Source organism: Desulfamplus magnetovallimortis (assembly GCF_900170035.1).
Taxonomy (GTDB): Bacteria; Desulfobacterota; Desulfobacteria; order Desulfobacterales; family Desulfobacteraceae; genus Desulfamplus; species Desulfamplus magnetovallimortis.
Genome location: NZ_LT828541.1, coordinates 282,555 through 340,225 on the forward strand (window position 1 = coordinate 282,555; position 57,671 = coordinate 340,225).

Here is a 57,671-nt window from a genome sequence, read left to right on the forward strand (position 1 = left end):
CATTTGATTTTGAGGAATCGCTTTGAAAAGGAGATCCTTGATTTTGAGCATGATCTTAAAAAGGAGTTTCACGAAAAGATAGAAGAACTTAAAAAAGACAAGCAAAAACTACAGGGAATGCTCAACCGCATTACAGGCGAATTTTCTTGAAAAGGTGACGGTTTATCAAAAACAAAATCGTGAAACAATTGTAATTCCAGCATTTTTATCCCTTGGTGGATTTACAAAAGATGCCATTTCTTTGTGCTCTGAAAAGGGGGTAGGCGTATCTGAAAAAATCAGACATTTTTAAGTTTTGCTAACATTTAAAACAAAGGCCATGGCAGATTGTCTGCCATGGCCTTTACTTAAAAGCTGTTTTTAACAAAATCGGTGCAAAGATCCAAAATCACGGAACAGTAACCGTAACTGTCTCGGTTGCAGACATTCCTTGACTATCCATTACAGTAAGTCTTACAACATAGGTTCCTGGAGCAAAGGTGTGCTCGATGGAGAACATGTTGCTGTAGGTACCATCACCGAGATCCCAGAGCCAGGTGCGAATTTCGCCATCTGAATCCCAGGCATTGCTTGTGAAGGTAAAGGTTGCCGGATCGTTCTGGGAAACCTTATAATTAATGGCTGATGTTGGTGCAAAACTTGTTGCAGTTACAATGACGCTTGATGTGGTAACAGCATGAAGATTGTCAGTAACTTTCAGTTCCACCTGATATGTTCCTGGTTTTTTGAAAGTATGAGTCACATTTTTGCCTGTTGCTGTGTTTCCGTCCCCAAAGTGCCACTCATAGGAGATAATGGAGCCATCGCTGTCAGTTGCCGATGCTGTAAATGTCACTGTATGCGGATATCCACCCTGAAGTGTTGTGGTCTGTATGGATACTTCCGGAGAAGCATTTAGAGCATCAATTGCTGTTGATGCCGAAGATGTTGCACCCTTGTCGTCTGTTACAGTAAGTGTAACATTGTATAGACCGGAAGCTGAATAGCTGTGGGTTACCTCTTCTCCACTGCCACTTGTGCCGTCTCCAAAATCCCAAACATAAGAGACTATTGTCCCATCAGGATCTGATGCCACTGCCTGAAATGCAACTTCAAACTGAGGTGTACCCTGTATGGTTGATACCTTTATTGAAACTGTTGGAGCATGGTTGACATCAGATTCCAGAACTGTGGTTCTGGTATTGACATCATAGCTTATGGGTTGCACTTTCATGGGTCTTATACGAGGTGATGCATCGCCATTGCTGTTACTTTCCCCTGACAGATTACCATCTGCTGGAGTTCCAAGTTCAATGCCGATAACTGCCGAATAATTGTCATCCTCTTCAAGATAGCCGTTATTGTAATCTGCCTGGCAGAAAAGCCTGAGGTCTCCTCTTTTATTAAGGGGAAATGTCATGCGAAGGGAGCCGAACATATCTGACTCATCAGCATCCTGGGAACCAACATCACCGTATAGCGAAAGACCGTTTTCAAACATATATTCTACACTTACACCGATCTTATCCCGTACTGAAATATATGTTTCTGTTGTGTAAAGATCAGCAAACTCAAAATGGCTGTGGCTGTCAACAACATCTTCATCCTTAATGGCCTGTGTAAAGAAGATGCCTACACTTCCCCGCTTAAACAGCCTTGATGCAGCCACATTGATCTGGGAAAGCATTCCTGTATCTTCATAGAGGTCAAGATTGACAAATTTCATGGAAGCAAAACAGCCAAGCTGGAAATATCCGCTTTTCCCAACAAGTCCTGCATCCATCTGGTACTCCTGAAAATCTTCGGTGATATCTCCTCGAAATCCACCCTGAAGTGCAAAGCTTTGGTTATTCATGGGGATAAAAAGGCTTGCCTGGACATTGCCAAGAAGTTCTCCGTTATTTGCCCCTACTCCCCCTGAAAGAGTAAAAGCATTATTGGCAAAAAGGTTAAAACCGGTGCTGCCGCCTGAAGAAATTTCTGGAGAGGCAGACTCTGTACCCTTATCTTTCAGAAGCTCCTCAAGGTCATTAATACGCTCAAGAAGATCATTTAATGAAGGCCCTGTTTCAGCAGCAGGCGTAACTGCCTGGGCGGCTCCTTCATCAACGGCCGCCATAGTTTCCAGAGGTTTAATAAATCGGTTATCCCTGTAGTAGTAATCCCGCTCTCCATTAACAAATTTAAAAATACTGAAATCTGTTCTTCTGTTAAGCAACTGGCCTTCAAGATTTTTATTTGATGCAAAGGGAACATGAAAGGCATTTCCCTTGATCAATATGCGTTCCGAAAGAAGTCCCCTGTCCAGAAAAATCTGTTTGACAGCAAGTGCCCTTTTTCTTGAAAGCTCTGAATTGTAGGCTTCAGTACCGTGTGTATCAGTATGGGCACTTATCTCAAGGATAAGGTCATTGTCCCTGCCCATGAAATCCATGATTCTGTTTATCTGTTTCAAATCTTCAATTGGTTTGTCTGAATCAAAAGCAAAATTGATTGATTCCAGATCAAGATCTCCGGCACCTGATTCACCGGCACCTGATTCCGGAATACCTGTAAAAGCCACAATAAAGAATTGCAATATCAGGAGTGTAAAAAAGAGTTTGTGTCTTGATAACATGATAACACCTCCAGAAAAGGTTTTAGTTTTAATAAAAATCTACTGAGACTTTCAAGGCATATCTTTTTAGATAACTTTTGTCAAGATACCCATTCAGCAAATGAGTCCCTGCAATATAAGATTTAGCCTGAGAATACTTTATTAGAAAGTCTCTATAACATGCTGATATATAAAAACTTTTATCCACAATTGTGATAGCATCGCAATCATGAGGGTTTATTAAACTTGAAAATATCCGGTTTTATTTTCTGGCAGGGGGAGACTCCTGGGTTCAATCATGAAATTTTTTTTCTTCAAATATGTCAATATCGGTTAACTCCACATGGTAAATATAGTTGACATATTTCATAGTACATTAAAGATCTTAACCTGAATTGTTTATTGAAATATTTTTTTATTCTAAAATCATTATTCCTCTAACCATCTGATTAATAAAGAAAACAGCTCTGACATTCTTAATATCAAGACATAAAGATAGCTTAATTTTTTTGAACGGCATTGAGTTTGCATTCTAATATATTAAAGGCAGCATCACAACAGATGCAAAAGCTGCCATAATATTTGATCTTAGAAAAGAAAAAGGAGGTCGTTATGAGAATAATAAAAGCTATCATAACCATGATTTCCTTATGGGTGCTGGCAACTAACTTTAACGCCCATGGGATGGAAACTCTTCAGTCTGACAATGTTAATAAAGGGACTTTAATTAATAGTTCAAATTTTGAAATGGTCGTTGAAACATTTGAGTATTAAAGTCTGCGTAATGACCTATTTTTTTTATAGGCTTTGATTTTTGAACTTAGCGCCCTTCGGGCGGGCTTTTCCATAACCAAACTGCTTTTGCAGGATAAAAATGGAAATTCCTATACTATGAACTTAACGCCCTTCAGGCGAACTTTTCCATAAACTTTTGCTTTTGCACGAGATAAAATGGAAATTCCTATACTATTAAATTATGACGGGGTTCCACTGTGACCGTCATAAATAAAGGAATTTAAAACGAGCAATTGAAAACACTTCACTCTTATGGTAATTCACAATACTCTGTATTTTGAAAATCATTAATTATTGGTAATTTTGTGATGGCCTGCAATTATGCCATTTGCGTGCCACTCCAAAATTGATCAGTAAACGTAAAATCTCTTTTTGGAGAAGAATTGACCATGAGTGAAGAAAATTTAATCCGTTTTGCCGGCAGAATGGATCAATTGCCACCATACCTTTTTGGTATGATCAACAATCTTAAAATGGAAAAACGACGCAGGGGTGATGATGTCATTGACCTTGGCATGGGAAACCCCGTTGATCCAACCCCTGAAAATGTAATAGAAAAGCTCATCGAGGTTGCAAGGGATCCCAAAACCCACCGTTACCCTGTTTCATCAGGCATGAAGAACCTTAAAAGAGAAATTTCACTCTACTACAAAAGACTTTACGACATTGACCTTGATGCCGAAAATGAGACCCTCCTTACCATTGGCTCCAAAGAGGGCATATCACATCTTTGCCTTGCACTTCTCGGGCCCGGAGACTCTGTACTTGTCCCTGCTCCGGCCTTTCCCATCCATATATATGCGGCAGTAATAGCCGGTGCCACTGTGGTAAAAGTTCCAATATCTCCGCCGGAATCATTTCTTAACAGAATTGTCAATATATGTGAATCCTTCTATCCAGGCCCCAAGGTACTGATGATCAACTATCCCCACAACCCCACAGGAACCCTTTGCGACGTTGATCTTTTCAAGGAGATTGTTGCCCTTGCCAAGCGTTTCAAATTCATGGTGATACATGATTTTGCATATTCACGTATCACCTTTGACGGTTACAAGGCGCCAAGTTTTCTTGAAATTCCAGGAGCAAAGGATGTTGGGGTTGAGTTTGGTTCATTTTCAAAATCCTACAATATGGCAGGTTGGCGTCTGGGCTATTGCGTAGGCAACCCCATAATTATTGCAGGCTTAAGCAAGATAAAAGGATATTTTGATTATGGAATTTTTTCAGCTATCCAGATAGCAGGAATCATTGCCCTCAGAGATTGTGACGATACCATTCCCGATCAGGTGGAGCTTTACCAGGCAAGAAGAGACACTCTTTGCAGCGGCCTCTCCCGAATTGGATGGGATGTTGAACCTCCAGGAGCCGGAATGTTTGCATGGGTCAAAATCCCTGAACCATACTGCCAGATGGGTTCAATGCAGTTTGCCATCGAGATGATGAACAGGGCAAATGTGGCTGTGGCACCTGGTGTGGGATTCAGTGAAGAGGGTGAGGGATATCTCAGGCTTGCACTTGTTGAAAATGAAGAGAGACTTCGCCAGGCGGTCCGCCAGATGAGAAAAGCCATGCAGGAAATTGACAGGGAGAAAGATTTAAAATGAGTGCCAATGATTCCACGGGGATAACTCCGGCTGAAGGAGCATTAATACCTGATACAGAGATAACGCCGGAAACAGAATCAAATGCGTCAAAAAAAATTGATTCTATTTCTTCAATCAGGACAGGCCGGTCAACTGCCCCGAAATCCTTTAGAGCAAAATTTGTCCTTTTTATATGGCGGTCTATTCCCAGGCTTTTTCTTGTGGGCATGATCGCATTGATTGTTATGCTGCTCGGAACAATCAACGAAAAAAAACAGAAACTTGAGATTGAAAAAGCTGAAGCCAAAACTCCGGAAAAGCCCCTTGTGAATACTGTTGTTATGCCCCTTGAACCCGGAATAATACGTGACAGAATAAACTTGCCTGGAAGCATGGAGCCATGGACAACCCTTGATCTTAAGGCTGAGGTTGGGGGTATTGTTGAGCAGATACTTGTGCGGGAAGGCCAGGAGCTTAGAAAAGGAGAAATCATCCTCCACATTGAAAAAGATGATTACCGCATTGCCATTGATCGTGCAGAAGCTGCATATAAACTTGCAGTTGCGGAGTTCAAACGTGACAAGGCTGTACATTTAAAAGGGATTATATCCGAGGCTCAACTGGATATAACAGAGACAAACATGCAGCTTGCAAAGGCCAACCTTGATGATGCCAGGCTGATGCTTGAGCGCACCACCATAAAGTCCCCCATGTCAGGTGTTGTAAACCGCATTGATGCTGAGGTGGGACTTCTGCTCTCCACAGGTGACCCTGTCGGCCAGATTCTGAGAATTGACAAACTCAAGGCTGTGGTTGGTATTCCTGAATCAGATATGCCTGCGGTTGCTCCACTTTCCCATGTTGATATATCGGTACAGGCCCTTGATGACCGTAAGATAACAGGAGAAAAATTTTTTCTCTCATCCTCACCTGATACAGCCGCTCTGCTCTACAGGCTTGAGCTGACCGTTGACAACCCTGACAGGGATATTATGCCGGGTATGTTTGTACGTGCAGATGTGGTTAAAAAGGAGAGGAAAAATGTCATTATCATTCCTTTCTACAGTGTTATCTCAAGAAACAATGAGCAGTTTGTCTTTGTGGAAAAAGATGGAGTTGCCGTTAAACGCCTGGTATCGCTGGGCATTATGGAAAAGTGGATGGTTGAGGCAAAAACAGGGCTCAATGCCGGTGAGCAGTTGATTGTTGAAGGTCACAGGGATATTGAAGATGGCCAGAAGATAAAGGTTGTTCATACCCTGACAGAATCAGGTGAATATTCCCTGTGAACTCAAACCATTACTTGTGGCATCCCACCATTTTGGCCTTTAAAAACAGCTTAACCTAAACTTTTCATATGTGCCTCAATAAATGGAGCATCTGTTGTGATTATTTCTGATACAGCGGTTCAAAAAAGTACCAGTGTTGTTGTACTGACGATTTTGATTATCATATTTGGAGTCTATTGCTACAACGTACTACCCCGCGAAAGCGATCCTGACATAACCATACCCAATGTCTTTGTATCAACAAGCTACCGTGGGGTATCCCCTTCAGATATGGAGACATCTGTCACCATAAAGATTGAAAGCAAACTAAAAGGTCTTGATGGCTTAAAAAAGCTTCAGTCTGTAAGCTCCGAGGGGCTGTCATCCATCAATATCGAATTTGTCACAGGCACTGATATTGACAAAGCCATTCAGGATGTCAAGGACAAAGTGGATGAGGCAATGGGTGATCTGCCCTCTGATCTTGATAATGACCCGTATGTTTTTGAGGTAAACTTTTCCGAAATGCCCATTGTGGTATTTTCCCTTTCCGGAACTTGTGGACTGCCTGCACTTAAGAAAATCGCAGATGACCTGGAGGATGATATAGAAGCTGTAACCGGAGTACTTGCTGTGGATGTTACAGGAGGTCTTGAGCGCGAAATCAGGGTTGAAGTATCTCCGGAAAAACTTGCATATTACGGCTTGACCATATTCAGCCTGCAAAGCGCTGTTGAAAGTGAAAACAGGAACAACTCAGGAGGAGCAATCCGCCTTGGAAAGGGAAGATTTCAGCTTCGGGTTCCCGGCGAATTTGAGACTCCAGAAGAGATTTACGGCCTTGTCCTTGGAACACATCAGGGTCAGCCTGTATATCTAAAGGATGTTGCACATGTTGTTGATGGTTTCAAGGAGGAGAGCAGCCGATCACGCCTTGACGGACGTGAAGCCATAAACCTTGCTGTAAAAAAACGGTCAGGGGAAAATATCATTGCCATAAGTGAAAAAGTGGATGAGATAATTACAAAAAGAATGGTTACTTGGCCTCCTGGAACTGAAATCACCAAGGTCATGGATAAAACCAACGATATAAAGAACATGGTAGCAGATCTTGAAAACAACATATTTTCCGGCCTTATTCTTGTGCTTGTAGTCATTTTTCTTGCAATGGGAATCCGCAATGCCCTGCTTGTAAGCCTTGCCATACCCATGTCCATGCTACTCTCCTTTACTGTACTCTATTTCATGGGAATCACCCTTAACATGGTGGTACTTTTCAGCCTGACACTTGCCCTTGGAATGCTTGTTGATAATGCCATTGTAATTGTGGAGAACATCTACCGCTTCATGGAACAGGGAGCAGGCCCTGCCCAGGCAGCCATGCAGGCAACTTCCGAGGTTGCATGGCCTGTAATAGGCTCAACTCTTACAACGCTTGCAGCTTTCTCCCCAATGCTGTTCTGGCCAGGTATCATGGGAGAGTTCATGGGTTACATGCCCCTCACGCTGATTATTACCCTTACTTCCAGCCTCTTTGTTGCACTGATTATTAACCCTGCCATGGCATCCCTTATTATGAAGCCCAAAACAAGGTCTGCACTCTCATCCGGTCAGAACGGTTCAGTAACACCTCTGTCCATGGAAGAGATCTCAAGGGCAGTTGAAAAGCCCGTGGAAGTCAAGGGAGTCTTTATGAAAATATATACACGTATGCTCTCCTTTGCCCTTGATATCCCTTTGACTATGATTGCCATCTCCTTTTGTCTCCTGGTGCTCATGATACAGATGTGGCTTATTGTTGTGGGTCTTGAAAAACCTGTTGAATTTTTTCCTGAAATTGAACCAAAGGGGATGTATGTAAATGTTGATGTGCCTGAAGGAGCGGATCTGGATTACATTGACACCATCCTTCAACGTGTGGAGCTTGCTCTCTCCGGCGTTTATGAAAAATCAAAAAATGACAACACTGGATTTACTAACCCGGCCTCTCCAATGGATGCCCTTGCCCCCAAAGCCCATGACATGCCCAACGGCAAGAGATTTTACGGCCCGAGCGACATGAAAAATATAAAGAACATCTACACAAGGGGCACCATTGTTGCAGACGGAGGCTCTGCATTTTCTTCCAATACCCCGAACCATGTCGGAGTCAGGTTTCTGGAACTGAGTGACAGATGGCGCTCAACCCATGACACCGTGGATGACATAAGAAAGAGAATAAAGGAAATACCGGGAGGCAAGGTAACCCTTGCCATGGAAGAGGAAGGGCCTCCCACAGGTGCTCCCATAAATATTGAAATTGCAGGGGAGAACTTTGAGGTTCTCGGGGAAATTGCCCGAAAAATTAAAAACATAATTTCCGACATGCCCCATGTACATGATGTCAGGGATGATTTTGTGGAGGGGATTCCTTCGGTGCAGGTCAATGTGGACAGGCAGAAAGCTGCACTTTTCGGTCTTACCACAGATGGCATAGGCTATGCCTTAAAAAGCGCCTATAACGGCCTTGAGGTTTCGTCATTCAGGGAGGGAGATGATGATTATGACATAACAGTCCAGCTAAAAGAGGCAGACAGAAAGGTTGTTGATATCCTGCATGAACTAATGCTTCCCACACCTACAGGTTATATGGTACCTCTTTCCACACTTGCCAATGTAACATTTACAGGCTCAATTGGTGATATAGTACGCATTAACAACGAGCGTGTTGTAACGGTAAGGGCCAATGTTGATGAAAACAAGGTTCCCGGTGCTGTTGTACGTGAACAGGCAGAGATTCTTCTGAAAAAATTTGCACTCCCTCCAGGATACAAAGTCAAATTTACAGGAGAGTTTGAGTTCCAGCAGGAGTCTGAAGATTTTCTGTCAAAGGCGTTTCTTGTGGCGCTGCTTCTTATCTTTCTGATCCTTGTCTCAATGTTCAATTCGGTTATTCAGCCATTTGTAATCATGACATCGGTAATTCTGTCACTTGGTGGAGCATTTCTTGGACTTGCTCTTTTTAACTCTTCATTTGGCATCATCATGACAGGTGTGGGTGTTATTTCACTTGCAGGGGTTGTTGTAAACAATGCAATTGTTCTTATTGATTATATCAACAAGCTCAGGGAAAGAGGACTTGAACTAAAAGATGCTGTGGTATCGGCTGGAGCCACCCGACTAAGACCTGTACTTTTAACTGCCGTGACAACAATTCTGGGACTTATTCCAATGGTTACAGGTATCTCATATGATTTTCATACATGGAGCATATCCTGGGTCAGTGAGTCAAGCCAGTGGTGGCGCTCCATGGCAGTTGTTGTGATTTTCGGGCTTGTGGTGGCTACATTTCTGACTCTTGTTGTTGTACCAACTCTCTATTATCTGCTGGAGCGCATGGGAGAATTCAGAAAGCGTTTATTCATGAAAATCAGAAAAATATACTGGAAACCATATCCATTCCTTGCAGGAGAGCCTGCTCCTGAAAAGAATTAAAGCACACCTCGTGGCATGGGAGGTACTTTTTCTCCTCCCAGAACATATCCTCCGTCAAGCCGTAACACACTTCCAGTCATGTATGGAGCATCCCTTACAATAAAAAGAACAGCTTTTACAACATCATCAAGGGAGCCTGTTCTTCCCATCAGGATATGGTCAAGTATGGCTTTTTTCTCATCACTTGTCAAAACCTCTTCCCAGCCACGAGTTCCCTGGGCATGACGGGTCTCAAACACCCCGAGCATTATCTCGTTGACCCTCAATGAAGGCGCTCCCATGCGCGCCCAAGTCTCGGTCAGAACCCCAACACCTCTTGCAGCAGCAGCATAGCCATCATTGAAAATAGCAGCGGCTGCACCAGATCGTCCCACAAGTGCTGCAATTGATGAAAAATTTATCACAACAGCGGCATCAGATTTTTTTAGCAAAGGAAATGCGCTGTCAAAAACCCATTTTTTTGTACGCAATGTGGTTGCTATCTCAAGATCCCACTGCTCCTGGATATAAGGTCCGTGAACAGCAGGCCACCCTCCCCTTTCAATATTGTTGATAAGAATATCAAGTACTCCAAATCGCTTCTCAATATTCTCCATGAGAAGAGCAATCTTTTCTGTATCAAGCAAATTAATGTCATGAATTTCATATTCAATACCAATATCACTGTCAAGACGCCTGAAATCCTCTTCCATGGAGTCAAAGCTTTCCTTCCAGTCATATCGCGTCATAACGAGCTTTACGCCCTCTTTTGCAAGGGCAAGTGCTATTGCCTTGCCTATCCCTTTTACTGCACCAAGGACAAGTGCGACTTTTCCCTTTAATTCCATCATTTATTCCCTATGTCATCCTCGCTTTACTGCTTGCTCAAAATCGAGACCTTATTGCTTTTTCAGCAGTTGTTGCACTTATCTGAATCAATATTTACCTGGCATCAACTCCAAAAAAACGATATTTAATCCATGTCATACCAAAATTGAGAAGTTCAACATCATCTGTTTTAATTTTGTCAAAAAAAGATTCTGGAAGCTCAATACCCATGATCATCTCTTTAGCATCAGAGGCAAAAAGCTTTGCTCTGAAGGTATCAAGATCATATAAGGCAAGATAAAAAAGATCTGAATCAGCACCATCAAGCCTTCCCGGCATAATCTGATTTTTAAGGCTTATGATCTCCATCATGCGATCATTCATCTCATTGTGCAGGGCAACGTCCTGCCCTTTAAGCCACTGACGGACACTCTGGCCGCTGCTACGGCCAAACCCCTTACAGTGGGGCTCTTCAATAAGAGCAAAATGCTCTGTAATAACACCGGTTTCACGGGAACGTGTAATGGCACGCGCAAGGGGATATAGTCGGCATGAAGCAGGTCGATCTTTATAGACTGAACAACCAGCATCTGTTACAAATGGACAGGCAAGGCCAGAATCAGGATCTGCCTTAAATGTGATTACAGGTAAACCAGATTCCGGACCGGTGTGACGGGAAGTATATTTTCGCAAAAAAACATCCGACGATACAGTGAGGTTATTTTTCAGACGCAAAACATCATAGGGAGTCAAGAACTGATTCAAATCCCTGCAGCACTCATTAAAGCAGGATACATCTGAAGAGCAGTTAAAGGATAGGGGATCATCAATCCCTATTGGAATCATCTCTTCGCTCATAGCTTGTTCCTTAAAAAATAAAAATTAATAAACAAAAAAATGTTTTCTACTATATATTGTATTTGAATGCAACTATTTGACACACATATTGATATTTTTTCATCTGAATTCACAATTTATTTTTTTAAGAGCAATGATGTTCCAAAATTCCTTGACAAGGCAATTTGCCGGTGCTACTTTTCCAGCGTTTATATTTCTTAGAATAGACTGAAAAATATTTTAAGACTGGACAGAAATAGAAAATTTAATCTTTTATACATGTCAAATTGCTAAACTGAAAAAAACACACTAATATTTAGGCATGCTTCATTTCCCATTTTACACTTTCCGGAGAGAAAACTCTGAGTAGCAGGAGTCTCTCACAAAAAATTGTAAAGTAACTTTGGAGTCATATTAAGGATGCCAATATTTAAATTTTATTTTGCATCTTCAGATTTCAGCGCAAATATCCTTTCGGATAACTTATGGATGAACAGGTCGCAGGTACTGTGGCCTTCTATGTGTATATTAAAAGCGGCCTGTTATGTTCATGCCGCAGATCATTAACAGTAGTGTCGGTTATTTCCCCCGTGGAAAAACAGTTAAGACACTAATTAAGTAAGGGAGGTATTTTAATGCCATCTTTTGTAATCGCAGAAAAGTGCGACGGCTGCAAGGGTGGGGACAAAACAGCATGTATGTACATCTGCCCCAATGACCTGATGGTTCTTGATCCTAATGCAATGAAAGCTTACAACCAGGAACCAGATCAGTGCTGGGAATGCTATTCTTGTGTAAAAATCTGCCCCTCTCAGGCTATTGAGGTACGCGGTTATTCTGATTTTGTACCAATGGGCGCTTCTGTTGTTCCCATGATGGGTACAGAGGATATCATGTGGACATGCAAGTTCAGAAACGGCGTTGTAAAACGCTTTAAGTTCCCCATCAGAACTACTCCGGAAGGCGAAGCCAATGCTTACAAAGACCTTAAGGGTAAAGACCTTTACTCAGGTCTTCTCTCCACACAGGAAGCAGATGGTTTTGTTCTTAAGACACCACAGGAACTGGCATAATTATCAATCATTTACTTGATTATTAATTTATTTTACGAATAATTCGGAGGTATATATAAATGGCATTACCTAATAAGCCTGTTGGTGAGCTCAAGGCAGTAAGGGATCCCGAAGTTGAGAAAAGAGATGTTGACGTTCTGATTGTTGGCGGTGGTATGGCTGCCTGCGGAACAGCTTTTGAGATCAAAAAGTGGGCCAGCGACGACACAAAGATTCTGCTTTGTGACAAAGCTGCTCTTGAGAGAAGTGGTGCAGTTGCACAGGGTCTTTCAGCTATCAATACATATATTGGAGAGAACAAGGTTGAAGATTATGTCCGTATGGTAAGAAACGACCTTATGGGTATTGTTCGTGAAGACCTTATTTATGACCTTGGCCGTCATGTTGATGACTCTGTTCATCTTTTTGAAGAGTGGGGACTTCCCATCTGGAAAAAAACAGATGACGGAAAAAACCTTGACGGAAAAAAAGGCCTGAAAGCTGGTAGCCTTAAAGCTGGTGCAACTCCTGTACGTACAGGTAAATGGCAGATCATGATCAATGGTGAGTCCTACAAGAGAATCGTTGCAGAAGCAGGAAAACTTGCTCTTGGCGAAGACAACATCATTGAGAGATGCTTCATCGTTGAGCTTCTCAACGACAAGGATGATCCTAACAGAGTTGCAGGTGCTGTAGGTTTCTCCCTTCGTGAAAACAAAGTTTACATCATCAATGCAAAGGTTATCATGGTTGCCTGCGGTGGTGCTGTAAATATCTATCAGCCACGTTCAGTTGCTGAAGGTAAAGGTCGTGCATGGTACCCAATCTGGAATGCAGGTTCAACATACACCATGGCTCTTCGTGCAGGTGCTGAGCTTTCCATGATGGAAAACCGTTTCACCCCAGCTCGTTTTAAAGATGGTTACGGCCCTGTTGGTGCATGGTTCCTTCTTTTCAAAGCTAAAACTGTTAACGGCCTTGGTGAAAACTATGCCGGCAGTGATGATGCAAAAGCTGAGCTTGAAAAATATGCTCCTTACGGAACTGCTGCTGTTACTCCTACATGCCTGAGAAACCATCTCATGATGAAAGAGTACAAAGAAGGCCGTGGTCCAATCATCATGAAAACTTCCGATGCTCTCAAAGCCCTTGGTGAGACAATGAGCAAAAAAGAGCTCAAACACCTTGAGTCAGAAGCCTGGGAAGATTTCCTTGACATGTCTGTTGGACAGGCAGGTCTCTGGTGCGCAACCAACACCGAGCCTGAGAAAAAAGATTCTGAAGTTATGCCCACAGAACCGTACCTTCTTGGTTCTCACTCAGGCTGCTGCGGTATCTGGTGTTCAGGTCCCGAAGAAGACTGGGTTCCTGAGGATTACAAATGGGGCTATAACAGAATGACCACAGTAAGCGGCCTCTTCACCGCTGGTGACGGAGTTGGCTGCTCAGGTCACAAATTCTCTTCTGGTTCCCATGCAGAGGGACGTATTGTTGCCAAATCTATGCTTCAGTATCTGGCAAAAGAGGGTGACAAGGTTACCGGTTTCAAAGAGACTGATCAGGAACTGGTTGACATGGTTTACAAACCTGTCAGAAACTACCTTGAGCATTGCGAATACACAACTGCTGTAGATGTTAACCCCAACTACTGCAAACCTGCTGGTATGGCCATGCGTCTAATGAAGATGACCAACGAGTATGGAGCAGGTACAGGTACCTTCTACATGACTTCCGGCAAAAACCTTGAGATCCTCATGGAGCTTTTTGAAATGTTCCGTGAAGACCTTGACAAACTTGCAGCCGGTGACCTTCATGAGCTTCTGAGAGCATGGGAAATTTTCCATCGTCTATTTACAGTACAGGCTCATACACGTCACATTCAGTTCCGTGAAGAGACACGCTACCCAGGTTTCTACTACAGAGGCGACTTCATGGGTCAGAATGACGACGAGTGGTTCTGCTTTGTTAACTCTAGCTACAACAAAGAGAGTAACGAGTGGACACTCAAGAAAGTTCCGTACCACAAGATTATCTCCGACTAATTCCGGACACAATCCATTAAGGTACGTTAGTTAAATATAACCTCCAGGTACTGTGCTGTTTGTGCCTGGGGGTTTTTTAAAATTTTGATGTACGGGAAATTTATTTCCTGTGTCCTTGAGAAATTGTTCAGATTCAGTCGAAATCAGGCTGGCAAACTGTAACTGGAGACTACTGCTTCGTCAAAACTCAAATTTTGGGTTCTCTGTTAATGAAGATAAACTCAAAAGCAAATCCTGACAAAGCACTACTTACAATTTTTTCCGTGCCCTGCCCTTCATCCCCATTTTGAACTTAGCGCCCTTCGGGCGGGCTTTTCCATACCCTTCCTGCTTTTGCGGGAAATAAATTGGAATTCCTATACTTTCAAGTTACAGCTTGCGAGCCTCATTTTTAAATGGCCTGTTTTTGATGTCAGCCACCGGTTTCAACTTTATCCACCGGTATATTTGATGGTCTGTAAAATAATCCAGAATGCCAAAGCAACTATTGCTTCTTCAATTTTAAACTGTAGGGTAATTTGGTTAAAGGTTTTTTCAACCCGAAAATCAAACCTTGAAAGAACACTATTAATAATTCCCGTAGTTTAAGGGCTGAAGAATTCATAATACCGGATTTTTATAGGCTCATCATTTTTAACCGGAAAAGTGAGACTGACTGAAGCTGGAATCAAACCAATTATTCACAAAAGGACACAGGGTACAGGAGAACACCTTCTCCAACTTTCCCGATTATATCTACTTTATCTGCTTTTAATATCTTACGTATGCACGGAGGGATAGCATGACAACAGACAAATCAGCCCCGGCCGGCGGAAGCATTATGGTTGTTGGTGGTGGAATCAGCGGTTTGACCACTGCCCTTGAAGCTGCCGAGGTTGGGTATGAGGTACTCCTGATAGAAAAGGAACCTTCCCTGGGAGGAAGAGTATCTCAGCTCAAGCAGTATTTTCCAAAACTTTGTCCGCCCACTTGTGGCCTTGAAATCAACTACAAAAGAGTAAAAGACAATCCAAGAATCAAGGTCATTACAATGGCCGAGGTTGAAAAGGTTGAAGGCAATGCCGGCAACTATACGGTTGAGGTAAAAATCAGCCCAAGATATGTCAATGAAAACTGCACAGCTTGTGGCGAATGCGCTAAAGTTTGTGAGTCCGAAATATCCAACGAGTTTAATTTCGGCATGGATAGAAGAAAAGCTGCCTACCTTCCACACAACATGGCATTTCCAATGCGTTATGTCATGGCTCCTTCCATGGGTGCCGACGACCGTGAAAAATGCAAAGAAGCATGTAAATACGACGCCATTGACTTTGACATGCAGGAAAAAACATTGGATTTCAAAGTTGGTGCCATTGTCTGGGCTACCGGCTGGAAACCCTATGATGCTGCAAGAATTGACAACCTTGGATTTGGAAGATACCAGAACATTATAACAAACATGATGCTTGAGCGTATGGCATCCCTGAATGGCCCCACCCAGGGAAAAATCTTGAGACCATCTGATGACAAAGCTCCTGAAACAATCGCCTTTGCGCAATGTGCAGGCTCAAGAGATGAAAATCACCTTCCATACTGCTCATATATATGCTGCATGGCATCCCTTAAACATGCCACATACCTAAGAGAGCAGTATCCTGATGCAAAAATATATATCTACTATATTGACCTTAGAACCCCCGGCAGAAAATACGAAAATTTTTACAGCAATCTTAAAAAAGATGAAAACGTATTTTTTATTAAAGGAAAGGTTGCTGAGGTTGGAGAGGAGAGTGGAACAGGAAATGTAACCCTTGTCGCTGAAGATACCCTCTCAGGAGAAAAAATCAGGCAGACTGTTGACATGCTGGTTCTTGCAACCGGTATGCAGCCCAACGCATCTGTGGATAAACCAAATGCCGATCTGAAATACAATGCGGATGGATTTATTGTCAACGACTTTAAAAAAGGCGGCATGTTTGCAGCCGGTTGCGCCAACAAGCCGGCTGATGTTGTGACATCCAACCAGAACGCAACCGGCATGGCACTGAAAGCCATTCAGACGCTGGTGAGGAGGTAAAGGATAACATGAGTAAAAAATACGGCGTATATATCTGCACAGGATGTGGCATAGGTGATGTCCTCGACATGGAAGCACTTGTTGATGTTCCCGATGAGGAAGGCATCAACTGCACAACTCATCCTTTTCTCTGCAGTAAGGAGGGGGTTGCCCAGATTCAGAAGGATGTGAATGACGGCAAAGTTAATGCCATGGTAATCGGGGCCTGCTCCAGAAGGGTAAATTTTGATCTCTTTAAATTTGACGGCTGCATCGTTGAGAGGGTTAACCTGAGAGAAGGTGTTGTATGGCCGCACTCCAGGGAAAAATATCCTGCATTGACAGAAGAGCAAAAAGATGATGAAGAGCATTTTGACCGTATCCAGATGAAAGCTGAAGATTACATCAAAATGGGTATGATCAGGGTGGAAAAGGTAAAACTTCCCGAGCCATATAAGACTGAGACATTTTCCAGGAAAATTCTGGTTCTTGGCGGAGGTATTACAGGTATCTCAGCAGCACTGGATGCTGCCAAAGCAGGATTTGAAGTAACAATAGTTGAAAAACAGAGTAAACTTGGCGGTTATGCTGCCCAGATGAGAAGCCAGATGCCTGTGGCAGAACCATTTGAGCAGCTTATTACACCAGTTATTGAAGAGAAAATTGCTGAACTCCAGGAATACCCAAATATTACAGTAAAGACATCAACAGAAGTTGCCCGTATTGCTGGCCAGCCAGGAGAGTTCACTGTTACTTTCAAAAAACCTGGTGAAAAAATTCCATTTGATGTTCCATTTCCACTCCCACCTGAGATGCTTCTGGATGAAAAAGGCAACGAACTTGATGCCGAAGCCCAGCACGCAAAATATCTTGAATACAACAAAGGGCGCCTTGACATCCTTAAACTGGATCCAGATGGCGAGCTTTACGGTGCTGTTATACTTGCAGCAGGCTGGCGTCCTGACAAACTCAAAGGTGATACCTATGCCCACCTTGGTATTGATCTTCCTGATGTTATAACAAACGATGAGTTTGAAAAAATTGCAGCAAAAGGCAAAATCGTAAGACCATCTGATGGCAAAGAGGCAAAAGAGGTTGTCTTTATCCAGTCTCCAGGAAAAGATGAGGATGATGCAGACTTTCCATATTGCGGTTCTGTTACCAGCCAGGTGGCATTGAAACAGGCAAAATATGTCAGAAATGACTATGAAGATGGTAAAGCCTACATTATCTACCAGCACATGAGAACCCCGGGGCTCCAGGAAAACTTTTATAAAAGTATACAGCAGGATAACGGTATTTTCATGACCAAAGGCGCTGTGACCGAAGTTTCCAATAATGGTGATAGCCTTATGGTTGGTGCTAAAAATACACTTCTTGGTCAAGATCTCAATATAAAGGCTGATCTTGTTGTTCTTGCCAATGGAATGGTTCCTGTCACTGTTGATGATCCAGTTGTAAATCTTGCATACAGACAGGGTCCTGGTTTCAGGGATAACGATATATTTGGCGGTTATGCTGACTCTAACTACATCTGTTTCCCATATGAAACCCAAAGAACTGGTGTATATGCTGCCGGTGCAATCCGCAGAAGCATGACCATTGAAGAGTCAATTGAAGATGCAACCGGTGCTGCCCTTAAAGCCATTCAGTGTATTGAATCTGCAAACAGAGGCGTGGCTGTTCATCCAAGATCTGGTGACATGACCTTTCCTGAATTTTTCTTCCAGAGATGTACCCAGTGTAAACGCTGTACAGTTGAATGCCCCTTTGGTGCCCTGGATGATGACGAGAAAGGCACACCAAAAGCCAATCCAACACGCTGCCGCCGTTGCGGAACCTGCATGGGTGCATGCCCTGAGCGTATTATAAGCTTTGCTGACTATACAATTGACAGCATAGGCTCACAGATCAAGGCCATAAGCGTTCCTTCAGAAGACGATTATGATGAACCACCTTTCAGAATTCTTGCCCTTGTATGCGAAAATGACGCCTATCCTGCACTTGATATGGTAGGTATGAACCGAATTGACTACTCTCCTGATGTACGTGTAATTCCGGTTCGCTGCCTTGGCTCGGTTAACTCCATCTGGATCAAGGATGCCCTTGCCCAGGGAATGGACGGTGTTATCCTTATCGGCTGCAAACATGGCGACAACTATCAGTGCCATTTTGTCAAAGGCAGTGAGCTTGCAGAAGTTCGCGTTAACAAGATGGGAGATGCCTTGAAGAGCTTGGCACTTGAAGAAGAGCGCGTAAGATTTGCAGAGATTGCAATCGACGAGTATGACAAACTCCCGAGCCTGCTCAGCGACTTTGTAGAAGAGATTGAAGCCCTTGGTCCCAATCCGTTCAAGGGATTCTAAGCGTGTAATATATCAGATAACTCCTTCTTACCAAAAAATGGTCGGAAGGAGTTTTTATATTTTATTCTGGCATTACAAACTCAAGTGTACCCTTTCTCCCGTGAAAATACCCATATCTTTTTCATGATCGGGTATGGACGAAACTCGGCCATGAAGATTTAGAATTTTTCTCCACTCCAGGATATATGATGGCTGGTGATTTTCACAGAAAGAGCATAAAAGGGTACTACTTGTTAAATCAAATACTGACCTTAGGAGGTATCACAATATGAGTGAGAAATACCTTGTTCAACCGGATCTCAAATTTATAGACGAGATAACAGGTTTTGGTGCAGAAACCCTTAAAAAGTGTTTTCAGTGCGCTACATGCTCTGTTGCCTGCCCTATTGCTCCGGAAAACAGCCCATTCCCCAGAAAAGAGATGATCGCCGCATCATGGGGTCTCAAGGATAAACTCATCGGTAACGGTGATATATGGCTTTGCCATGAATGCGGAGACTGTTCTGATCTCTGCCCCAGAGGAGCAAGACCAGGTGATGTTCTGTCAGCAGTCAGATATGCTGCAATAAACGAATATGCCCAGCCAAAGATTCTTGCCAATGCTGTCAAGGATCCCCAGAAACTCCCATTCCTCATTGCAATTCCTGCAATCTGGTTTGCCATTCTGGCTTATATAACAATGGCAGGTGGTGAGACAATGACAAAGCTTTTCCATAACTTCGGACTTGAGTGGTCCCATGGCGGTCATGATGTCATTGCCCATGCAAACTTTGTCTCTACCTGGCTTGTTGATATTACCTTTGTACCCCTTGCGGCATTTGTCGTTATCATATTTGCACTAAGCCTTAAAAATTTTATAAGCGACATCCATGCAAATGCAGTTGCAGAGGGCAAAACTGATAAAACCACCATCGATCCAAAAGGATTTTTGCTGGCCATAAAAGACGTACTGCCGGTTATCTTCAAACATGACAAGTTCAATGAGTGTGAGGCAAACCAGGACAGAGCAACTGCCCACATGATGGTCTTGTATGCATTCATAGGCCTTTTTGTTGTTACCAATATATTCTTTGTGGTTCTCTATATTTTTCACATTCCAGGGCCATACTCCCAGCTTAATCCTGTCAAGTGGCTTGCCAACATAAGCGGTGCAGCCCTTGTAATAGGAAGCGCACTTATGATCAAAAATCGTCTGAGTAAAAAAGATCAGGTATCTTCCTACAAAGACTGGTATATTCTTGGTCTTGTATTTGCCCTTGGTGCAACAGGTCTTCTGACAGAAATGACACGACTTGCAGGATCAGAGTACCTTACCTATTTCATGTATTATCTGCATCTGATTGCCATATTCAACCTCTTTGCCTTCCTGCCTTTCTCAAAAATGGCTCATCTTGTTTACAGGGTGACGGCAATGGCATATGCATCATATGGAAACAGAAAATAAACATTCATTGTCTTACAGATAGAAATTCAATGATTTTACAAAGAGGGAAAGCTTCTTGAATGAGTGCTTTCCCTTTTTTTTATCAATTTTTTTATCAAGTCACTTCTTTTACTTGATTTTTTTTTCTACTCTATATAGTATTAATGAGTGACGATATTTGAACGGTGGCCACTGTTCTAATGAGTGACCATATTTGAACTGTGGCCACCGTTCAATTTCAAATTTGCTTTAGCCTACCGGTTGCAGTCGTTTTGTCTGCAAATGTGCAAGGTGTGGAATGGTGTAAAAAACGATGTTTGATATTTTTTAAGGAGGTAGAAGTTTGGCACAAGGAACAGTAAAATGGTTTAGCGACAAAAAAGGATTCGGGTTTATTGAGCAGGATAATGGAAGTGATGTTTTTGTGCATCATTCAGCTATTAATATGCCTGGATTCAAGACCCTTTCAGAGGGTGAAAGAGTAACATTTGATATTGAAGAGAATGAGAGAGGTCCGGCTGCCAAAAATGTAGTCAAGCAGTAAAATCCTCCTGAAAAACATCAATAAAACAATCAAGGGTATGGAAAATAATTAAAATTTTCCATACCCTTTTTTTTGTAATAACTGTCATAAAGCGTTTTATATTAGAAAACTTTTAGTAACATACTGATATATAAAGACTTTAGTGCATCTTTGAGGCAGAGAGGTCTGCTATAGTTATTATTTGCTCAAAATCGACATCTTATTGCTTTTTCAGAAGTTATTGCATTTGTCTGAATCAGGATAGCCAGGATGGATAGGATGCTCAAGATAGATAATCCTGCATTATCCTGTTAATCCTGGAAATCCTGGGAATCCTGATTCAGACAGTGTTGACAAGGCTTAAAAGATCATAAGTATCGACTTTGAGTATATAACTATCCAGAGAGACATCTCCCATCACTGACGATTTCTCTTAGCAAGAGCTAACATGGCATTAGAGTTTTAAAAGGGATATCATGCAACCTGATAAACTTTCCGGCATAAATCTTTACAACAAACTTCCTCAAGATCACCAGAAATGGCTTATGTCACTTTCCAAGGCACACCCATTCTCCTTCCAACATTTAAAGATGCTCACTGAATACACCGTTGACATGATATGCTGGGGTACAGCCTCTCTGGAACAGTTTTATGATCCTGAAGCAGTGGAGAACATAAAGGGAAAGCAGTCAGGCGCTGTTATTTTTGAGCAACTACGCAAAGGCTATGAGTCACTCAAAAACCAGAAGAAACATTATCCTGCAAAAGAATATTTTGCCCAAAACGAATATCAATTACCTGATAAAACTTCCTATGAATTTGCTGATAATATTGAACATCAACTACGTGATAAAAGAGAATATCAATTTAATGAAAAAGATGAACGTCAATTTCCTGAAGAGAGAATAATTGAGATAGCTCTTAAGGGAACAATTATGGGGCAGTGCCCGGTTGCCTCTGAAAAAACCCGCTGTTGCAACCTTAAAACCCTGGATGCTGTCCAGCAGTGCGGGTTTGATTGCAGTTACTGCTCCATTCAATCATTTTACCATGGAGACCAGGTTCGTTTTATCCGAAACCTTCCGGCACACCTTGGTACCCTGAAGATAGACAGAAAAAAAAAATATCACATCGGCACCGGCCAATCTTCAGACTCACTTATGTGGGGTAACCGTTTTGGCCTTCTTGACTCCCTTTGCAGGTTTGCAAGGAGATATCCCAACGTAATTCTTGAGATGAAATCCAAAAGCAGCAGAATTGACTACTTTTTGAAGCATAACCCTCCCTGGAATATCATTTTTACATGGTCTCTAAACACACCTATTGTTATTGAAAGAGAGGAGAAAGGAACTGCAAACCTGAAGAAACGCCTTGAAAGTGCCAGAAAAATGGCGGACATGGGAAGCCCCGTTGGATTTCATTTTCACCCCATTGTCTGGTATGAAGGATGGGAAGAGGACTATTACAATATTGTTACCTGCCTTATCAACGATTTTTCACCAGAAGAGATTGTCATGATCTCTCTTGGTACACTTACATTTATCAAGCCGGTTTTTGGCAAAATCAGGGAAAGAATGCTTAAAAGCTCCATTTTGCAGATGCCCATGGAGGTGTGTGCAAACAAGATGAGTTACCCATTTGAGATCAAAAAAGAGCTTTTTTCCCATCTCTATAACTCTTTTCCGGACTCCTGGAAACGATCTGTTTTCTTTTATATGTGTATGGAAGATATAAACCTGTGGCAGCCGGTTTTTGGTAGATCATATGAATCCAATGCTCTTTTTGAAGCAGATATGCTTAAAAATTATGGGGAAAAAATCGAACAGCTCCGCAAATAATCAAACAAGGAACAAGTGCCCCTTCAAGTTGAAACTGTCGGGTGATTTGCGAGTGAAATCAAAGGTTAAAGGGTTGTTCTACCCGACAATCAAACATTTAAAGAACACAAGCTCCTTTATCACTTTTTTTAGTACAATTTCCTTTTATTCAGCAATCCCTGTATATCCTCAAGCTCTGAGATAACATCATTTATCCTAACAACAATCATGGAACTTCTGGTTTTGGGATACAAAATTTTGTACAGATTGGAAAAGCGCAATGTATGCGGCTTATAGAGGGATTCTTCAAGCTGGAGAGGCAAAAAGGCATCTTCATAATTTATGCCTGTCTCAAATAATTCTTCATTCATTATCCGCCATTTTGTGGCTTCATCTGCCTGATAAAAATAGCAGTGTTTTCCATCCGGAGATCTTTTAAATATTGATTGATGGCGATTCAAAAACAATATTCTTCTCTCTTCAAGAAACTCCTGAACCTCATGTTTCAACTCTTTGAGAAAAGAGATTTCAACACTGTTTTTTCCAAAATTCTTTTTAATAAAATAGGCAAGCTCCTGAGAGTCTCTGCGGGTAAGTTCCCACCTGCTTATCCGGTTTCCTGTAACCTCCTTCTCATGGGAAAACTCCTGGGACATCTTACCTATTTTCTCGAGAAGAACCGGATGAAGTACCATCTGAATTTTCAGGCCAATAAGAAATCTTTCTGACAGTATGGTGCTGTACTCAAGGCGTTTGTTATCATTCTCTTCAAGGTATGCATCAATTCTTTTGCAGAAATAGGGAAGTTTTTTATAAGTAAAAAAATGTTGCTTTGATTTGCGGCGTCCACGTTCAATGCTCCATAGGATTTTACCAATCTCATTCCATAGGGACTCTTTATGACAGGAGATGGAAAATGATTTTATCATATTTATCATGTCACCAAATTCAATCTGGCTGCCACTATGATACTGTTGTTTTTCCATAAACGTACATGGCGGATTCACGCCACAATCGAAAAGACGAAAGTCGTTTTAAAAACAGGCTGTTACCGAGACTTTCATATAAAAAAAGCTATAAAGGCCAGAGTGTGCTGCTTAATCACTTTCTGTCTTTTCCGGTTAAAATTTCATACATTTTTAAACGGATCAAAGTCATATTATCCATCTCTTCAACATCTGGCAACGATTTAAGAGCCATCTTTTTTAACTGGGTATATTCAGAGGGATAGAGAGTATCTAAGGCAATAGAAATATGATTCTGCAAGTCAAATACACTTTTATTATTACCTTCCATTTTAAATATAAAAGGCAATTCAGGCTGTATCCATAACTGAAACGCCCTGCACCTGCGTCTGAAGAAGCAGGTTCTGCACTCCATCTCTCTTGTAATTTGCTTTCTCTTTCTGAAACAGTGGATATTCACGTCCTTCCATCCTCATTTGCTAAGCCGATCTGGACAAGCCAGCACAAAAAAGGGCCTTGTGGATTCATTTGACAAAATAGCACAAAAATCAGGCATCATCCAGATCATGCCAGAAATACCTTACATTTTTTTTCATGAATGATTTCTCCTAATCACCTGATAATCCATTAAAATAAGAACAAAAAAGATCATACCATCCATTTTCAATGAAGTCACAGTAAAATTTAGCCGATAATATTCTTATGAGCAGGAAAATCTGCCCATGCCTTTAAATAGCAACGTCAAAATGACGACACATGGCGGCAAAATATTCCTATCATCCATAGTGCTTTGGGCTATCATTTTTAATAACATACTGAATTATTTATCCATACCGCTCACATAAAAAAGATGGCATCCTTATTGCATGATTATATTTGCAACTGACAACTGAATATGGAGAGGTAAAAACGATGAAAGTTGAACTTAAAAAAATATTCCAGGTAATGCCACTTTTTTTTAATGCTCTGGCAAGGGAAGCTGAACATAAAAAACTCACCAGACATATAATCAACTTGAATCAGCAGAACAGCACCCAGGCAATCATAAATGAAATGTCGGTGTGCCTTAAGGATATCCTTAACTACCGCCTTTTTGCATTTGTCATACAGAGAGAAAACGGAATTGATGTATGGCTTGATCCCAGAATGTACAGAAAATCCCTTGAAGCAGTACTGATGGAAGATTTCCAACTGCACACGCCATCTGCTATTCATTATATGAACCACACCTTTCATGTTGATGAACAAGAGCAGGAATTCAATATGGAGAACCTTTTATCATATTACGTAAATGAAGGGGTTTGTCAGGCAAAAATTTATATGCTCCCCAATAAGGACACATCATCATACAGCGAAGACATTATTCACATGCTTCTTCAGAGCACAGCCATTGCACTTGCAAAACAGATGAATATAGAACAGCTTACAAATGCGGCAACTATAGATCCCCTGACAGGATGCTATAACAGAAGAGAATTTGAAAGCCAGATAAAAAAAGCAGTTGCTACTGCTAAACGCCAGAACACATCCCTGTCTCTGTTCATGTTTGATATTGATCATTTTAAAAAAGTGAATGATACTTACGGCCACCAGGCAGGGGATACTGTTCTGAAGGAAGTCGCAGCACTTGTACAGAAAAATATAAGAAGCAACGATGTGATTGCCCGATATGGCGGAGAGGAGTTTATAGGAATACTGCCTGCAACTGAAAAAAGAAAAGCAATGGAGCTTGCAGACCGGCTGCGACAGGCAATCGAAGCCAAAACCATAAATACGGATGTATCCCCTATAAATGTTACCGCAAGTTTTGGCGTTGCAACCATAACTCCCTACTATGACACAACGGATTTTTCCGACATACTTGATTTGATTGAAGAGGCTGACTCCATGATGTACAAGGCAAAACTCAACGGTCGTAACACTGTTATGCCAGGGCTTCTCCAGGTTTGCGGAAGTTCAAGGGAAAAAACAGCAACAGCAACAGGAACCATATGAACTTAGCGCCCTTTGGGCGGACTTTTCCATAAACCCAAAGGACATCCTTCATATGACCATGAAAGTAGTTTACACTTTTTTGAGACTAATCCTGAAAAATGGGGATTTCATTTGAGAAAGTGTAAAGCGGGAAATGAAACATCCCCCAAAAAGATTTTTCTGATTCTCTTGCCCCAAAAATCTATTCATCCTTATTAAATTAACAAGCCGATACCCTGCAAAAGGGTATCGGCTTTTTTTGCAAGATTCCCATTACCTGCTTGACATCCATGTTTGCCATGAACTATATATAATATTTCATGATACGTATTGAATTTATTGACACAAAAACATTATCAACAAAAAGAACATGAATGATTTTTGGATAAAATATTAGACTTCACATTCAACATCCATAACTATTCTATTTAACTTCAAAATCATTCTTCCATTAATTACTGGGCATCTTTGATTTACTGTTTTACAGTTTCCTGAACATCTTTCCATTTTTCACGAATCTTGTTCAAAAAAATGTAAACTACTTTGGCATGTTTCATTTACCGCTTTACACTTTCAGGGACACCATTCCCATTTGTCGGGATTCTTCCTAAAAAAAGTGTAAACGGGCATGATTGATTGCGTATCAATCACCCCCAAATATAAAAATGATAGTCATTTTCACGGTAAACTACGTTGGGGATGAGATGAAAGATGCCACTACTTTGGGTAAATATTAAACCATCATGGCAGTATAGACAAAGCATGCCTTGTCTATACTTCACCCCCCCATTATGAAAATGATGAGGGGTATTTTCACGGTAAAGATACCAAGTACTGTTCACTTTTTTTCAACCACCCAAATGGCGTCACAACAGAAGGATTATGAAACGGTTAAAACGCTCAATTGATGATCTCTCTTCACAGGTTGCAAGTCTATGCCTTGGAGAGGCTCCAGATCTTGACATAATGCTGAACACACTGCAAGAGATTGACAATATCTCATCTGAATTAAATGCAGATACAATTACAACGGTTACCAGGGCATATACCTCATACGTCAAGACTATGGCATCACAAAAAATCACCAATGTCACTCCACTGGAACAAGGCTTAACTCTTTTAAACGCACTTGTCAGACATCTTGAAAAAAATATTGATTTTATTTTTGATATTTCAGATGTATTGAAAATTCTTGATTCATCACTTTTTGATCCCCGTGAAAAACAGGTCACAGAGAAGAGAGCAAATCCACCATCAGGAGAAGAAACAGTTAACAAAAGCATCAATCAGGAAGAAAAAACACTAACAGGTGATAATTCCCCTGACTTGCCCAAAAAAACTGAACATATACCTGTTTCCGAAGAAGACCTTATTATCCTTGGGGACTTTGTAGCTGAAGCTGAAGATAACCTTGAAACCATTGAAGTTGAACTTATTGAGCTTGAGCAGGATCCCGGAAACAAGGAGATTATCAACAATATATTCAGACCGTTTCACACCATAAAGGGAGTCTCCGGCTTTCTTGACCTCAAAAAAATCAACAGACTTTCCCACAGCACAGAGAACCTTCTGGATGGGGCAAGAAACGGTGACTTTTTAATAAACGATACTGCCGCAGATGCAATTCTTGAGTCTGTGGATCTGTTAAAAAAACTTCTTGAAAAGGTACATCAGGGCATTGCAGGCAAATACAAGCCTGTTGATGATGATATTAACATTGAACCATTGCGGCAAAAACTTCAAAGACTTGTATCCCTGCTCGGAGAAGAGAGCAAGGAACCGGTTGGCCAGATCCTTGTCAGAAAAGGGGTCATTGATGATAATATTCTTGATGATGCACTTGCACAGCAATCAAAAACTCCTGGCAAAAAGATCGGAGAAATTCTCCTTGAAACAGAAAAAGCAGGCTCAAGTGATATTGCAGCCGCACTCATGGAGCAAAAACCAGGACGCAAATATACATCCACACAGGTTAAAGTAAACACTTCCAAACTTGATGATCTTGTGGATTATGCAGGAGAGCTTGTCATTGCCCAGTCAATGCTGAAACAGCAGGCTTACAGAGAACCGTCGCTCAGCCAGAGCATAAACCAGCTTGAGCAGATTGTATCCAATATACAGAAAATTGCAATGTCCATGCGAATGATTCCAATACATGCCACATTTATGAAAATGATACGGTTAGTAAGGGATCTTTCAAGAAAATCAAAAAAGAATGTTGTTTTAACAATGTCCGGTGAAGATACAGAAATTGATAGAAACGTAGTTGATGCACTGTATGAGCCAATGGTTCACATGATCAGAAATTCAATTGATCACGGCATTGAATCTGCTGAGGAGAGAAAAATTGCCCAGAAACCTGTCCAGGGCAACATTTTTCTGAGGGCATATCACAAGGGCGGAAGCATTATCATAGAAATAGAGGATGACGGCAAGGGGCTGGACAAAGATAAAATTCTTGCAAAAGCAATTTCCAGAAACATGATTCGCCAAGATACACAGATGACAGATGGCCAGATCTATGACCTTATCCTTGCACCTGGATTTTCAACTGCGGCAGCCATCACAGACATCTCAGGAAGGGGTGTTGGAATGGATGTCGTCAAAGATGCCATTGAACGTTTCAGAGGAGAGCTTGGAATAACATCAAAACCAGGTCAGGGAACGCGTTTTACCATAAGCCTTCCTCTAACACTTGCCATAATTGACGGAATGCTTGTTAGAATAGGTAAAGAAAAGTATGTTATTCCAACAGTCACCATCCAAAGATCATTCCGGCCTGAAGAGAAGGATTGCTTTACCGTAAAGGGCAAAGGCGAGATGATCAGAGAACGCAACGAACTTATTCCTCTCATAAGAATGAAAAACCTGTGTGATGTGGACAATGATGTTACAACACCCTGGGAAGGTCTTGTTGTGGTAGTAGAGGCTAAAGAGGAAAAAAGATGCCTTCTGGTGGACGAACTCCTTGGAAAAGATGAATATGTCATCAAAAGCCTTGGAGGTCACCTTGAAAACATAACAGGTTTTTCCGGTGGTGCAATACTTGGGGATGGCAAGGTTGGTCTTATCCTTGATATACACGGCATATTTGAATTGGCATCCACTATGTAAATCAGAAAAAACGCTTTTGAGACGAGGTTCATCCATTGAAAATTATCGTAGGTGTTTCAGACATGAAAGTGAGCCAGGATCCTAAATGTGATATTGTCACCTACTCATTAGGCTCCTGTATCGGCCTCGTTCTATATGATCCTGTTGTTAAAGTTGGCGGCATACTTCACTATATGCTGCCGGAATCAAGAATTGACCGCGAAAAGGCATCAAAAAACCCCTGGATGTTTGCAGACAGCGGCATTCCTCTCTTCTTCAAGGAGACCTATAAATATAATGCCTTAAAAAACAGGATGAAAGTTTCTGTTTTTGGCGGTTCTCAGATTCTGGATCAAAAAGGTTTTTTCAACATAGGCAAACGCAATTACATGGCTCTGAAAAAAATTTTTTTCAGAAATAATGTTCTGATCAACTATGAAGATGTAGGAGGCAATGTTAACCGCACTGTACGCCTTGAGATTGCCACAGGAGATATATTTGTAAAAACTTCAGGCTCAAAGGAAGTTCTCATTCCCTTTCGGTCAAAAAAAGAGAAACTTTTTCAGGGGCAAAGAGAGAGGGATACATGACACCAATCCAGTTGTTGATAAAAGAGATCCGAAATCTTACACCTGTTCCTGCCATTACCACCCGAATTATTAATATGGCAGATAACCCTTCTTGCGACATGGCGGATATTGCAAAACTTATCCAATACGATCCGGCAATGACTGCTCATATGCTGAGAACATGCAACTCGGCATTCTTTGGCCTCTCAAACCCTGTGGAATCAGTAAAAGACGCTGTTGCAATACTTGGTATTGATAAAATCGTCGAGCTTGTGCTTCTAAATGCAGGGACAAAACCCCTTGCACGCCCCCAGAAAGGCTATGGAATGCGCAAAGGAGCCTTGTGGAAACACTCTGTGGCATCTGCCCTGATTGCAAAAAATCTTGCAACCAAACAGTGCCCGGATCTTCGCCACACAATCTTCACTGCTGCCCTGCTCAAAGATATCGGAAAAGTTGTTCTGGACAAATTTATACTGGAATCAATGCAAAAAATTGAATCATTAATCAAACAGAATGGCTTAAGTTTTATTGAAGCGGAAAAAAAATTATCGGTACAGACCATGCTGAAATTGGAGGAATGATTGCTAAGATGTGGAAGTTCAGCCCCAAAATGGTCAATATAATCCGCCATCACCACCTTGGGGAAGTGTCCATGGAAAAAGAGAAAGATATATCAATAGTATATCTTTCAGACTGCATATGCATGATGATGGGTATAGCCCTTGGTAATGATGCCCTATCCTACAGATTTCATGACAATATCGTCACGGAACTTGGCATCACCCCCCAGGATATATCCAAGATCATGGCAGATTTTACCTTTAATATGCAGAAGGTTGAAGCGTTACTCAATATAATAGAATAATTCTCCTGAGGTTCATTAAATGACATTTTCCATCTTACTTGTGGATGACTCCATGCCCATGCGCTCTGTAATCAAAAAAGCATTTAAAGCTGCTGGATATGGAACCTCTGATTTCCATGAAGCTGCCAACGGCAAAGAGGCCCTTGATCAACTTCAAGGAAACTGGATAGATATTGTAGTTACTGATTTTACAATGCCAGTGATGAACGGTCTTGAACTAATCGAAAAAATGAAAGAGAATGACCTTTACAGGGATATTCCCGTTGTGGTGGTTACAACAGAAGGCAGCAGGGAAAGAGTTGACCAGTTCATGAAAAGCGGTGCAAGGGGCTACATAAAAAAACCATTTACACCTGAGCAGATAAGAGATCTTATCACTGAAATACTTGGAGAATCCGATGGATATGAATCATTTGATTGTGGAGATGACGACTTCGATTTCTGAAGTTATGGAGACCATGTTCTATATACCTGTGGAACCCCAGGAGATTTCTGCAATTAAAGAATGCGGTTTCCTTGATGCTGACGAGATAGAGGCATGCAGAATAACATTTTCAGGTACATTTTCAGGAAAAATGTATCTTCTTGTTCCGGAACAACTTCTATCCATAATGACTGAAAACTTTACAGGGGAGCAACTTCATCAACTGACTGAAGAGCACCGCATAGGAACAATAAAAGAGGCACTGAACATGATTGCAGGAAATACCTTCAGCAAAATAGCCCCAAACACCTCATTTGGTCTGGATGTGCCTGAAATAGATAAGCGGTTTATTGATGAACTGTGTAACAACGGAAAGATCATCCTCGTCAATACAATGGACGGCGAGATGGCAGTTGGCGTGCATATTACATAAAGAACTTAACGTCCTTCAGTGGAACTTTTCCATAAACTTTTGCTTTTGCACGAGATAAAATGGAAATTCCTATACTATGAACATATTCCATGCAGCGGAGCAATGTTGTGCAAAACCCAATCCTTAACATTAATAAACCCATAAGAGTGCTTGTGGTTGATGATTCAGCCATTGTTAGAAAGGTCTTTTCCCAGGAACTTTCCAAGGAGAAAGATATTGAAGTTGTGGGAACAGCACCTGATCCATATGTTGCAAGGGAAAAAATAATTGAATTAAAGCCGGATGTCATTACCCTTGACATTGAAATGCCGCGCATGGACGGAATAACCTTTCTTAAAAAACTAATGCAGCACTATCCACTTCCTGTGATCATTGTAAGCTCCCTTACCAGCAAAGGCAGTTCCCTTGCCCTTGAAGCTCTATCCACAGGTGCTCTTGAAGTTATATCAAAACCCAATGCTGCTTATTCGGTCGGAGACATGAGCATTCAGCTTGCTGATAAAATCAGGGCTGTTTACGGTGTCCATGTGGATGCAAGAAAACCTGTGAAGGTAAACGAGGCAACAAATCAGATTGCTGTCAATTCAAGGGCACTTGCTCAAACAACCAACAAGATCATTGCCATAGGAGCATCAACAGGTGGCACTGAAGCCATCCGCAAAGTAGTCACACGTTTTCCAGTTACATCCCCCGGAGTTGTCATTGTCCAGCATATGCCGGCACAGTTTACCACATCTTTTGCAGAGCGCCTCAACGGTCTGTGCCAGATGGAGGTAAAGGAGGCCCAAGACGGTGACAGCGTAACCAACGGCAGAATTCTTATAGCGCCGGGCAATTACCACATGGTACTCAGAAGAAGTGGCGCAAGATACTATGTTCAGGTGAAAAATGGCCCCATGGTACATCACCAGAGGCCGGCTGTTGATGTTCTTTTTAAATCAGTGGCAAGATATGCCGGCAGAAACGCACTGGGAATCATTCTCACCGGCATGGGAAGTGATGGAGCTGCCGGCATGCTCTCCATGAAAAATGAAGGTGCCATAAACATTGCCCAGAATGAAAAATCCTGTGTGGTTTATGGCATGCCAAAGGAAGCCGTAAAAATGGGAGGCGTTGATCACATTGAGCATATTGACAATATTGCGGAAGTTGCTATTAGATGTATTATGAGATAAAAAATATGCCGCCACTATCCCATACTTTTAAAATGGAAACTGTTGGAGATATCTCAAGAGTCCTAACTTCTCAAATCCACCACATATTGTACTTTCAATTCTCTTAAAAATTCTATCTGTGGTCTCCATTTAGAGAACTTATGACTGACGGGGAGATATGAAAGATGCCAGGAAATCATCAAAGAAATGTCTTCTTGGCGCTCTGATAAAGCTTATCAATGAGATTTGCATCCCACTTTTCATGGGGGTGCGGAGTCTGAAAACCTTCTGCCCTGAAGAGCCTTGCAACATCATTTGCAGTGAACTCCTTTTCCTCCCTGAGCCATACCACATTTTTCAGAAGCAGTTTTGTATAGTTTGCATCAACTACTCCACTTGTTCCGGGGGCAGTCATTTTTCTGTTTTCAAGTTCTGTAATCTTTTTCTGCTGGCTGCTCAAAAATGAGTGATATACCCTGAGCTGTTCCTTTACCTTGAATAACTCCTGCTTCAGTTTGTTGATCTCACTGTTATGATTCTCTGTTATCTCAATCAAGCGGATAACCTGATGATCCTTTTCCGGAAAAGATTCAGTTGATAGATCAACATCTTCGGGCTGCTCATCCATTGCAAGAGATTCAAAAACAGCAGCGTCTGACTCCTCTTCAATTTTCAGCAACTCTTTCTGGTTTTCCGTGGTTCTTTCCTGTGCAAAAAGCTCTATATCAAGCAATGAAGGCTTCTTTTTCATTTGAATGTCCTCTGTTTTTATTAATTACATTATTAAAAATTTAAATCATTCAGCAATTCTGCATTTTTACCGTGGAAATGGAGGCATCTTTCATTTGCCAGTTTACACTTTCCTGAACACAATGCCCGTTTTTATGGTAGCCTGTTCCGGAAAGTGTAAAGTACTATCTGCATGATATGAAGGATGCCGAAATGGATACAATTTTCCATATTCAGGGGTGGCTTGATGACAGCCATGACCGTTTACTATTTAAAGGGGTTCCTATTTGAGAATCGCAAGAACTTCATTGGCCAAATCTGCAATCTCTGTGGCCGCAGGATCATTTTCAAACATCTCACTTACACATTTTCCGTAAATAAGGGAGTACTTATATGCAACCCTATTTGAAATCTGTGTATCAAGAATGGAGGCATTGTACCGTTGCTTCAATATTTCGGCAAGCTCCCTTGCAAGGGTTGTCTGGGGCTGGATACGGCTCAGTATGAAAAAAGCTTTTATATCCTGATTCAATGCCTTTACCTTGCCTATAAGATCAATGGTTGCCCTGCTGCTTTTGATGTCAAGGGGAGAGTCCTGCACGGGTATCAGAACAATATCCGAACATGCTATGGATATTGTAACATTTTCCGTATCATGAGGCGGAGTATCAATAAGGGCAAAATCGTAATGAGGTTCATATTTTTCAAGCATCTGGTATATATTTGAATATACAGCAACCACCTTTACCAAATTATCCTTACGAAGCTTCAAAGTATCATAACTACTCTTCTGGGGATCTGTATCAAAAAGAATAACCCGCTTTTTTTTCAATGCCAGATGTAATGCCAGGTTTATAGCTATGGTGCTTTTGCCGCAGCCGCCTTTCTGGTTTGTCAGACTTATTACATTCATTTGATTTCCATTATTTCACAGGTTACAGGTTTTTTACTTCAGAGGTTACAAGTTTTATATCACATACAAATAAAGCATGCCTAAATTTTGATCTCCTATTTTCGTGGATGCTCCTTGCGCCATTTTTTTGGACTGATATAGTTCCTGCCAGTTGACCAAATTCCAAGTTTTCCTAATTTTGCTCGTGATTCTGCCTCTTTATATGCAGCAAGATCAAGTTCGCCAGGAGGAGATCCTCTGTAAACCTCTGCCATTCCGTTTCTTAACATCTCAAGGTTTACGTTGGTTCCATCCTCTGTAAAAACTTCACTCAAAAGACGGTTATAGCTGCCAGTTCCATAGCTTTTAAGGTAAAAGGGTTTTTCTCCAATCATTCCTGTCAGCATCTCTTTTGCTTCCCTGCTGAATGGCTGTCCCTTTACACCTTTTCTGCCTGATTCAGGTGCATCTATGCCCACAAGCCTTACCATCAGCACCAGGTCAGAGCCTTCCACTTTCATGGAGTCACCATCATATATCTTTACAGCCCTGAACTTAAGGCTCTTTTTTTCAAAATTTGAAATTGCGTTATATTTACGGTTGTTTTCCTCAAATACTTCAACAAATTCCACTGATGAAGAGTGGGTTACATTACTATAATGTCTTGTTCCATTGGCATCTGTCCAGAAAAACATCTCTGCACGACTTGAGTGGGGAGCAGCAAAAATAAAACACACTATACACAAAATGTGTTTGATAACTTCAGGAGAGATAATCTTTGATATCATAAAGCAAAAAATATAACACCATTTAACTTTCAAGCAAAATTGCTTCACCGGTTGTTTCAGTGCCATATCCCCCAAGTTCTCCTACCCTTTTTTTAAAATCATTTGTTTTTATGGTCTCAAGAAGCACCTGAATCTTTTCAGTATGAAAAAATCTGTCAGGAATAACAAGGTCATATGATTCTGTAAACACAGGAATAAAATCTAAAGAAAGTGCCTTTGCAGCAGCATAAATGCCCATTCCTGCATCTGCCCTTCCGGAAAGCACTGCAACAGCAACTGACATGTGGGTGTACTCCTCATTTTCATAGCCCCTTATATCAGCAGGTGTCATGCCAAGCTCTTTGAGTTTGTAATCCAGAAGAACCCTTGTTCCGGCTCCTCCCTGGCGATTGATAAAAACAAGCTCTTTTTTCTTTAAATCATCAAGGCCCTTTATCTTTTCAGGATTGCCTCCGGCCACAATCAATCCTTGCTCCCTCATAACAAGATTAACAAGCCAGACTCTCTCCCCGGGCAGATATTTTTTTATGTATGAGATATTGTAGGAGCCATCTTCAGGATCCAGAAGGTGGGAACCTGCAACATGACACGTTTTTTTTCTTATTGCCATAAGGCCCCCCATACTGCCAACATGGCTTGACGAGATAGTGACTCCAGGACGGGTTCGGCATATCTGATCAGCGAGAAGATCAAGGGTATTGTCATGAGAACCTGTAATAACAACAGTATCCTCAATGGCAGCAAGGGGGCGGATCAACTCTGCTTTCACAATTTCTTTTTCAGCAATCCCCTCTACATGTGGCGGAATCCTTATTATTCCGTCTGCCTCAGTCAATGTTGTGATGCTGCCAGCTCCCCTTGGCAACTGTGAAGCCATGAACCTGCCGTCAACAGAACCTATTTTAACCCGCAAAAACTCCTCAACACCAAGTTTTGAGGCAATCTTTCTGGCAGGCACAACATCAATTGTCTCCCTCTGTTTTGCAGCAGGATTAAGGCCATGCATCTTTAAAAGAAGAGGGCCTGCAAACTGTTCAAATGCCACAACCGCAGAGACCGGATATCCTGGAATCCCAAACACTGGTTTTTCATTAACCTTACCAAATAAAAGGGGTTTGCCGGGCATCATGGTAACCCCGTGGACAAAGACCTCTCCAAGGCTATCAATGACAGGTTTTGCATAATCCTTTGAACCTGCAGAAGATCCTCCTATAATAAAGACCATATCATAAGAGGATAAAGTGGCTTCCCTTACAGCATCCATGATTATTTCTATCTCATCATGAATAATTGCGTGGCTCTCAAAAGATGCACCATATTCCACGCATAAAGCCCCCAGAACCCATGAGTTTGAGTCAATGACATCTCCTGGTTTAAGTCCATTATCATTGGCATACTGCCATGATTTCAATTCTGAACCAGTTGGAATGATGAGTACTTTAGGCTTTTTTTTAACACTTACACGAAACACTCCACCTGCAATCAATGCCCCCAAACTGTAAGATGTAATCTTGTGTCCCCTGGGAAAGATAAGTTCTGTGGCCACAATATCCTCACCCATTTTGCGGACATTCTGCCATGGAAATGCAGGAGAATTGATTTCAATAGATGAACCATTAGATGAACCATTTTTCACTGAATCAATGACATTAAGATGCTCAATCATAATAACGGCATTGGTGCCTTCGGGCATGACATGGCCTGTATTGATCCAGAAGGCATCTTTTCCAGACACAAGAATTTTTGGTTCATCATCAGATGCCCCAAAGGAAAGCTTTGCATCAAGGGCAATACCGTCCATTGCAGCAGCATGGTAGTTAGGAGCTGAAAGTGCAGCCACAGCAGGCTCCGCAAGAATCCGGCCAAGAGCATCCACTGAGTCAATATCTTCTGCACCTGACTCATCAGCGCCTGGAAACTGATCAAACATTATCTGCCTTGCAGCTTCAATGCTTTTCATATTCAGATATACATTTCGTTTCATGTTATTTCCATAAATTGCAACTTAACAAAGTAGAATTACTCAAAATCAAAAAAAATCAAACAGGAGTAACCATCACAATATCACCCTTTTCAATGCCCTCAACATTTTCAGGAACCTCCAGGAGGCCATCTGCCATTACCATGGTTCTTATCAATCCTGACTTTCCAAGTATGGGGACAGCAAGTATTCCGGGGTTATTTCCATCTTCCCTGACAAGCTTTACGCGTATATAGTCGGTTCTGCCCTGGGCAGATGCAACATTTCTTGTCAATTTTGCAGGAATTTTTATGCCTGAAAATACACAATTGGTAATCCCCCTGAGATTTCTTAAAAAAGGAAGCACCACAACTCTGAATACAACCATGGCAGACACAACATGACCAGGCAGTCCCCACACAGCTTTTACATGATTCTCTCCTGATATGTTCTCTCCTGATCTGCTTCCTGCAAGTATGGTTGGTTTTCCAGGGCTTATGGAGATACCATGCACCATAATTTCTGTGGCATCAAGGGATGAAAGCACATCAACGGTAAAATCCCTTGAACCAACGGAACTTCCCCCTGATATCAATACCATGTCTGTCTGCTCAATTGCTCTTTTGCAGATATCGAAAAGTTCGTTTTGGTTGTCTCTTACAATACCAAACATCACAGGCACTGCTCCTGCTTCCTTTACAAGGGAAGCAAGTGTGTGAGAGTTTACATCCCTTACCTTGCCGGGAGTCAGAGGAGAAGAGAGCGGCACAATTTCATCCCCTGTGGAGATTATCCCCACCTTAGGAAGCCTGTAAACCTCAAGTTGAAATATTCCAAGTGCTGCTGCAAGACCTGCCTCCTGGGAACGTAGAACTGTCCCTTTATGGAGCACAACCTCGCCTTTTTTAAAATCCTCATCTTTTTCAATTACATTCTGCAAGGGAGCCACACTTTTATAGACTTCAATGCTCCCTCGTCCAGCAAGCGAATCCTGCACATTTTCCCTATGATCAGGCTTTTTTTTATGATCAACCACTGCCGTATCATCAACAATTGAGGTATGATCAACCATCGCCGTATCATCAACAATTGAGGTATGATCAACCACTGCTGTACCATCAACAATTGAGGTATGATCAACCACTGCTGTATCATCAACAATTGAGGTATAATCAACCACCCCTGTATCATCAACCATTGAGATATGCTCAACCAGCTCCGTGTGCTCAACCATTACAACACTGTCAGCCCCCGGAGGCAACATGCCGCCGGTGGCAATTTTTCCTGCCTCTCCAGGTCCTACGGAAAAATCAGGCACACCTCCCATGGCAACGGCACCAACCACATCAAGCCATGCAGGAGTTGATTCAGATGCACCGAATGTTGAAGCAGAACAAACAGCATAACCATCCATGGTAGATCTCCTGAAACCCGGAAGATCATGAGCGGCACAGATATCAACAGCAAGCACCCTTGAAAGAGCTTCAGACACGGAAACAATCTCTGTACCCACAACAGAAAATTCAGATACCAGGGAGATCACCTGCTCAAGGGATTTTACCTTGAAAAAATGGCTCATTTCAGGGCATCTCCCATGCGCTCCATTGCCTTTTCAACATTTTCACGGCTGTTAAATGCACTGATACGGATATAGCCCTGACCACACTTTCCAAAACCTGCGCCTGGTGTGCAGACAACCCCTGCTTTTGTGAGCAAAAGATCAAAAAACTCCCAGGAGTCCCTCCCCTTACCATCTATCCAGATATAGGGTGAATTGTCTCCGCCAACAAGATCAAAGCCAAGATCAGTCATGGCCATGCGGACAAGTTCAGCGTTTTTAAGGTAATATGAAACAAGGGCATTTGTCTGAATGCGTCCCTCTTCGGAATATATTGCTTCAGCAGCCTTTTGAACAGGATATGATACTCCATTAAACTTTGTACTTTGCCGCCGGTTCCACAGGGGATGTAGCATTGTTTCATCTCCATTTTCATCATAAACCCTGCACTCCTTAGGGACAACAGTATATCCGCATCTGGTTCCTGTAAAACCTGCTGTTTTTGAAAAACTTCTGAACTCAACAGCCACCTCCCTTGCCCCTTCAATTTCGTAGATGGAGCGGGGAATATCAGAATCTCTTACAAATGCCTCATAGGCTGCATCAAAAAGAATCAATGCACTGTTTTCCTTTGCATAATCCACCCACTGCTTCAAGCCGTCCTTTGTAATGGTTGTACCGGTTGGATTATTAGGAAAACACAAATATATAAGATCAATAGATTCATTTTTATCAGGAAGAGCAGGAAGAAAATTATTCTCCTTTTTGCACTCAAGGTATTTTATCCCCTCATAGCGGCCATCAATGAACTCACCGGTTCTTCCTGCCATTACATTGGTGTCAAGATAGACAGGATAAACAGGATCAGGAATGGCAATGTTTATATCCTGGGCAAAAAGCTCCTGAAAATTACCTGTATCACATTTTGCCCCATCACTTACAAAAATTTCATCTGGTGCAACATCTGCCCCTTTTTCCTGAAAATCCACGGCTGCAATCTTCTCTCTTAAAAATGCATATCCCTGTTCAGGGCCATAACCTCTGAATGTATCCTCCGAGGCCATCTCTGAAACACCGTTCTGGAATCCTCTGATACAGGCATCAGGCAATGGTTTTGTGACATCTCCAATGCCAAGCCGGATAATATCAGCTCCGGGATTTTCTTCCTGATACTTTGCAACTCTCTTGGCGATATCTGAAAAAAGGTATGATGCCTTCAATTTTGTGTAATTCTGATTAATTCTTATCATTAAAACTCCTTTATTTTTTAATCAATACTAAATAATATATTTTCAATTTATATAGTATTCCAGATAATTAAATTGATAATGGAAAAGTCTAACTATCTGTTATCTGGATTAATTTTTTTACCCCAAAAAAAAATGTTTTTTCTGGAAAGCTATAGATTGTTATGACAATATTTATGGCAATGGCTGTGCCCCCGGCTTAAGGTATGACGGAAGCTGATCATAAACATCCACCGGATTCTGAATTGTTCTGAAAGTATCTGGTCTGAGTGAGCTGTCAAGGGAGCTTTCTCCAAGATCAACAGGTGACACAGCATGATCAAGTGTATTACCCTTACTATCTGTAAAAGGTAGAACAAGGGGGCCTCTGCCCTCCAGAACATATGCCATCTGTCCGTTCATAAGATAAATAATGCTTCCTGTGGGATATATTCCTGTACTTTTTACAAAGGCATGAAGAATAAACTGAAGCATATTATCCTTTCCTGCATATTTCCTGAATATATCGGTAACAGCGCCTATTGGATTATATGCCTCTTTATAGCACTGTTTGGATATCATTGCGTCATATATATCAGCAAGTTTACACATTTTAACATAAAGAGGTATCTCGGCAGGGGTTATCTCACCAGGATAACAGCGTTTTTCACCGGTAAAAAGAGCAGCATGATGATATTTGACAATATTCTTTATAACTGTATTTTTCAATCCGTTCTTTTCAATGATCGCCGCTCCCATGACATATGAGTGCCTTCTTATCATGTCAAACTCCATTGCTGTGAGTCTGCCTTTTTTATATAGCACCGCTTCAGGGATAAGTACTTTACCTATATCATGAAGAAAAAAACCCATTGCAATATCTTCAATATCATCTTTAAGGTAACATCGATATGGTAGATCATCAGAAGCGGGAAGCATGCTGCTGACAGAAGAAGATGGGTTTGCAGGAAAAGCCGTTGCAATATGACGGTTTACAACATTGCTGAAGCTTGTGTTAAACCTGTATAGAATTGCACAGCCTATGGCACAAACATTGACACAATGGCTTAAAAGATAGTCGTCGTATTTAAAAAGATCCCGGCTCAGGTATGCAAAGGGATTTTCAGATCTCTTGCATAATGCCACAAGATCAGAGACACTTTTCTGTACATCATCATACTCGAACCGCCCCCCTGTCTTCCTGATATCATCCATTACTTTTCCTGCCTGGCTCTTGGCAGTATCATATTTCTCAGCAGCCACCTTTTTAAAGGATGATATCTCCTTGAGCCTCCGTTCTAACTCTCCTGGATGGGAGACACCAGCGGCTGCTGCATCAGAGGCTTTTGCACCGTTAGCTGGAGAATCAGAGGAATTCACTGCGGAATCATTTAATAGCCTCCGGTCAGAAGCTCCGGAATTCCGGGAAGAGTCCTGCTCAGAAGGAGTTTGTGAGGAAGGGTGGTCAAGTTTCAGGTAGTTGCCGTCAGCATCCCATATTCCCCCATAGTTCTCAGGGTTCAAGGGAAGTGTCCTCACGCCCTGTGCCTTGATAATCTCCAGGGTTTTTACCTGGGATACAACAATATCCCTTTCAAGAAGCAGCACACCACTGTCATTGTAAACATCAATGCCTGTCTTGACCTTGCCACCATTTCTGACAATTTCAATCAGGTCGTCAATATTTATTTTTGATTCAATCATCAAAATCCTTTATGAATTGTCTTTAAAAGCTGCCCTCAATGGATAAAGTGCCTCGCAAAGCATTTTGAATTCATCCACAGTTAAAGTTTCGGCCCTTCTTGAAGGGTCAATATTGGCTTCATTAAGCCCTTTTTCCACGTTTTCCCTGCTAATGGCAAGTTCTTCTCCTGTGAGGGAATTTTTCAATGTTTTACGCCTTTTGGAAAAAGCTGCCTTTATAACCTTAAAGAGGAATACCTCTTTATCATAGGAGATCTCCTGCCTGTCAAAAAAATCAACTTCAATAACAGTTGACTCCACATCCGGCTTTGGAAAAAAAAGAGAAGAGCTGACACCGGTCAGAATTTTCACCGTGGAACAATACTGCATAACAGCGGAGAGCCGTCCATATGTCCTGCTACCAGGAGGGGCGCATATTCTTTCCGCCAGCTCCTTCTGGAACATCAATACAGCCCTTGAGACATAACTTCTGTTCTCCACAAGTTTAAACAAAACCTGAGAAGATATATTATAAGGCAGATTACCAAGTACAACAAGCTTGTTTTCAGGCGAGGCAACAGTATCAATATTAAATCTGAATATATCTTGATTGAGCACCTCCACATTGGATACATCTGCTGCTGCAAGCTCATTTTTCAGGTGCTGTATAAGCCTGTGATCTTTCTCAACTGCATAGATCTTTTTTGCCTTTTCAGCCAGATGAACTGTCAATGCCCCAAGCCCCGGGCCTATTTCCAGAACCACATCATCTGAAGATATGCGGGCAACAGCTACTATATGTTTTGCCATGTTGGGATCAGCAAGGAAATTCTGTCCAAGTTCCTTTTTTGCAAAAAGCTGGAAAGCTTTTAAAATTGTACCGGGGTATGTCATTTTTTTCCATTCCAATTTTTTTTCTTATAACGTACATGGCTCTGCTCACAGCCACAACCGAATAAATGAAAGCAATGATTAAATCTGAATCTGTTGAAGTGTTCAATGAAACGCAACAGTAATTGTAATCTTTTTTAATTGATTCTCCCAATTATTTCCTTTAAAGGTTATAAAGAGTTAACGGTTTGTGTCAACATGAATTATACTAAACCTTCATGGCTGACTTAAGGCAGCAACTAACTTTAAAAAGCAAATAAATGTATTTTCACGGTAAGAAATCAACAACCCACAGATGAATTTCAACATAATCAGAGAGACATATAAAGGTGAAATGTGGAATCAATAAAAAATGAAACAAACGGGAATCACAATCATCCTGAAAGCACTCAAAACGCTCAAACATCTTCCTCATCAAAAGAGCCTGAAAGTTCTTTCTCCTCCTCTGCTTCTTCGGACAAAAACCTGCATCAGTTCAAGGCAGGAGATGAGATAGCCGGGTACAGACTTTTACGCATTGAAGCACTTGAGGAGATAAACTCAACGCTATATCAACTTGAACATATCAATACCCATGCAAGGCATATTCACATAGCTAATGATGATCGGGAAAACACATTCGGAGTGACATTCAGGACAGTACCCACTGATTCCACCGGCGTTGCCCACATTCTTGAGCATACCGTTCTTTGCGGCTCGGAAAAATATGATGTAAGGGATCCATTCTTCTCAATGCTTAAGCGAAGCCTCTCAACATTCATGAACGCCCTTACCGCATCGGACTGGACAATGTACCCCTTTTCAACGCAAAATGAAAAGGATTTTTACAACCTCATGGACGTTTACCTTGATGCCGCTTTCTTTCCCCGGCTTGACGCCTTAAGCTTCAAACAGGAAGGGCATCGTATGGAGACAGTTGTCAACGATAATGGAGAAAAAGAGCTTATTTACAAGGGCGTTGTCTATAACGAAATGAAAGGTGCCATGTCTTCCCCAAGTCAGGTAATGGGCAGAGCACTTATGGCGGCACTCTATCCTGACACAACATACAGCTTTAACTCCGGCGGAGAACCTTCAAACATACCTTCTCTTACCCACAGCGAGCTAAAGGCTTTTCACGCAAGATACTACCATCCATCCAATGCTTTTTTTTACACATATGGCTCTCTTCCCATGGTAAGACACCTTGAATTCATAGATAAAAAAGTTCTTAAACGCTTCAAGGCAATTGCCCCAGGCTCAGAAGTAGCTTCCCAGCCAAGATGGAAGACACCTAAAACCATCACTGTACCCTACCCTCTTTCAAAGGATGAAAATCCTGAAAAAAAATACCAGGCCTGTGTTGCATGGCTTACAGATGACATACAAGATGCTTTTGGCATGCTTGTACTTGGAGTCCTTGATCATATTCTTCTTGGCAATGCAGCTTCTCCGTTAAGAAAAAAACTGATTGATTCTCAGCTTGGCTCCGCTCTGAGTGATGCATCAGGGTTTGATCCTGACATGCGGGATACCATGTTTGCATGTGGCCTGAAAGAGATTGCCAAAAAAGATGTCAGCAAAGTTGAAAAAATAATTTTTGACACACTTGAAGAGCTCTGCGCCAACGGAATTGACCAAAGGCTTCTTGAATCTGCCATTCATCAGATTGAATTTCACAAAAAGGAGATTACAAATAATCCTCATCCATTTGGCATAAAACTTCTACTCTCCATTGCAGGGACATGGATACATGAAGGAGATCCTGTCTCATGCTTCAATATTGATGATGATATTGAAAGACTCAGAAAAGAAACTGCCAAAGGCGGTTTTCTGGAACAAAAACTCAGGGAGTATTTCATTGACAATCCCCACAGGGTGCTTTTTATCCTTGAGCCTGATCAAAATATGGAAGAGATTGAAAACAAAAGGATTAAAAATGAGCTTGAAGATAAGCTCTCTTCCACGTCACCTGAAGAACTGGCTATAATTGACAGGGATGCTGAAACACTTGCTGCACTGCAGGAAGCAAAGGAAAATGTCGATGTGCTTCCAACCCTTGAACTTGCAGATGTAAAACCTGACATTGAAACAGTCAAGGCTGATTCCATTGAAAATGTAAAAGTATCAACATGTTACAACAAGGCAACTTCCGGCATCCTCTATTTTACATGCCCAACAGGACTTGCGGTTCCTTCCCATGCTGATAAAGCTTTTGTATCTTCAGCCTCATCTTCTTCTGAGTCTGCTGCTTCGTCAAGCTCCACCCATAGTTCTTCTGGTTCTGCTTCTACTTTAAGCTCCCCACATAGCTCTTCTGGTTCTGCTTCTACTTTAAGCTCCCCACATAGCTCTTCTGGTTCCGCTTCTACGTTAAACGCCCCACATAGCTCTTCTGGTTCTGCTTCTACGTTAAGCGCCTCCCATAGATCTTCTGACTCCTCTGTACCTTGCACCTTCCCCGGGCCTGACAGCTCAAGATTTCTTTCAAATGAACAGATGAGTCTAATTCCCTTTTTCTGTCGTGCTTTTTCAGGAACAGGAAGTGCAGTAAGAGACTATGCAGAGATGGCAGAACTTATGGATCTTTACACCGGCGGCATCGGAATTTCTCCATATTCAGGTACAGGCTTTAATGGCAACAATACATATGTTTCTTTTTTGTCTTTACAGGGCAAGGCTTTGACCAGAAACATAAACCATATGTTTGACATCATAAAGGAGCTTGTCTGCCAGTACAGCTTCAAGGATATGGTACGCCTGAAAAGCCTGCTTCTACAGTACAGAGCAGGCCTTGAATCCTCCATTGTATCCAATGGCCACAGATATGCCATATCCCTTGCTGCACGCAACCTTACCCACACTTCAGGAATATCAGAGATGTGGCACGGAATATCCCAGTTCCGTTTTATACGTGAACTTACAGAAAAATCAGGGATTGTAAATTTCAGCCCACGGGAAGCAGCTCTTATGTTAAATGGAAGCACATTACCCTCAAGTAAAAGCCGTGCAACCTCCAATGAAAACAGTTCACCCTCAAACAGTTATCCTTTAACTTCTGAATCTGAAAATATAAGTGGTGATTCTGACAGTTCAAATAGAAACAGAGGAGATGAACTTGAAAGACTCTCTTCTGATCTTTCAGCCATTGCGAGCAAGCTTTTCATGAAGGGTAATATGAAACCCGCAATTGCAGGAGAAAAGAGCGCCCTTATTGAAGCTGACCGCAACATAAATGCCATGCTTAACACATTACCAGCCATTGAAGGAAATGACTTCAGACATGCGGCTGCTTCTGTTTCAGGACATTTACCCTTTGAAGGGTGGAGTACAAGCACTTCAGTATCGTTTGTGGCACAAGCATTTAAAACAGTTCGCATGGGACATGCAGATGCACCTGCAATGGCTGCCATCAGCAAAATCCTGCGCTCTCTATATCTCCATCGTGAAATAAGGGAAAAGGGCGGAGCCTATGGTGGATTTGCAATGTACAATGCTGAAGAGGGAATTTTTTCATTTGCATCATACAGAGACCCCAACATACGAAGAACCCTTGGTGTCTTTCACTCAGCCTGTGATTTCATAAAAAGCGGAGATTATACAGATGAGGATGTCAAGGAAGCAATACTTCAGGTTTGCTCTGAAATTGACAAACCAGACACCCCGGGTACAGCTTCACTCAAGGCATTTTACCGCCAGTTACTTGGTCTGACCGACGAAAAACGCCGGAGCTTCAAGGAGTCTCTTCTTTCTCTTGACAAAAAGCAGATAATAAAAGCTGCTGAAAAATATTTCACCGTGGATGAATCCCAAAAGGGCACCGCTGTAATCTCAAGCAGAGAAGCCCTTGAAGATGCAAATAAAAACCTCAAAAAAGGTGAACAGAAACTTGATCTTTTCAAAATTTAGCAAGAGTCCGAAATAATTTGCCCATACTCCCCCTCTCCTTAGGGAGTCGGCAGAATCTAATTTACCACCAAAGTCGATCAAGAAGCTTCAAAATAAAAAAACAATGACAATGACAAATGGTAATTTAGAAACCACTGACTCCCTTACCATGGAGAGGGGGCTGAGCCAATTTTTGGCTTTGACAATCTGGATACATATATGCAACAAAAAAGAGACAAGCTGGCAGATCATCTATTGTCCCGCTATCATTACAACAGTCGTAAATTAAGGATTCTCCTTGAAAAAAACCTGATATCCCGGGCGCAGTTCTCTAATATAAAATCCACCCTGGATAAGGAACTTAAAAACAAAAAACAGACTGAACTTGAGCCTCTGCTTGAGTCAGTTTTTTCATCTCCTATACCTGAAAAGTTGTACCAGATACTGAACAAGGAACTTTTCAAATACCATCAGATTATCATCAAACTTGCCCAGCAATTTTCAAAAAATCTTACATTACAACAACTGAACCTTCTGAAAAAAGATAAACATTTTATCAGGCAAAGCACTCTTCTGCTGCAAAAGACTTTTTCTGAAATCCTTAAGAACCTTACAAATGAGTATCTTGAAGGAGTACAGAATAATATTGACGACAAGCTTATTGAGTCGGGCTTTATAAAGGGAGCTCACTTAGAATTTCTCCATAACAGCGCACTTCACCTTGAAATCAAGGTACAGGATAGAAAATTTGGCAAAATTGCTGTTTCCAACAACTTTACAACCCAGGAAATTGTCAACAATGCACTTGATGAACAAACTAAAAGATACCGTAAAACAAAACAAAACCATATTATTGGGGACATTCTGGTTGAAAAAAATCAGATAACTCCGGAAGTTAGAGATGAAATACTTATAATACAAAACCGTGTTCTCGAAGAAGACTGGGAAGAGACTCTTAAAAACGCTGGACAATCCTCAATTGAAGAGAAAGAAAAAAATGCAATGTTTGGTGCCTTAGTCATCAAAGAGAAATTAATGGATGAAAAAAAGGTCATTGAAGCATTGAAAGTCCAGGCAAAGGAGGAGTCAATATATCTTAAGAGACAAGGAAATAAAGATATTTTTCCTGTCAGTTCAGTAAACGCCTTGAATGCACACCAGCAAGGTGAAAATCTGCCGGCAGACAACAAACCCCGCTGGATAGGGGATATTCTGGTTCAGGATTTTGGTCTTTCGGATAAAGATCGAAAACGTATAGTAAAAAAGCAGATGGCATATCGCATTGAACGGATCAATCTCAAACTTGGACTTAACATAAGTGATGCCCACTCTGAACTGTTCAATGAAATGGAAAAATATTTTTCCATAACATATTCAAATGACAGAATTGAAGCATGGATTAAACTCACAAGACCCCTTCCCGAAAGTATGACAAAAGAGAATATAATAATATGGCTCTACCATAAAAAAATAACATATGGACGAATTCCAGATATTGTGGATGACCTTATTTCCAAAAGGGTAAAGCCTGGAAAAAAAGTGCTGCTGGCCAAGGGTGATTTTCCTGTTCCGCCTGACGCAGTGGCTCAATTTCATTTTCCACTACAAGATCATAACATATCAGAAAATTTAAAAGCTAATAACAAACCTCCCTTGAACGGAGTAATCCCGACTCTGGTGCAAAGGGGAACCAATCTTGTAACTATTCATACAAGGAGAGGAAAATCAGGCATTAATGTCAACCGCTGCTTTGTGCCTCCTCCCCTGAAAACTCCGCAATCAATAACTCCTGGCAAAAATGTTGTAAAAAAACAAAACAACGTTTTAATGGCATCTTGTGATGGTTCACCAATCCTCTCTCCACAAAATATATTGTCGATTAACCCGGACGTTTCAATCAAGGGCGATGTGACAGTGGAAAATTCACCTGTAATATTTGACTGCAATTTTGAGATAGACGGCACTGTCGAAACCGGAGTTGAAGTACAATGCCGATCACTTAAAACAAACACCCTCAAAGGTAAGGCTATAAACAGTGAAGAAGTTATTGTAATGCATGAGGCAATCAATGCAGAAATTATCTCAAAGGGCACTATCACCCTCTCCTCTGTGGAAAAAAGCCTTATTATCGGAGAAAAAAATATTACAGTTCAACTGAATACCCCAAAAAAACCTTCTGACTTTAACCGTATTTATGATACGGAGATCAACGGCGGAGATACAGTAAAAATAAATGACGCTAAAATCATAGGCTCTGTAATCAGGGCAAAAAAGAGGATTATTCTTAAAAATGTCATTGTAGGGAACAGATGCAGTTTTATTGCCGGTGATTCTGTTGAGGCTACCGCCAGTAAAAAAACCCTTGAATCTCTGAACAACAAGATAAATAAAATTGATGCAAAGATAAAACTTCTTCAAAAAAGCTCCCAGGCACTCTTTGCCAAAATTGAAAAAAAAGATATTGCAGCCATTGATGAAGAGATCAAAATCTGTTCAAGGCAGCTCAGAACAAAGGCTGACCTTGACAGACTGGCAAAATTGAGGGTAACCAAAAGAAAAAAAGAGAGGGAATATGAAATAAATATTGATGAGTATGGGACAATTTTCATGAAAAACTCTGCTATCATCAAAGCCCACCAGGAGAAGAAAAATACCCTTGAAGCTGACAGAAACGAAATAAAAAAACAGATAACTGACTATTACAGCTCAGATCATGAATCTCCGGAAATTGATGCAAGAAGGACACTAATGCCAGCGGGTACAGTTCTTCAGTTTCGATTCTGCCGGCAGGTACTTGATAGTGACTGCGAAGGGGTTATATTCAGGGAAGGAATTAACCACAAAACCCGACAGTATGAAATCAAAAGACATAAATGGTAGTACTTCTTCAAGTTTAAACTGTCGGTTGTTTTTTCAGATAATTTAGATATCAAAGGCACTTTCTACAAGACAATTAAATATTGAAAGAACAATACTATTGTTCAAAAACAGCAGTGCGTTGTAAAAATAGTTTTAAATGATAACAAATTCTGGAGACAAATTTCTTTTTATGAATCCTGAAGTAGAAATACCAAAAAACATTTCTGGAGCTTCTGATACCCTGCTTCTTGAATACCAGTACAACAACCGCAGGCTCAAAATAGCTCTTGAAAAAAATATTATCTCAAGGTCAGGATTCGTAACTTTAAAGAGCACTCTGGATAAAAATTTATCAAACGGTCTCCAAACTGACCTTTACGATCTTCTCAATGCTGAAAATGAGTCACTGCTGATAAGGGATTTCTCCCCTATTCTTAACAAGGAACTTTTCAAATATAACCAAATCCTCATAAAGCTTGCCCAGCAATTTTCCAGAAACACAACAATACAGCAACTCAAGCTACAGAAAAAAGATAAGCATTTTATACAAAAAAAACTTACATCTCTACAAAAAGCCTTTGCAGAGATGCTCAAAAACCTTACCAATCAATATCTTGAAGGCAGTCAGCAGAATATTGATGAAATGCTTATACAATCAGGATTTGTAAAGGAAGCCGAACTCGAATTTCTCCACAACAGTGCTCTGCACCTTGAAATCAAGGTTCAGGATCGAAAATTTGGAGAAATTGCAGTTAAAAACAACTTTACAAGCCAGGAAGTTGTCAACAATGCGCTTGATGAGCAGACACAGATATACAGAAAAACCAACAGGAATCATATAATAGGGGATATTCTTGTTGAAAAAAAACACATTACCCCCGAGGTAAGAGACGAAATTCTGATTATCCAGAACCGTGTATTGGAAGAGGATTGGGAAGATACACTGAGAAATGCAGGGCAATCATCCATTGAAGAGAGAGAAAAAAATGCTCTTTTTGGGGCAATTGTTATAAAAGAGAAGTTACTTGACGAAAAAAAGGTGATTGAAGCCCTTAAAATACAGGCCATGGAGGCTGCTGAGTACCATAAAAAAAGTAAAAGCAAAAACAAGGCTGATTCTGGAAAACATGCTGGGCCTGCAAAAGAAACATCTGCGAACAAAGCAGAGAACTCTGAAGAAAATGGAAATCTTGGAGAAAAAGAGGACTCTGCAATAAAAAACTCTTCAGCACAAGGGACGCAATCTGACCATGAAGACACTTCCGGAAAGGGGGGTGAGACCAAATCAGATGGAGATACAGGTAGAAAACCCCGCTGGATAGGTGACATTCTTGTTGAAAATTTTGGCCTCTCGGAAAAGGACAGAACCCGAATAATCAAAAAACAGATGGAGTACCGCATTGAGCGCATAAACCTCAAGCTGGGGCTTAATCTGAGCAACGCCCACATTGAACTTTTCAACGAAATAGAGCAATATTTTCTTATCACCTATTCCCCTGACCGTATTGAAGCCTGGATAAAGCTTTTGACCCCGCTTCCCAGAAGCATGAGCAAGGAAAATATAATCAGTTGGCTATACCATAAAAAAATAACCTACGGCAGAATTCCGGGTGTGATTGAAGATATCATGGCAAACAGAGTGGAACCCGGGCAATCTCTCCTTATTGCCAGAGGTGATGAACCTGTTCCAGCAAAAACTGGATACAAAATCCATTTTGATACCCGAAAAAGCCTTGAAAGCTTGCATACATCGACAAGTTTGAAGAATACTACAGCCTTACAAAACCCAACAGCCATGCAAGAGACTGTAAGCCTTCAAAACTCTTCTAACCTGCAAGGACTTGCAAACGGCCAAGACCTTGCAAATCGACAAGAGTCTGCATCCATCCAAAACTCGGACAGAGCAGCAGGCAACCTCCCTCCCTTGGTTCGCAAAGGCAATCCACTGATTACTGTGAAGAGAAAAAAAGGAAAATCAGGGCTGAATGTAAACAGATGTCTCATTGCCCCATCCCTTACAGCTCCTGTTTATATAGTAAAAGGGAAAAATGTAGTGAAGAACAGCAGGGATGTTTTTATTGCAACATGTGACGGAATTCCCCATCTCTCTGAAAAGAGAGTGCTCTCTGTCATTCCCCGAGTCAATATTCAGGGTGATTTGACACCTAAAGATTTTCCCCTTGTTTTTGACTGTGATTTTAAAGTGCAAGGCTCTCTGCCTGAAGAAACAGATATAAATTGCAGATCCCTTGAAACCTGCAATCTTGCAGGAAAAGCTACATGCAGCGAAACATTAACTGTTGCTAATGAAACCGCCAAAGCAGAGGTAACAGCGTCCGGAAATATCACTCTCTCATCTGTGGAAAGAAGCATAATAACCGGAAAAAAAGGAGTCACTATTCAACTTCCCAAAGATTCTGACCCCACAGAGTTCAACAGGATATATGACTCTGTTGTAAGCTGTGATGATATAATGAAAATAAGTGACGCAAAAATAGTATCCTCTGTCCTGAGAGCAAGAAACAGACTTATCCTGAAAAAAGTGCTGGTCGGCAACAATTGCAAGTTTATTGTCGGAGACTCCCTTGAAACCATTGCTCTTAAAACCAAAATCGAAGCCATTGAGAGCAGTATAAAAAAAATTGATCATAAAATCAGCCTATTACAGGAACAGTCCAGGGATCTTTTTGCCAAAATAGAAAAAAAAGATATTGCTGCCATTGAAGAGGAGATAAAGAGAATCACAAAAAATCAGAAAACCAAGGCAGACATTGACAAAATCACTGCACTTCGCCTTGAAAAACGTCAAAAAGAGAAGCAGTATGAGGCCAACATTGATGAGTATGGCAATATTTTCATGCAAAATTCCACCAGGATAAAGTTGCAGCAAAATCAAAAAAGCAAACTTGAAAATGAGAAAAAAGAGATTGAGAAACAGATCCTCCATTTTTACAAATCAGAACATGAGACCCCTGAACTTGATGTTCGGCGTACAATGCTGCCATCCGGAACGGTCATCCAATTCCGCTATAACAGGGAGAGACTCGAAAATGACTGCGAGGGGTTTATCTTCAGGGAGGAGCTTAATCCCGAAAACCGTCTGTATGAAATAAGAAGAGATCGCTGGTAAACGAATGGGCAGAAAATTACATTCCCACTGCAAAATATGGTGAAAATATGCAAATTATGATTGTTGACGATGACGACACACAGAGGGAAATGCTCCAAGGATTTCTTGATAATCAGGGATATCGCACCCTGACAGCATCCAATGGCGAAAAAGCCCTTGCAATATTCAGGACAACACCTGTTGATCTTGCCCTGCTTGATAATCGTATGCCAGGCATGACAGGAGTTACACTCCTTGAAAAGATGAAGACCATCAATCCCATGGTACATGTCATAATGATCACTGCCTTTGGAGACATCAATACAGTTATCACAACCATGAAGCTTGGTGCTGTGGAATTTCTTGAAAAACCTTTGGATCTGTCCATTCTTATGGAACGAATCCAGGATATAGAAGCAACTATGTGCAGGGAAGAAGATGTGCAGCAGCTACAGCAGGAACTTGAGCAAAAAGAGCTTCCCTTGAAACTTGTTGCACAAAGCAGCAGCATGAAAGAGGTTTTATCCCTTGTATCAAGGGTGGCACAACAGGATTGGCCTGTTCTCGTCTATGGTGAAACAGGCACAGGCAAGGAGGTGATCTCAAGGCTGATTCACCTGACAGGTAACAGAGACAAAGAACCATTCATTGATATAAACTGCGCAGCAATTCCTGAAAACCTGTTTGAAAGCGAGCTTTTTGGCCACATTAAAGGAGCTTTTACAGGTGCTTCAAATAATCGACGCGGATGCTTTGAAACAGCCCATGGGGGCACACTTTTTATGGATGAAATAGGAGAACTTCCCCTTGCACTCCAGCCAAAACTTCTCCGAACCATTCAGGAGCAGAAAGTAAAAAAAATCGGAAGTGAACATGATATTCCGGTTGATGTCCGTCTCATTTCAGCAACCAACAGGGATCTAAGGCAGATGGTTGAAAAAGGGGATTTCAGGGAAGATCTTTATTACAGAATCAACGTTCTTGAGATACATATTCCACCCCTTCGGGAAAGAAAAACCGATATTCCCATACTGCTTGACCTTTTCCTTGAAAAATACAGCAAAAACAAATTCTCTTTCTCTCCGGATGCCGTTGACGCTCTCATCAAATACCCATTTCCAGGAAATGTACGGGAACTTGAACACATAGTGCAACGAACAGTTACATTTGCAAGAACAACCGTAATACAGGCAAGGGACCTTCCTGAAGAAGTAAGACGCCACAAGGCTGTAGGTGATGTCGGTAACCTTGAAGAGCGCCTTGCAGATGTGGAGCGGGAAATGATAATCTCAGCCCTTGAGAAAACTGGCTGGGTGCAGACAAAAGCCGCGGATATCCTTGGAATAAGCGAGCGTGTTCTTCGCTATAAGATGAAAAAAAACGATATCTCAAAGCAAACCTGACCTATCTCAATGACCGAAAGCTTCAAATCCATTTTTAAATTTGATTTGTAAACAGGCAAATGAATGAAAATCTTTCTAAAAACAGGCAACCCAGGGGTCTCTTTGCATGATTTTTTTTGACACTTATATGATTTATTTTCATTTGACTGTTAACATTCAGCATGTTTTAATCATGCCACCTGCCTTGAAGGCGCAATATAACGCCCAACACTCAACACCGATGTTTTTAAATTAAAACAGGAGAGAGAATGCAATGAGTAATTCATATGACAAAATTGCCAGCAGAGACCCGAACGAAAAAGAATTTTTACAGGCTGTTCATGAGGTATTTGAGTCAGTTAAAATCGTACTGGACAGAAATCCTGAATACAGGAAAGCAAGTATCCTTGAAAGGATTGCAGAGCCCGAACGTATAATTACATTCAGGGTTCCCTGGATGGATGACAGAGGAGATATCCACGTCAATCGAGGCTTCAGAATCGAAATGAACAGTGCCATAGGCCCCTACAAGGGGGGATTGAGATTTCATCCATCAGTTACCCTTTCAATTCTTAAATTCCTGGCCTTTGAACAAGTCTTTAAAAATGCGCTGACAACTCTCCCAATGGGTGGCGGCAAAGGTGGTTCAGACTTTGACCCCAAAGGCAAATCAGACGCTGAAGTAATGCGCTTCTGTCAAAGTTTCATGCTGGAACTCCAGCGGCACATAGGACATAACACAGATGTCCCTGCCGGCGATATAGGTGTTGGCGGACGGGAGATCGGTTACCTCTTCGGCACATACAAAAGAATCAGAAACGAGTTTACAGGGGTTCTTACAGGCAAAAGCCTAAACTGGGGCGGAAGCCTTATCCGGCCGGAAGCAACAGGATATGGTTCTGTCTATTTTGCATCAGAAATGCTTGCAACACGCAACGAAACCCTTAAGGAGAAAACCTGCATAATCTCCGGTTCCGGTAATGTAGCCCAGTTCACAGCAGAAAAAATACTTGAACTTGGTGGAAAGGTAATAACATTTTCAGATTCGTCAGGATATATCTATGACGAAGCAGGCATAACCCGTGAAAAACTCAAATATATCATGATGATCAAAAATATCAAACGCGGAAGAATAAGCGAATATACGGATAAATATCCTGACGCTGTTTACACGCCTTTAGATTCATCGCTTGATTATAACCCCATCTGGGATCACAAGGCTGATTGTGCATTTCCTTCTGCCACCCAGAACGAAATCAACCTCAAGGATGCTGAAAACCTTATTAAAAATGGTGTCTATGTTGTCAGCGAAGGCGCAAACATGCCCACCATGCCTGATGGAGTTGATCTTTTTATTGATAAAAAGATCCTTTACGGACCTGGAAAAGCCGCCAATGCCGGCGGGGTATCTGTATCTGGCCTTGAGATGAGTCAGAACAGCATGAGGATTAAGTGGTCACGTGAAGAGGTTGACAACAGACTCCAGCAGATCATGAGAAGAATCCACAGAGCATGTATTGACGCAGCCGAGGAGTATGGCACACCAGGCAATTATGTTAATGGTGCCAACATTGCAGGATTTGTAAAGGTTGCTGACGCCATGCTTGATCAGGGACTTGTATAAAAAATCAATTCTTTAACGGGCATCCTTCATATGACTCCAAAGGTATTTTACACTTTTTTGTGAGAGATTCCCGCTACCCAGAGTTTTCTCTCCGGAAAGTGTAAACTGGGAAATGAACCATGCCCCTTAACGACCTGTTTTTTTAAATCAATTTATCTCTCTTATAACGGCCATGACAGATGAATCTGCCATGGTCGTTTTTTTATAAGAAAGTGCCCGTATTTCAAGATTTTTTTTCAGGGCTTTCATGCTTCGTTGTGACAAAATGGTTTTGCCATGGCCGTTATATTGAACTGCAAAAAAAACTCATGATATCCAAAAATCATTGACACCCCAAAAACTTTATGAAATTTATATAACGTACATGGCTGATCACCGCCACAATCGAAAGGATGAAAGTCGTTTTAGAAACAGGCTGTTACCGAGACTTTCATATAAAAAAAAGCCTGTTTCTGAGCATCTCAATCACCCCCAACCATAAAAATGATAGTCATTTTCACGGTAAACACCCATAGCCGAATTTCGGCCGCCCCCGATTATGAAAATGATGAGGGGTATTTTCACGGTAAACGGACATGGCAGACGTTTCGCCACCCCCGAGAATGAAAATAATGTATCCATTTCCACGGTAAAATGCTTTAGTTCTCTCCTATACACTTTCTGAGCCAATGCCCTTATAGGCAAACGTTCTGTAATCCTCTTTATATTTTTTTCGGTGACATCACGCAAACTGCTCCAATCTTTTTCAACATAATGCAAAGCTGTTGTACAAAACAATAGATTGTACCCTTTTTGAACTATTCTCCCCCTCGAAAGTCTGTGAGAGAGGGCTGGGGGGTGAGATTTCATAGCTACAATTTACGCCGGATATTCTAAAAAGGGTTCACTCAAAACAATAAGGAATATATTTATGACACCTGTCCAGGGACATCTTGAAATAATGGACAAAGGCTATGGTTTTCTGAGGAATATTGATCAAAATTACACTCCTGACGCAACCGACACCTATGTTTCAAACCATCTGATAAAAAAATACCGTCTTAGAGAAGGAAGCTTTATTGCAGGGTCAGGAGCAAAAAAAAATCCAAACAACAAAAATTTTGCACTTACTGCAATTGAAACAATTAACTCCCTTTCTTTTGATGAGTTCAGCAAAACAACAATATTGCAGGATCAGATCAGTATAAACCCGTTTGAAAGATTTCAACTGACTCAGGATTCCACTGACACCATGGGCAAAGCTCTTGATATGATTATACCCATTGGAATGGGACAGCGTGGATTGATTATTTCTCCACCTAAATCAGGGAAAACCACCATACTTAGACATATGGCCAACTCCGTTCTTACAAATCATTCTGATACAGATGTCTTTGTTCTGCTTGTTGATGAGCGTCCTGAAGAGGTTACTGACTTCCAGAGAGGACTTAAAGGTGCACAGGTGCTATTTTCGTCATCTGACCAGCAGATCGCCCAACATATGAGAATGACAAGGCTTGCAATGCACAGCGCCATATGCTGTGCTGAGGCTGGTCGCAACGCTGTGATTTTCATTGATTCCCTCACAAGAATGACCCGTGCCTTTAACTCGGAAACCCAAAGCCACGGCCGCACCATGACAGGAGGACTTGGTATTAATGCAATGGAAATTCCGCGAAAAATTTTCGGTGCTGCCCGAAAAGTTGAAAATGGTGGTTCTCTTACCATAATTGCAACGATTCTTATTGACACGGGAAGCAGGATGGATGACATTATCTACCAGGAGTTCAAGGGCACAGGCAACATGGATCTGGTGCTCAGTCGGGAGTGTGCTGAACATAGGGTATGGCCTGCCATCAATATCCATCAGTCAGGTACCAGAAAAGAAGCGCTTCTCATGGATCAGGATGAGTATGACAAGATTATATCCATAAGAAGGGAAGTTGCAGAGCTTGATGAAGTGTCGGCAATGTCAAGATTGATTGAACTGATATAACGTACATGGCGGATTACCGCCACAATCGAAGGGATGAAAGTCATTTTCAAAACAGGCTGTTACCAAGACTTTCATATAACGTACATGGCGGATGTCCGCCACAATCGAAGAAATGAAAGTCGTTTTAAAAACAGCTATTTATTGAGACTTTCATATAAAACGTACATGGCGGATACCTGCCACAATCTAAGGAGTGAAAGTCGTTTTTAAAACAGGCTGTTACAGAGACTTTCATATAAAACATTCATGGCTGATAAATTTACCTTCCTGAAATGACAGAAAACATCACCATATCACTCTCTCCTGAATCATCTGCTGCCACAAGCTGATAGCGACCGGGCTTTGGCATTGGCAATATGACTGTTCCATTTTTATGGGAAGTTGCCACACTCTCCCTGTTGAGAAACCAGTGTATCTTTCCCCATCCCCCAATAGTTGTAAGGGGAATGGATGATGACTCAGCATCCTCTCCAGGTGGGCATAAAATCACACTCTCATCACCCACAGATGCTATCTGAAGAGCACCTGAAGAAAATGAAGCAAGATCAGGACAATCCGGTGAAGGAGGCGGAATTCTGTTTCTGTTTTTCCACTCTGACGGCAGCCATGCATCCACGCTCTCGGGCCATAAAGCTACAGAAATCATTTTGACACCGTTGCATGACGGCTGCGCCCTTTCACCACGGCTGTTGACCCACATTGTTTTCAACAGAGAGCCTTTTCCGGAAGTTTTGTCTATCAAGGTAACAGGAACCTTTCCCTCCACTATCCAGGCTTCATATTTTTTAAGACAGTTTACCCCACAGTGCGACATATGAGGCTTAAATGAATGGGATGACGTAGGAATTGACCTTGTAGAGCCACAGTGCGACATATGAGGCTTAAATGCATTGCCAAGGGGCCAGCAAATGGTCTCTTTTTTTACGCTGTCAGGCATTTTTTTACAAAAATCCGACTGGGGCAGAGAGTCAACAATCCTCTTCAGAAGAGGCAGTGCAGTAACTGCACCATATTGCCCGGGCACAGGTGTTCCATCCGGCCTGCCGACCCA

General features: G+C 41.6%; 38 protein-coding genes and 1 pseudogene (1 of these 39 only partly in view). 25 read left to right on the plus strand and 14 right to left on the minus strand.

Features of this window, described 5'->3' with window-relative positions; all coding sequences use genetic code 11:
• Positions 1-388 precede the first annotated feature (388 nt).
• A complete protein-coding gene (locus MTBBW1_RS05415; RefSeq protein WP_080800311.1) occupies positions 389-2,596 on the minus strand; it encodes a PKD domain-containing protein in 2,208 nt (735 codons plus the stop codon).
• A 591-nt stretch (positions 2,597-3,187) separates the two neighbouring features.
• Here MTBBW1_RS05415 and MTBBW1_RS28165 point away from each other — a divergent pair.
• The 4 genes from MTBBW1_RS28165 to MTBBW1_RS05430 all read left to right on the plus strand — a co-directional run bounded on the left by MTBBW1_RS28165 (position 3,188) and on the right by MTBBW1_RS05430 (position 9,695).
• On the plus strand, positions 3,188-3,349 hold the full coding sequence (locus MTBBW1_RS28165; RefSeq protein WP_186441098.1) for a hypothetical protein: 162 nt from the start codon (positions 3,188-3,190) through the stop codon (positions 3,347-3,349).
• Between the two features lie 410 nt (positions 3,350-3,759).
• Positions 3,760-4,974, plus strand: coding sequence for an aminotransferase class I/II-fold pyridoxal phosphate-dependent enzyme (locus MTBBW1_RS05420; protein ID WP_080800314.1), 1,215 nt, complete (start codon positions 3,760-3,762; stop codon positions 4,972-4,974).
• Positions 4,971-6,242 carry an efflux RND transporter periplasmic adaptor subunit gene (locus tag MTBBW1_RS05425; protein WP_080800317.1) on the plus strand — a complete coding sequence of 424 codons (1,272 nt, stop codon included), beginning with the start codon at positions 4,971-4,973 and terminating at the stop codon, positions 6,240-6,242. Before MTBBW1_RS05420 ends, MTBBW1_RS05425 begins: the two co-directional genes overlap by 4 nt.
• Positions 6,243-6,338: 96 nt before the next feature.
• Complete coding sequence (locus tag MTBBW1_RS05430; protein WP_080800319.1) at positions 6,339-9,695, plus strand: efflux RND transporter permease subunit; 3,357 nt, start codon at positions 6,339-6,341, stop codon at positions 9,693-9,695.
• On the opposite strand, the gene MTBBW1_RS05435 is transcribed toward MTBBW1_RS05430, so the two are convergent.
• Together MTBBW1_RS05435 and MTBBW1_RS05440 are read right to left on the minus strand one after the other, a co-directional pair.
• Positions 9,692-10,522, minus strand: coding sequence for an SDR family NAD(P)-dependent oxidoreductase (locus MTBBW1_RS05435; RefSeq protein WP_080800322.1), 831 nt, complete (start codon positions 10,520-10,522; stop codon positions 9,692-9,694). The two genes, MTBBW1_RS05430 and MTBBW1_RS05435, sit on opposite strands and share 4 nt — an antisense overlap.
• Positions 10,523-10,616: 94 nt before the next feature.
• Positions 10,617-11,360 carry a YkgJ family cysteine cluster protein gene (locus tag MTBBW1_RS05440; RefSeq protein ID WP_080800325.1) on the minus strand — a complete coding sequence of 248 codons (744 nt, stop codon included), beginning with the start codon at positions 11,358-11,360 and terminating at the stop codon, positions 10,617-10,619.
• A gap of 614 nt (positions 11,361-11,974) precedes the next feature.
• Between MTBBW1_RS05440 and aprB the strand changes: the two genes are divergently transcribed.
• The 7 genes from aprB (at position 11,975) to MTBBW1_RS05475 (ending at position 22,618) form a co-directional block, all read left to right on the plus strand.
• Positions 11,975-12,412: an adenylyl-sulfate reductase subunit beta gene (gene aprB / locus MTBBW1_RS05445; RefSeq protein ID WP_080800328.1), complete on the plus strand. Its 438-nt coding sequence runs from the start codon at positions 11,975-11,977 to the stop codon at positions 12,410-12,412.
• Between the two features lie 59 nt (positions 12,413-12,471).
• The gene (gene aprA, locus MTBBW1_RS05450; RefSeq protein WP_080800331.1) at positions 12,472-14,433 is read left to right on the plus strand and encodes an adenylyl-sulfate reductase subunit alpha; all 1,962 of its coding nucleotides are present in this window, start codon (positions 12,472-12,474) and stop codon (positions 14,431-14,433) included.
• A gap of 781 nt (positions 14,434-15,214) precedes the next feature.
• A complete protein-coding gene (locus MTBBW1_RS05455) occupies positions 15,215-16,489 on the plus strand; it encodes a CoB--CoM heterodisulfide reductase iron-sulfur subunit A family protein (protein ID WP_080800333.1) in 1,275 nt (424 codons plus the stop codon).
• Positions 16,490-16,497: 8 nt separating this feature from the next.
• Complete coding sequence (locus tag MTBBW1_RS05460) at positions 16,498-18,834, plus strand: FAD-dependent oxidoreductase (protein ID WP_080800335.1); 2,337 nt, start codon at positions 16,498-16,500, stop codon at positions 18,832-18,834.
• Between the two features lie 268 nt (positions 18,835-19,102).
• A complete protein-coding gene (gene qmoC, locus MTBBW1_RS05465; RefSeq protein ID WP_080800338.1) occupies positions 19,103-20,278 on the plus strand; it encodes a quinone-interacting membrane-bound oxidoreductase complex subunit QmoC in 1,176 nt (391 codons plus the stop codon).
• A 322-nt stretch (positions 20,279-20,600) separates the two neighbouring features.
• The gene (locus MTBBW1_RS05470; RefSeq protein ID WP_080800340.1) at positions 20,601-20,801 is read left to right on the plus strand and encodes a cold-shock protein; all 201 of its coding nucleotides are present in this window, start codon (positions 20,601-20,603) and stop codon (positions 20,799-20,801) included.
• A 455-nt stretch (positions 20,802-21,256) separates the two neighbouring features.
• The gene (locus MTBBW1_RS05475) at positions 21,257-22,618 is read left to right on the plus strand and encodes an SPL family radical SAM protein (RefSeq protein WP_080800343.1); all 1,362 of its coding nucleotides are present in this window, start codon (positions 21,257-21,259) and stop codon (positions 22,616-22,618) included.
• Between the two features lie 128 nt (positions 22,619-22,746).
• On the opposite strand, the gene MTBBW1_RS05480 is transcribed toward MTBBW1_RS05475, so the two are convergent.
• Together MTBBW1_RS05480 and MTBBW1_RS05485 are read right to left on the minus strand one after the other, a co-directional pair.
• A complete protein-coding gene (locus MTBBW1_RS05480) occupies positions 22,747-23,583 on the minus strand; it encodes a hypothetical protein (protein ID WP_080800347.1) in 837 nt (278 codons plus the stop codon).
• 115 nt (positions 23,584-23,698) lie between these two features.
• Entirely contained in the window at positions 23,699-24,022 is a 324-nt protein-coding gene (locus MTBBW1_RS05485; protein WP_139786672.1) for a hypothetical protein, read from the minus strand.
• A gap of 452 nt (positions 24,023-24,474) precedes the next feature.
• Here MTBBW1_RS05485 and MTBBW1_RS05490 point away from each other — a divergent pair, with 452 nt between their 5' ends.
• From MTBBW1_RS05490 to MTBBW1_RS05525, 8 genes and pseudogenes are all read left to right on the plus strand, one after another.
• The gene (locus tag MTBBW1_RS05490) at positions 24,475-25,557 is read left to right on the plus strand and encodes a GGDEF domain-containing protein (RefSeq protein ID WP_080800352.1); all 1,083 of its coding nucleotides are present in this window, start codon (positions 24,475-24,477) and stop codon (positions 25,555-25,557) included.
• A gap of 861 nt (positions 25,558-26,418) precedes the next feature.
• A complete protein-coding gene (locus tag MTBBW1_RS05500) occupies positions 26,419-28,650 on the plus strand; it encodes a chemotaxis protein CheA (RefSeq protein WP_080800358.1) in 2,232 nt (743 codons plus the stop codon).
• Positions 28,651-28,712: 62 nt separating this feature from the next.
• The gene (locus MTBBW1_RS05505) at positions 28,713-29,219 is read left to right on the plus strand and encodes a chemotaxis protein CheD (RefSeq protein ID WP_342743880.1); all 507 of its coding nucleotides are present in this window, start codon (positions 28,713-28,715) and stop codon (positions 29,217-29,219) included.
• A gap of 74 nt (positions 29,220-29,293) precedes the next feature.
• Positions 29,294-29,778, plus strand: a pseudogene (locus tag MTBBW1_RS29385) (HDOD domain-containing protein); the annotation flags it as partial.
• Positions 29,779-30,066 (plus strand): hypothetical protein, encoded by a 288-nt coding sequence (locus tag MTBBW1_RS29390; protein WP_245809290.1) that lies wholly within the window; start codon positions 29,779-29,781, stop codon positions 30,064-30,066.
• 19 nt (positions 30,067-30,085) lie between these two features.
• Entirely contained in the window at positions 30,086-30,511 is a 426-nt protein-coding gene (locus tag MTBBW1_RS05515) for a response regulator (RefSeq protein WP_080800364.1), read from the plus strand.
• A complete protein-coding gene (locus tag MTBBW1_RS05520; protein WP_186441099.1) occupies positions 30,471-30,923 on the plus strand; it encodes a chemotaxis protein CheX in 453 nt (150 codons plus the stop codon). Before MTBBW1_RS05515 ends, MTBBW1_RS05520 begins: the two co-directional genes overlap by 41 nt.
• A 107-nt stretch (positions 30,924-31,030) precedes the next feature.
• Positions 31,031-32,098, plus strand: a complete 1,068-nt coding sequence (locus MTBBW1_RS05525) for a protein-glutamate methylesterase/protein-glutamine glutaminase (protein WP_342743881.1) — start codon at positions 31,031-31,033, stop codon at positions 32,096-32,098.
• 178 nt (positions 32,099-32,276) lie between these two features.
• On the opposite strand, the gene MTBBW1_RS05530 is transcribed toward MTBBW1_RS05525, so the two are convergent.
• From MTBBW1_RS05530 to rsmA, 8 genes are all read right to left on the minus strand, one after another.
• Positions 32,277-32,828, minus strand: a complete 552-nt coding sequence (locus MTBBW1_RS05530; protein WP_080800372.1) for a hypothetical protein — start codon at positions 32,826-32,828, stop codon at positions 32,277-32,279.
• A 261-nt stretch (positions 32,829-33,089) separates the two neighbouring features.
• Positions 33,090-33,719: a ParA family partition ATPase gene (parA, locus tag MTBBW1_RS05535; RefSeq protein WP_080800374.1), complete on the minus strand. Its 630-nt coding sequence runs from the start codon at positions 33,717-33,719 to the stop codon at positions 33,090-33,092.
• A gap of 95 nt (positions 33,720-33,814) precedes the next feature.
• Positions 33,815-34,552, minus strand: a complete 738-nt coding sequence (locus tag MTBBW1_RS05540) for a thermonuclease family protein (protein ID WP_080800377.1) — start codon at positions 34,550-34,552, stop codon at positions 33,815-33,817.
• Complete coding sequence (locus MTBBW1_RS05545) at positions 34,509-36,470, minus strand: molybdopterin biosynthesis protein (RefSeq protein ID WP_080800379.1); 1,962 nt, start codon at positions 36,468-36,470, stop codon at positions 34,509-34,511. The genes MTBBW1_RS05540 and MTBBW1_RS05545 overlap by 44 nt, the downstream gene beginning before the upstream one ends.
• 55 nt (positions 36,471-36,525) lie before the next feature.
• The gene (locus MTBBW1_RS05550; RefSeq protein WP_080800381.1) at positions 36,526-38,025 is read right to left on the minus strand and encodes a molybdopterin molybdotransferase MoeA; all 1,500 of its coding nucleotides are present in this window, start codon (positions 38,023-38,025) and stop codon (positions 36,526-36,528) included.
• Entirely contained in the window at positions 38,022-39,254 is a 1,233-nt protein-coding gene (locus tag MTBBW1_RS05555) for an LL-diaminopimelate aminotransferase (protein ID WP_080800384.1), read from the minus strand. The genes MTBBW1_RS05550 and MTBBW1_RS05555 overlap by 4 nt, the downstream gene beginning before the upstream one ends.
• Before the next feature lie 171 nt (positions 39,255-39,425).
• Positions 39,426-40,934: an HD-GYP domain-containing protein gene (locus tag MTBBW1_RS05560; protein ID WP_080800387.1), complete on the minus strand. Its 1,509-nt coding sequence runs from the start codon at positions 40,932-40,934 to the stop codon at positions 39,426-39,428.
• A 9-nt stretch (positions 40,935-40,943) separates the two neighbouring features.
• Positions 40,944-41,807, minus strand: a complete 864-nt coding sequence (gene rsmA, locus MTBBW1_RS05565; RefSeq protein ID WP_080800389.1) for a 16S rRNA (adenine(1518)-N(6)/adenine(1519)-N(6))-dimethyltransferase RsmA — start codon at positions 41,805-41,807, stop codon at positions 40,944-40,946.
• Between the two features lie 333 nt (positions 41,808-42,140).
• Here rsmA and MTBBW1_RS05570 point away from each other — a divergent pair, with 333 nt between their 5' ends.
• From MTBBW1_RS05570 to rho, 6 genes are all read left to right on the plus strand, one after another.
• Positions 42,141-45,692: an insulinase family protein gene (locus MTBBW1_RS05570; protein ID WP_080800392.1), complete on the plus strand. Its 3,552-nt coding sequence runs from the start codon at positions 42,141-42,143 to the stop codon at positions 45,690-45,692.
• Positions 45,693-45,890: 198 nt separating this feature from the next.
• Positions 45,891-48,551, plus strand: coding sequence for a hypothetical protein (locus MTBBW1_RS05575; RefSeq protein ID WP_080800395.1), 2,661 nt, complete (start codon positions 45,891-45,893; stop codon positions 48,549-48,551).
• 169 nt (positions 48,552-48,720) lie between these two features.
• Positions 48,721-51,660 carry a DUF342 domain-containing protein gene (locus tag MTBBW1_RS05580; protein ID WP_139786673.1) on the plus strand — a complete coding sequence of 980 codons (2,940 nt, stop codon included), beginning with the start codon at positions 48,721-48,723 and terminating at the stop codon, positions 51,658-51,660.
• 47 nt (positions 51,661-51,707) lie between these two features.
• The gene (locus MTBBW1_RS05585; RefSeq protein WP_080800399.1) at positions 51,708-53,042 is read left to right on the plus strand and encodes a sigma-54-dependent transcriptional regulator; all 1,335 of its coding nucleotides are present in this window, start codon (positions 51,708-51,710) and stop codon (positions 53,040-53,042) included.
• 253 nt (positions 53,043-53,295) lie between these two features.
• Complete coding sequence (gene gdhA, locus MTBBW1_RS05590) at positions 53,296-54,645, plus strand: NADP-specific glutamate dehydrogenase (protein WP_080800402.1); 1,350 nt, start codon at positions 53,296-53,298, stop codon at positions 54,643-54,645.
• Between the two features lie 910 nt (positions 54,646-55,555).
• The gene (rho, locus tag MTBBW1_RS05600) at positions 55,556-56,620 is read left to right on the plus strand and encodes a transcription termination factor Rho (protein ID WP_080800407.1); all 1,065 of its coding nucleotides are present in this window, start codon (positions 55,556-55,558) and stop codon (positions 56,618-56,620) included.
• Positions 56,621-56,879: 259 nt separating this feature from the next.
• On the opposite strand, the gene pbpC is transcribed toward rho, so the two are convergent.
• Positions 56,880-57,671, minus strand: partial view of a penicillin-binding protein 1C gene (pbpC, locus tag MTBBW1_RS05605; RefSeq protein WP_080800410.1) — the final stretch only. 1,659 nt of this gene lie beyond the right edge of the window; 792 of the gene's 2,451 nt are visible here — the last part of the coding sequence; its start codon lies beyond the right edge, outside the window — the gene reads right to left on this strand; it ends in the stop codon at positions 56,880-56,882.

Bases quoted from the DNA above. Each gene is read 5' to 3' on its own strand.
- MTBBW1_RS05475 (WP_080800343.1), top strand. From the start codon at position 21,257: ATGCAACCTGATAAACTTTCCGGCATAAATCTTTACAACAAACTTCCT.
- MTBBW1_RS05435 (WP_080800322.1), bottom strand. From the start codon at position 10,522: ATGGAATTAAAGGGAAAAGTCGCACTTGTCCTTGGTGCAGTAAAAGGG.
- MTBBW1_RS05455 (WP_080800333.1), top strand. From the start codon at position 15,215: ATGACAACAGACAAATCAGCCCCGGCCGGCGGAAGCATTATGGTTGTT.
- MTBBW1_RS05460 (WP_080800335.1), top strand. From the start codon at position 16,498: ATGAGTAAAAAATACGGCGTATATATCTGCACAGGATGTGGCATAGGT.
- qmoC (WP_080800338.1), top strand. From the start codon at position 19,103: ATGAGTGAGAAATACCTTGTTCAACCGGATCTCAAATTTATAGACGAG.
- MTBBW1_RS05425 (WP_080800317.1), top strand. From the start codon at position 4,971: ATGAGTGCCAATGATTCCACGGGGATAACTCCGGCTGAAGGAGCATTA.
- MTBBW1_RS05575 (WP_080800395.1), top strand. From the start codon at position 45,891: ATGCAACAAAAAAGAGACAAGCTGGCAGATCATCTATTGTCCCGCTAT.
- MTBBW1_RS05500 (WP_080800358.1), top strand. From the start codon at position 26,419: ATGAAACGGTTAAAACGCTCAATTGATGATCTCTCTTCACAGGTTGCA.
- MTBBW1_RS05505 (WP_342743880.1), top strand. From the start codon at position 28,713: ATGAAAGTGAGCCAGGATCCTAAATGTGATATTGTCACCTACTCATTA.
- MTBBW1_RS05585 (WP_080800399.1), top strand. From the start codon at position 51,708: ATGCAAATTATGATTGTTGACGATGACGACACACAGAGGGAAATGCTC.
- rsmA (WP_080800389.1), bottom strand. From the start codon at position 41,807: ATGACATACCCCGGTACAATTTTAAAAGCTTTCCAGCTTTTTGCAAAA.
- MTBBW1_RS05550 (WP_080800381.1), bottom strand. From the start codon at position 38,025: ATGAGCCATTTTTTCAAGGTAAAATCCCTTGAGCAGGTGATCTCCCTG.
- aprB (WP_080800328.1), top strand. From the start codon at position 11,975: ATGCCATCTTTTGTAATCGCAGAAAAGTGCGACGGCTGCAAGGGTGGG.
- MTBBW1_RS05555 (WP_080800384.1), bottom strand. From the start codon at position 39,254: ATGATAAGAATTAATCAGAATTACACAAAATTGAAGGCATCATACCTT.
- MTBBW1_RS05490 (WP_080800352.1), top strand. From the start codon at position 24,475: ATGAAAGTTGAACTTAAAAAAATATTCCAGGTAATGCCACTTTTTTTT.
- rho (WP_080800407.1), top strand. From the start codon at position 55,556: ATGACACCTGTCCAGGGACATCTTGAAATAATGGACAAAGGCTATGGT.
- parA (WP_080800374.1), bottom strand. From the start codon at position 33,719: ATGAATGTAATAAGTCTGACAAACCAGAAAGGCGGCTGCGGCAAAAGC.
- MTBBW1_RS29390 (WP_245809290.1), top strand. From the start codon at position 29,779: ATGATTGCTAAGATGTGGAAGTTCAGCCCCAAAATGGTCAATATAATC.
- MTBBW1_RS05540 (WP_080800377.1), bottom strand. From the start codon at position 34,552: ATGGCACTGAAACAACCGGTGAAGCAATTTTGCTTGAAAGTTAAATGG.
- MTBBW1_RS05480 (WP_080800347.1), bottom strand. From the start codon at position 23,583: ATGGAAAAACAACAGTATCATAGTGGCAGCCAGATTGAATTTGGTGAC.
- MTBBW1_RS05440 (WP_080800325.1), bottom strand. From the start codon at position 11,360: ATGAGCGAAGAGATGATTCCAATAGGGATTGATGATCCCCTATCCTTT.
- MTBBW1_RS28165 (WP_186441098.1), top strand. From the start codon at position 3,188: ATGAGAATAATAAAAGCTATCATAACCATGATTTCCTTATGGGTGCTG.
- gdhA (WP_080800402.1), top strand. From the start codon at position 53,296: ATGAGTAATTCATATGACAAAATTGCCAGCAGAGACCCGAACGAAAAA.
- MTBBW1_RS05580 (WP_139786673.1), top strand. From the start codon at position 48,721: ATGAATCCTGAAGTAGAAATACCAAAAAACATTTCTGGAGCTTCTGAT.
- MTBBW1_RS05420 (WP_080800314.1), top strand. From the start codon at position 3,760: ATGAGTGAAGAAAATTTAATCCGTTTTGCCGGCAGAATGGATCAATTG.
- MTBBW1_RS05515 (WP_080800364.1), top strand. From the start codon at position 30,086: ATGACATTTTCCATCTTACTTGTGGATGACTCCATGCCCATGCGCTCT.
- MTBBW1_RS05560 (WP_080800387.1), bottom strand. From the start codon at position 40,934: ATGATTGAATCAAAAATAAATATTGACGACCTGATTGAAATTGTCAGA.
- aprA (WP_080800331.1), top strand. From the start codon at position 12,472: ATGGCATTACCTAATAAGCCTGTTGGTGAGCTCAAGGCAGTAAGGGAT.
- MTBBW1_RS05545 (WP_080800379.1), bottom strand. From the start codon at position 36,470: ATGAAACGAAATGTATATCTGAATATGAAAAGCATTGAAGCTGCAAGG.
- MTBBW1_RS05415 (WP_080800311.1), bottom strand. From the start codon at position 2,596: ATGTTATCAAGACACAAACTCTTTTTTACACTCCTGATATTGCAATTC.
- MTBBW1_RS05530 (WP_080800372.1), bottom strand. From the start codon at position 32,828: ATGAAAAAGAAGCCTTCATTGCTTGATATAGAGCTTTTTGCACAGGAA.
- MTBBW1_RS05520 (WP_186441099.1), top strand. From the start codon at position 30,471: ATGAATCATTTGATTGTGGAGATGACGACTTCGATTTCTGAAGTTATG.